Here is a 43083-nt window from a genome sequence, read left to right as displayed (position 1 = left end):
CCGGTGTATCCTGTAAGATTAATGGTTCCGTTGTTTGCTGTTGCACAAACGGTATTGTTAGAAGAGAGGGTTCCGGGAACAGTAACGGGATCAACGGTGATAGTTAAGATATTGGAAGCTGCTTCTGCACAAACGCCGCTTTTTACAAAGGCCCTGAATTGAGTTGTGGTGTTCAGGTTGTTGTAAGTGTAAGCAGCAGTTGTGTTTGCGATGGTATTCCAGGTGCTGCCATTATCGGTAGAAGACTCCCATCTTACAATGGATCCGGTGTATCCTGTAAGATTGATTGTTCCGTTGTTTGATGATGCACAAACAGTATTGTCTGATGTCAAAGTTCCCGGAACCGTAGCCGGATCGATGCTCACCGTAACCACATCGTTTGAACTGGCACAAGGACTATTGCTGATTGTCCACCTGAACTGATAAGTTCCGGCAGTCAGTCCGGAAACAGTTGTGTTGTATTGTGCAGCGTTGTTGAAGGACGCAGTAGTTGGTCCTGATACCTGTGTCCAGGCACCTGTTCCCACAGCCGGATTGTTAGCGGCGAGGGTAGCAGTTGTTGTGTTGCAAAGTACCTGTGCGGTTCCTGCATTTGCAGCAGTAACAGGCTGCATTACAGTGATGGTTATAATGTTAGAAACCGCTTCCGAACAAACCCCGCTTTTTACAAAGGCACGGAATTGAGTTGTTGCATTCAGGTTGCTATAAGTGTAGGCGGCGGTTGTGTTTGCAATGGTATTCCATGTGGTGCCGTTGTCGGTTGATGATTCCCATCTTACGATTGTGCCAGTATATCCCGTTAGGTTGATTGTTCCGTTGTTCGATGTTGCACAAACGGTGTTGTTAGAAGAAAGCGTTCCGGGTACAGTAACCGGATCAACTGTGACGGTAACGATATTGGAAGCTGCTTCCGCACAAATCCCGCTTTTTACAAAGGCGCGGAATTGGGTTGTTGTGTTCAGGTTGTTGTAAGTATAGGCGTCTGTTGTGTTTGCGATGATATTCCAGGTGTTGCCATTGTCGGTAGAAGATTCCCATCTTACAATTGACCCGGTGTATCCTGAAAGATTAATAGTTCCATTGTTAGAAGTTGCACAAACGGTGTTGTTCGAAGAAAGCGTCCCCGGCACAGTAACGGGATCAACGGTGATGGTTACGATGTTGGAAGCTGCTTCCGAACAAACGCCGCTTTTCACAAAGGCCCTGAACTGAGTTGTTGTAGTCAGGTTGCTGTAAGTGTAAGCTGCAGTTGTGTTTGCAATAGTATTCCAGGTGTTGCCATTATCTGTAGAAGATTCCCATCTTACAATTGATCCGGTGTATCCTGAAAGATTAATAGTTCCATTGTTAGAAGTTGCACAAACGGTGTTGTTCGAAGAAAGTGTTCCGGGTACAGTAACGGGATCAACGGTGATGGTTACGATATTGGAAGCTGCTTCCGCACAAACGCCGCTTTTTACAAAGGCCCTGAACTGGGTAGTTGTATTCAGATTATTGTAAGTGTGAGCTGCAGTTGTGTTTGCGATAGTATTCCAGGTGTTGCCATTGTCGGTTGAAGATTCCCATCTTGCGATTGTGCCTGTGTAACCAGTAAGATTAATAGTTCCATTGTTAGAAGTTGCACAAACGGTGTTGTTTGAAGAGAGTGTTCCTGGAACAGTAGCCGGATCGATGCTCACCGTAACCACATCGTTTGAACTTGCACAAGGACTGTTGCTGATGGTCCACCTGAACTGATAAGTTCCGGTAGTCAGTCCGGAAACAATTGTGTTGTATTGTGCAGCGTTGTTGAAGGATGCAGTAGTTGGCCCTGATACCTGTGTCCAGGCACCTGTTCCCACAGCCGGATTGTTAGCGGCGAGGGTAGCAGTTGTTGTGTTGCAAAGTACCTGTGCGGTTCCTGCATTTGCAGCAGTAACAGGCTGCATTACAGTGATGGTTATAATGTTGGAAGCCGCTTCCGAACAAACCCCGCTTTTTACAAAGGCACGGAATTGAGTTGTTGCATTCAGGTTGCTATAAGTGTAGGCGGCGGTTGTGTTTGCAATGGTATTCCATGTGGTGCCGTTGTCGGTTGATGATTCCCATCTTGCAATCGATCCGGTATAACCCGTGAGGTTGATAGTTCCATTGTTGGAAGTTGCGCAAACTGTATTGTTAGATGAAAGCGTTCCGGGCACAGTAACCGGATCAACTGTAATGGTTACGATGTTAGAAGTCGCTTCTGTACAAACCCCGCTTTTTACAAAGGCGCGGAATTGGGTTGTTGTGTTCAGGTTGTTGTAAGTATAGGCGTCTGTTGTGTTAACGATCGTATTCCAGTTGCTTCCGTTGTCAGTGGAAGATTCCCATCTCACGATTGTGCCAGTATATCCTGTTAGGTTGATTGTTCCGTTGTTCGATGTTGCACAAACGGTGTTGTTAGAAGAAAGCGTTCCGGGTGCAGTAACCGGATCAACTGAGATGGTTACGATGTTGGAAGCGGCTTCCGAACAAACGCCACTTTTTACAAAAGCTCTGAACTGGGTAGTTGTGTTCAGGTTATTGTAAGTGTATACGGCAGTTGTGTTTGCGATCGTATTCCATGTGTTGCCATTGTCGGTTGAAGATTCCCATCTTACAATCGACCCAGTGTATCCTGTAAGATTAATAGTTCCGTTGTTGGAAGTTGCACAAATCGTATTGTCCGATGAAAGTGTTCCGGGTACAGTTGCCGGATCAACGGTAATGGTTACGATGTTAGAAGCTGCTTCTGCACAAACGCCGCTTTTCACAAAGCCCCTGAACTGAGTTGTTGTAGTCAGATTACTGTAAGTGTAAGCATCTGTTGTATTTGCGATGATATTCCAGGTGTTGCCATTATCAGTAGAAGATTCCCATCTTACAATCGATCCGGTGTATCCTGTAAGATTGATTGTTCCATTGTTTGAGGTTGCACAAACGGTGTTGTTCGAAGAGAGTGTTCCTGGTACAGTAGCCGGATCAATGCTTACAGTAACTACATCGTTTGAACTGGCACAAGGACTGTTGCTGATGGTCCACCTGAACTGATAAGTTCCGGTAGTCAGTCCGGAAACAGTTGTGTTGTATTGAGCAGCGTTGTTGAAGGATGCAGTAGTTGGTCCTGATACCTGCGTCCAGGCACCTGTACCTACAGCTGGATTATTAGCTGCAAGCGTAGTAGTTGTTGTATTGCAAAGCACCTGTGCGGTTCCTGCATTGGCAGGGGTGACAGCCTGCATTACAGTAATGGTTACGATGTTAGAGGCTGCTTCTGAACAAACGCCGCTTTTCACAAAGGCTCTGAACTGAGTTGTTGTGTTCAAGTTGCTGTAAGTGTAAGCTGCAGTTGTGTTAACGATCGTATTCCATGTATTGCCATTATCAGTAGACGATTCCCATCTTACAATCGATCCGGTATATCCTGTAAGATTGATTGTTCCGTTGTTTGAGGTTGCACAAACGGTGTTGTTCGAAGAGAGTGTTCCTGGTACAGTAGCCGGATCGATGCTCACCGTAACCACATCGTTTGAACTTGCACAAGGACTGTTGCTGATGGTCCACCTGAACTGATAAGTTCCGGCAGTTAGTCCGGAAACAGTTGTGTTGTATTGAGCAGCGTTGTTGACGGATGCAGCCGTTGGTCCTGATACCTGCGTCCATGCACCTGTACCCACAACTGGATTATTAGCTGCAAGCGCAGTAGTTGTTGTATTGCAAAGCACCTGTGCGGTTCCTGCATTGGCAGGAGTGACAGCCTGCATTACAGTAATGGTAACGATATTGGAAGCTGCTTCTGAACAAACGCCGCTTTTTACAAAGGCTCTGAACTGAGTTGTTGTGTTCAGGTTGCTGTAAGTGTAAGCTGCAGTTGTGTTAACGATCGTGTTCCAGGTATTGCCATTATCAGTAGAAGATTCCCATCTTACGATTGTGCCCGTATAACCTGAAAGATTAATAGTTCCATTGTTAGAAGTTGCACAAACCGTATTGTTCGAAGTGAGCGTTCCTGGAACAGTAATCGGATCAACGGTGATGGTTATGATATTGGATGCTGCTTCTGCACAAACGCCGCTTTTCACAAAGGCCCTGAATTGCGTTGTTGTATTCAGGTTGCTGTAAGTATAAGCGGCAGTTGTGTTAACGATCGTATTCCAGGTGTTGCCATTGTCGGTTGAAGATTCCCATCTTACAATCGACCCGGTGTATCCTGAAAGATTAATAATTCCATTGTTAGAAGTTGCACAAACGGTGTTGTTCGAAGAAAGCGTTCCGGGTACAGTAACCGGATCAACGGTGATGGTTACGATATTGGAAGCTGCTTCTGCACAAACGCCGCTTTTCACAAAGGCCCTGAACTGAGTTGTTGTAGTCAGGTTGCTGTAAGTGTAAGCTGCAGTTGTGTTAACGATCGTATTCCAGGTATTGCCATTATCGGTTGATGATTCCCATCTTACAACCGATCCGGTATAACCTGCAAGACTGATCGTTCCGTTATTGCTGCCGCGGCAAACCGTATTGTCCGATGAAAGTGTTCCGGGTAGGGTTGCCGGATCTATGCTGATATTTACAACACTGGAAGAACTGGCACAAGGGCTGTTGCTGATCGTCCACCTGAACTGATAAGTTCCGGCAGTCAGTCCGGAAACAGTTGTGTTGTATTGTGCAGCGTTGTTGAAGGAAGCAGCAGTGGGCCCTGAAACCTGTGTCCATGCCCCGGTGCCGATAGTCGGGTTATTCGCTGCTAAAGTTGCTGCTGTTACATTGCATAAAGCCTGGTTCGTTCCTGCATTTGCGATCGTTACCGGTTGCATCACGGTAATGGTTACAATGTTGGAAGCTGCTTCTGCACAAACACCACTTTTTACAAAAGCTCTGAACTGGGTTGTTGTATTCAGGTTAGTGTAAGTATAAGCAGCTGTTGTATTCACGATGCTATTCCATGTATTGCCATTATCGGTTGATGACTCCCATCTTACAATCGCCCCGGTATATCCTGTAAGATTGATGGTTCCGCTATTGCTCGCTGCACAAACTGTATTAGCTGAAGCAAGAGTTCCCGGTACAGTTGCGGGATCCACATTGATATTTACCACACTGGCCGAACTCACACACGAACCGTTTGCAATCGTCCACCTGAACTGGTATGTTCCGGCTGTGAGCCCTGTTACTGTTGTATTATATTGTGAAGCATTAAATAACGGCGTGTTCGGCCCTGACACCCGTGTCCACGTTCCTGTTCCAACTGCAGGGTTAATACCTGCAAGCGTTGTTGTGGTGGTATTGCACAATGCCTGGTCTGTTCCCGCATCCGATGTGGTAGGAAGTGCTGCTACCGTTACGTTCACTACACTTGATGAACTTGCGCATGGACTGTTTGCAATGGTCCACCTGAATTGATAACTACCTGTTGTTAAACCATTCACTACCGTATTACCGGCAGCAGCGTTTACAAAGGAAACGGTTGTTGGCCCTGATACCTGTGTCCATGTTCCTGTTCCTGATGAAGGCGTATTGCCTGCAAGCGTTGCGCTGGTTACATTACAAAGCGACTGGTCTGGTCCGGCATTGGATGTGGTTGGCGGCGCTGTTGTTGTGATCAGTACGCTGTTCGAATTAGCAGAAGCACAGCTTCCCAGTTTTACAACAGCCCTGTAATAAGTGCTTGCTGAAATATTGTTGTACGTATGGTTGTCTGATGTATTACTGATGGTTGTCCATGGACCGGCTGCATTCGCCGCAGATTCCCATCTCACAATACTGCCTGTGTAACCTGTCAGGTTCAGCGTGCCTGTATTGTTACCCGCACAAACAGTTGCCGCTGTTCCTAAAGTGCCCGCTGAAGTTGATGCGGGTGTTACAACCGCAACGGCGGAATATTCATCAGGACAAGGCGCTTTACGGATCACGGCGCGATAACTGGTTGTTACAGTGAGATTGCTGTAAGAATAAGTTACATCGTTTGCCGTTCCGCCGATGCTGCTCCAGCTTACCCCGTTATTGGTTGAACGCTCCCATCTTACGATCGCGCCGTCATAACCGGATAAGGTCAGCGTTCCTGAATTGCTTCCGCTGCACACGGTAGTTGCTGCGGGTGATATAGCACCTCCGTTGATCGTATTTACGGTAATGATCACCACATTTGATGTAAGTGTTGCACAGGAAGCGTTCTGTACCACAACCCTGTAACGTGTAGTAGTTGTGAGATTGGAATATGCATAGGTTGCTGATGTATTGGCTATTACATCCCAGGTATTACCACCGTCTGTTGATGATTCCCAGCGAAGAATAGACCCGGAATAACCGGTAAGCGTTAAGGTTGCGCCGTTTGAACCGGAACATTCTGTTGCTGCCGACGACAGTGTTCCCGCTACTGTTGCGATCACTGTGATCGTTACAGCTGGTGAATACTGCTGCGTACAGGATCCGTTCCTGACCAGTGCACGGTATTGTGTGGTGGTTGTAAGGTTTGAATAGCTGAGCGTGTTTGTGGTATTGTTTACCTGTGTCCAGGTGCCGCCGCCGTTTGTAGAGGTTTCCCAGCGCAGGATATTTCCGGTATAGCCTCCTAATGTCAGCGTACCGCTGTTTGCGCCGGAACAAACCGTTGCCGCCGAACTGATTGTTCCCGGAACACTGGAGATCACGGTTACTGTTCCTGGTGTTGCATATTCAGCTGCGCAAACTCCGCTCTGTACCAATGCCCTGTATTGTGTTGTTGCGATCGCTGTATAAAACTGCGTTGCTGTGGTATTGGAGATATTATTCCATGTTGCGCCGTTATCGGTTGATGATTCCCACCGCACAACACTGCCCGTATAACCGCTGAGCGTTACAGAACTGTTGGTGCCGCTGCATACAGTAGCACTGCTTACACTTCCGCCTACGGTGAGCGGGCTTACGGATAAAGTCACTGCATTGGATGCAGTGGTACAGTAAACCGAAGAAAGACTCGCTATATCCGGTGCCACCTTCACACGGTATAATGCCGCATCTGCTAGTGTCACGGCTGTGATAGTAAGACTGGTGGCACTTGTGCTCGGACTTCCCATCGCTGTCCAGGTGCTGCCGCCGTTCGTGCTTTTTTCCCATTGGTATACCGGGTTAAGGAACGGGTTGTTGGAGAGTGTGGAAGAAATGATAGCGGTGCTGCCGATACAGACAGATGTTGGTGTATTGATGGATGCAGTTGCAAGCGGCGTGCAGGCATAGAACTCAATATCATCTATCGCCAGGTCATTACCACAGGCTGCACCGCCACCTCGCTCATCAACCATTTCAAGTCTCAGCTGGGATACACTCGATGGTACAGAAAACTGGAAACCATACTGTATCCAGTTTGCCGGGCCATTATTGGGAGAAAGCGGAAGATCCGGAGTAACATAGGTTTGAAGTATAGTACCATCAGCCGCGTTTTTAATATTGAACCTTACTTTCGCATATACATAACTCGAGCCGCATTGGGTAACTGTAGCCGGCGTATTCGCATTGGCAAGCCAGGCAGAGAAATTGTAAGTAGAGCCCGGACAAAGACTGTTCACATCCTGCTGAAAAAAGATCGAGTTACTGCCGCCTGCATTTACCAGGAACATATTACCATTGGCAGGATTGCCTGCAACAGTGCTGGTATGGTCGCCGCCTTTGGTCCATTCAGGTTTACCGGCATTGTCGAATTTCGGTGTCAGCGCATAATAACCATCGCTGCCTACATTAGCAAGGGAGTAAGTATAATTGGTTGAACCGGCAGGAGCCTGAGCGCTTGATGATGATGAAGAAGTACCTGTACCAAAATCCTGCTTAAACACAGGTGCCAGCGCATTACTGGAACATACTCCCACAGTCTGAGCTTTCAGCGTAAGTGCAAAAAGACAGCATGCAGTCAGTACAAACAGATATGTATACCTGCTGGCGTTCATTGATATTGGATTCATCTCATCACCTGCATAAAATACTTATACAGCTTTTACACGGTAATGAGTCTGGCTTTTCGGATTGGTACAGTAATGTTAACAATTTTCGGGCAATTTTCATACGCCGTATGTAGTCCTTTCTTCTTTTCTTTGTAGTTCTTTTCGCAAAAACACCGGATTCACGTATTAGTACTTGAATTATTTAATAATTACTTAATAGCCAAATAGTTAGAAAGGTATGTGGTATCGCCTCGGACAGTTCATTCTCAGGAATCGACTTGTATTGCTTATTGTGTTAATATGTGGAACGGCTGTGATGGGTTATTTTGGATCACAGGTGAAGCTGAGTTATGAATTTACCAGGGCTATTCCTACAGATAACCCCAAATACCAGGATTACCAGGCTTTCCTCAGAAAATTCGGGGGCGATGGCAACACGGTTGTGATCGGGATCGAATCAGATAAATTCTACAACAAAAACATTTTCAACGCGGTAGGAGCACTGCACCAGGATCTTAAAAAAGTAGTGGGGGTAACAGATGTGATGAGTGTTCCGGAAGTGGTTACGCTGCTGAACGACAGCATCAACCAGAAACTGGTTCCCCGCAAGATCTTCAGCTATCCCTATACCAGCCAGGATTCGCTGAACAGCGCAAGAATGGTATTTGAGAACCTGCCTTTTTACCGCACATTACTGTATAACCCGGATACGCATGCATACCTGTTGGGTGTAAGTGTGAACAAGGATACGATCAACAGCAAGAGCCGCACACGCCTGATCGACGATATCATGAAACAGGTGGAAGCATTCGAAAATAAAACAGGAATCACTGTGCATACGAGCGGACTGCCGTTCATCAGAACCACCATCGGTAACCGCATCAAGGCCGAGATGAACTGGTTCCTGGCGGGATCGCTGATTCTTTCTGCCATCACATTACTGCTTTTCTTCCGGTCGTTCAGCGCTATGATCATGAGCCTGCTTGTTGTGGGCATGGGTGTTGTATGGAGCCTCGGTACCGTGGTGCTGTTCGGTTATAAGATCACATTACTCACCGCACTGATCCCGCCATTGATCGTGGTGATCGGGATTCCCAACTGCATTTACTTCCTCAACAAATACCATACAGCTTACCGCGATACAGGCGAGAAACAAAAGGCATTGGTAACAATGGTAGGGCGCATGGGTATTGTTACATTGTTCTGCAATATTGCTGCTGCGATCGGCTTTGCTGTATTCGCTTTAACAAGAAGTGCGCTGCTGCAGGAATTCGGTGCTGTAGCAGGGATCAACATCATGGTGTTGTTCATCATCTCGCTCATCTTCATTCCGGCTGTATTGAGCTACCTGCCTGCACCGGCTGCGAAGCACACGCGTTACCTCGATAATAAATTCATGGAGAATCTCCTGGTACTCATCGAGCGCTGGACCTTTAAGCATTCAAAATGGGTATATACCTTTACCATACTTTTTACAGCGCTGGCCATTGCCGGTGTTTTCCGCATCAAGAGTGAAGGATTTATTGTGGATGATCTTCCGAAAAAAGATAAGATCTACACAGATCTCAAATGGTTCGAAAGCAATTTCGGTGGCGTGATGCCGCTTGAAATCCTGGTTGATACCAAAAAGAAAAACGGTCTCGTACGCTCTACAAAACCGATCTCGAATATTGAGGAACTGTCGCGCTATATAGATGACAAGCCCGAAACCGCCCGCCCCCTCTCGTTTGTAGAAGGGTTGAAATTTGCAAAGCAGGCTTATTTCGATGGCGACAGTCTCAGCTATGCTATTCCTTACGAAGGAGATATGGCGTTCATGGCACCTTATTTACGTTCGGGTAACGACAGTAACAAGACTGCTGCGGGTAATAATAGTTTTACCAAACTGCTGAGCAGTTTCATGGACAGTAACCGCCAGGTGGCAAGGATATCCGTTAATATGCAGGACATCGGCAGTGCCAGACTGCCACTGCTCATCAGCGATTTTGAAAAGAAAGCCAACAGTATTTTTGATACGGCCAGCTATCACATCACTTTCACCGGAAGCAGTATTACTTTTCTTGAAGGTTCGAGCTTTATCATCAAAGGATTGAAGGAAAGTATTTTCTGGGCTTTTCTGCTGATCACACTTTGTATGCTTTATCTCTTCCGCTCATTGCGTATTCTGGTATGTTCACTCATCCCCAACCTCATACCATTGCTGGTAACTGCCGGTGTAATGGGCTGGGCAGGCATTGCGCTGAAGCCCTCAACAGTATTGGTTTTCAGCGTAGCGCTCGGTATTGCCATCGATGTTACGATACGATTCCTCATCAATTATAAACAGGAGCTGCCGCATTATAACGGCTCAGTTCCGGCAACACTGATACAGACGATCAGGCATACCGGTATCAGCATCATTTATACATCGCTGGTACTGATCGCAGGCTTCGTTATTTTCTGTTTCAGCGACTTCGGAGGTACTAAGGCACTGGGGTGGTTAACATCGCTTACACTGGTTGTGGGAACCATCACAAACCTCGTATTACTGCCTGTGTTAATATTACATACATCAGGTGAAAAACGGGGATAAACGGTAAAAATCCGGGTTGATCGTCAAAAAAAATCAGGCAAACAGGCATTTTTTTAGTTAAGACTATTTAAATTTAAAACGTCTATAACTAAAAACTTAAATGCGCATGAGAAAATTACTGGCACTAGTTGCCGGCATTGTCCTGTTATTGGGGCATGCCCAGGCACAGTTAAACCGTACCGTAACGGGTAAGGTAACTGACGAAAAAGGTAACGCTCTGTCGGGTGTTACTGTAACCATCCCCGGTTCGGATAAGCGAGCCCTCACAGACAACGGTGGCTCTTTCAGTATCTCGGTCACCGACAAGACCAAATACCTCAAACTCAGTTATGTTGGCTACAACACAGAAGAAGTAGCGATCACAGGCAAAGCAAGTGTTGCTGTGAAAATGACTGCAGAAGACAAATCACTGGCCGAAGTGGTAGTGGTAGGTTATGGTGTACAGAAAAAGAAGGAGGCAACAGGAACAGTAACTACCGTTAAAGGTGAAGCCATTGCCGAAAAGCCCGTACAGAGCTTTGAAGCGGCGCTGGCAGGCCGTGCGGCCGGTGTACAGATCACAGTTCCTACAGGCGTACTGAACACGCCGCCGGTATTCCGCATCCGTGGTACGAACTCCATTTCACTGAGCAGCTACCCGCTGATCGTTGTGGATGGTGTGGTTTCCTACACGGGTGATTTCAGTTCTACCAGTGCTGCAGGTAATGCGCTGGCCAGCATCAACCCGAACGATATCGAAAGCATGGATATCGCCAAAGATGCGGCTGCAACTGCGATCTACGGTAGCCGTGCAGCCAATGGCGTTGTATTCATCACTACCAAAAAAGGTAAGACCGGTAAAGCAAAAGTTACCTACGATGGCTGGGTTGGTTTTACAAAAGCATACGGACTGCCCGATATGCTGAATGCATTCGATTACACTACCTATAAGAACGAAGCAGTGGCTAATGCCCTGGCCATCCGCGCGGGTAGCGTTTCTCCTGCCAACACGCAGTTTGCACTCACCAACGGACCCGATGGCAAACCTATCAATACCAGATGGTTCGATTATATCTACCGCGATGGATTTTCACACAGCCATAATGTGAATGTTTCGGGTGCCAACGACAACACGAATTATTATTTCTCCGTAGGTTATACCGACCAGGAAGGTATCATCCGGAAAAATGATTTCAAACGCGTGAACGTATTATTCAACCTGGAAAGCCGCGTAAGCAAAAGCATTACGGTAGGTGGTAAATTATCATACTCCAATGAAAAGAACCTTGCTGCTGTTTCTTCCGGATCACTTGCCGGTGAAGCTTATGGTACGGCAGGTCTGGCAAGGACCGGTATGGTAAATGCACCGAACATTTCTCCTTATAACAATGATGGCAGTTACAATATCGGCGCGCAGTATATCGGGCCGATGAACAACGTTGTAAGCGGTAACCAGGTTGGTTTCTATAACCCTGTTGTATTGCTCGACAAGAACAGATCAAACAGCGAAAACAATCACCTGCAATCCAATGCTTATCTGCAGTTTAAGCCACTAAGCTGGCTTGCGCTGAAATCGGTATATGGTATCGATTATATTTTTGTTGATAATGAAACTTTCGCCACCCCGATCCATGGCGACGGGCAAGGATCTACCGGTAGCGCTTCAAGTACTTACGGTAAATACAAAACATGGGTATGGACCAATACTGCCCAGTTCGATTATACCATTGCTGATAAACACAATGTCAATCTTCTTGTTGGTAGCGAGCAGCAACGCAGAACAAGCACTGGTTTCGGTATCAACCGTCAGAACCTTTCCGATCCGGCTTACACAGTACTGCAGGCAGGATGGACCCTGAATAACTTTACCGGTTCTGCGCTGGGCGAAAACTACCTGTTATCATCTTTCGCAAGGCTCAACTACAACTTCGACAAGAAATATTTCCTGAGCGGCAATATCAGGCAGGATGAATATTCTGCTCTCGGTGTTAAGAAAGGAACTTTCTGGGGTGTATCTGCCGGCTGGGAGATCACACGTGAGAAATTCTGGGAAAAAGCCGGTCTGGACAGGGTGTTCAGCAGTTTCAAGATCAGGGGTAGTTATGGTAAAGTGGGTAATATCGCCGGTATCGGTGATTACACTACCTTATCTACATTCGGTTCAGGCCTCTACGGCGGTGCTGCAACACTCGGATTTGGCTCTGCCGGTAACCCAAGCATCACCTGGGAAACCAGTAAGAAAACAGATGTGGGCGTTTCGTTCGGACTGTTCCAGAACAAGCTGACTGCAGAGATCGCATATTATAATAACAACATCGACGGGCTGGTACTGAACGTGCCTCAGTCGCCCTCAACCGGCCTGGGAAGCATTGCACAGAATGCCGGTAAGATGTTCAACAAAGGCCTTGAGATCACCCTGAATGCATCTCCGATCACCACCAAGGATTTCAGCTGGAACAGTTCATTCAACATCACTTTTAATAAGAACCAGGTTACAGAACTTGCACCGGGGCTTACAGAGATCCTCACCATTACCGGAAGCGGAAGCACGGGTGAGTTCCCCAACAGAACAGTTGTAGGTTACCCGGTAGGTTATTTTTATCTCGTACGTACAGCAGGTGTTGATCCGGAAACAGGAAGAAGGATATTCCTGAACAGGGCAGGCACACCGGTAATGTACCAGCATATTGTACCTACGGGTGGTTCCAACTGGACTTATGCAGACGGCAGCCCTGCACCGGCTATCACACAGGCAAACGATGCGGTGATGGTAAGGAACTCACAGCCGAAGCAGTTCGGTGGCTGGGATAACACATTCCGCTACAAAAACTTCGACCTGAACGTATTACTGACCTATCAGCTCGATTTCTACGTTTACTATGGTACCAATGCAGGCCTGCACGACCAGCGTTACTGGAATAACACAACAGATGTGTTAAGGCGCTGGAAAGCGAAAGGCGATGTAACCGATATGGTACGTCCGATCTACGGCGACAACGTTTCTTACGGAAACACCATCCCGCTCGATATGAATGCATTCAACGGAAGCTTCATGAAACTGCGTAACATATCGCTGGGTTATACGGTGCCGAAGAGCCTGCTCGAAAAAGCAAAGATCAGCAGCGCGAGAATATACGTAAGTGCGCAGAACCTGGCCATGATCACCAAATATCCTGGCCCGGATCCTGAAGTTGCATCCAACGGTAACAGTTCTACCGGCCAGGGCACAGACAGGAATACCGCACCAAATGCAAGGACCATCACCATTGGTTTAAACATTGGTTTCTAAGTGTGATTTACCAAACTTTAAATGTGATTCAATTATGAGACATAAATTAAAATACATAGCAGTGCTGGGTTTCGGGGCGGTACTTTATTCATCCTGCAAGCGCGAACTCCTCGAACCGCAACTGCAAACTTCGGTATCCGATGCTTCGGCTTTCGATACTCCAACGCGTATCAGTAACCTGGTATTATCATTATACAGCTCTTTAAAAAGCGGTAGCTTTTACGGTGGCCGCGGAGTAGTATACGGGGATATCCGCGGAGAAGATTTTATCAACGAAACCAGCAACCTGGTTACAGCATCCGATGTATGGAACCTGAATCTTGCCAATAGCGCCACTTCAGTAAAAAGCTACTGGTCTGCAGGATACAATGCCATCAACAACTGCAACATCTTCCTCGATGGTATGGCTGCCAAAGGTTCTGCCGTAGTGGGAGCAACGCTCGCCAACAATTATATTGCCGAAGCAAGATTGATCAGGGCGCTGTCTTATTATAGTTTGCTGCAGGTATTTGCCCGTCCTTATGCAGATGGTGCCGGCGCCAAACCCGGTTTGCCGCTTCGCCTGAAAGGAATTGTAGGCCCCGGATTTTCAGATCTGGAGCGGAGCACTGTGGCAGAGGTCTACACACAGATCCTCAGCGACCTGGATTTCGCGGAAACAAATCTTCCTGTTACAAACAGTTCCGCATATAATAATGTAACACGCGCGCACCGCAATACAGCGATCGCACTGAAAACACGTGTTTACCTGAGTATGCAGAAATACGACAAGGTCATAACAGAAGCGAATAAAATTGTGACTACCACTCCTCCGTTTACTGCTACATCGGGTGTGGCCCACGCATTACAGGCCGATATCACCAATGTGTTCAAAACACCGTACACAACAACGGAGTCGATCATGTCTATGCCGATGACCACCACTTCCGGTGATTTCCCGGGAACACAAAACTCGCTCTGCTCTTATTTCTATATGGCAGGAAGTACACCCGGCGCAACAGAATTTTCACTGAACCCCAATGGTATTCTGGCCAATGCCGGCTGGACAGCAACAGACAAAAGGAAAAGCCTGATCTTCACCAATACGGCAGGTAAGAAATTCGTTTCCAAATACACAACCGGTTCACCTTATACGGATTATGTTCCTGTGATCCGTTATGCAGAAGTACTGCTGAACCTGGCAGAAGCCAAAGTGCGTAACAGTAATACGGTAGACGCCCAGTCGCTCCTGCTGCTGAATGCGGTTCGCGGCCGTTCGGATGCCTCTACTGTACTGGCTCCGGCAACCGTTCCGGCACTGCTCGATGCGATCCTGACCGAAAGAAGGATTGAATTCTTCGGTGAGGGATTGAGGAATATCGACCTGATGCGACTGATGCAGACCATCCCAAGTAAAGGAAGTGCGCCTACAAAAGCGCCTTCGGATGCAGGTTATATCTGGCCGATCTCCAGCGACGAACTCTCGCTGAACCGGCTTATGAAAGATAACTAACGGTTGTTTTTAACCCTTTTGAACGAGGCCGGGGCATGCTCCGGCCTCGTTTTTCGTTAACAAACCGTTCATCTCAGCCAGGCCCTGGCGAAAATTTCCCCGGGATTAGAAAAAATTAACATTGAAAACATTGCTTTTTTATCTTATTGATTATCAGATAATTATTCCTGAAACCCTTTGCCAGCCGCAATTATTTTAATTTTTTTTGCAGCACTTCAGAAGCGATTGCTGTCATTTTAGTTTGCATTATGTTTTTGTTAACATAAATTGTACCTCGTCTTAAACTAAAAACGTACTAATGAGAAAATTAACTATGCTATTGTGCCTAGTTATGCTTGGCGTAAGCCAGCTGTGGGCGCAAACGCGAACATTGAGAGGAAAAATCACCGACGACAAGGGTGCTCCGATCAGTAATGCTTCAATTATTGTAAAAGGTACCACTACCGGTACCACTTCAGATGCGACAGGTCTGTTTTCATTAAATGTATCGGCTACTGCCAAAGTGCTGACTGTCAGCTCCTTAAACTATGTTTCTAAAGATGTGACCATAGGCTCTCAGACCTTTCTGAATGTGAGCTTACAGGCTGCAGATGCAAGCGATCTGAATGAAGTAGTTGTATCTACCGGTCTGACAAAACAAAAGAAATCAGAATTTACCGGTGCAGGTTCTACTGTGAACAGGAAACAACTGGTAGACAGGCCGGTTGGTTCTTTCGACCAGTTGCTGCAGGGCCAGGTTCCTGGTCTGCTGGCGATCACTGGTAGCGGCCAGCCAGGTAATGCTGCATCTATTATTATCCGCGGACAGGGTTCAATCTCCGGTAGCAGCAACCCGCTGTATATCGTGGATGGTATCCCAGTTGAGGCTGCGGTATTCCAGGGTTTGAACCCGAACGACTTTGAAAGCGTGGATGTATTGAGAGATGCGTCTGCATCTTCACTGTATGGTTCACGTGGTTCTGCCGGTGTGATCGTTGTTACAACGCGCAGGGGTACAGGTGGAAAAATGCGTTTCGGTTACAATGCACAGTTCGGTTTCAAATCAAAACCAGAATTTGCATTCCGTCCGATGAATACAACTGAGCTGCTGAAAGCACAGGAAGACTACGGAAGGATCGCTGCTCCAACAGGTGGTACCGCTGCTATTCCGGGCTGGTACTATTCAAAGAACAATCCACGTTATGCTACGCTGACGCCAACACAACAGGCAACAGCAGACCGCTTACTGGATTCTATTTCACGCATCAATACCAACTGGGCTGACTATATGTTCAGAACAGGTTCATTCAGTAACCACCAGATCACACTTTCAGGTGGAACCGGAAAAACAAGGATCTACTCCAGCCTTGAGCTGTACAATGAGGAAGGAACTACTCCGAGAACAGATATGAAACGTGTTTCATTCAGAAATAACATCGATTATGCTGATGACAGGTTCACGTTCTCACTTTCTTCAAGCCTTGCTTATGTTAAAAGGAATTTCCAGCAGAGCGCTACTACCAACAGTACCGGTAACCCGTTCCTGGCTGTAAATATCCAGAGTCCGTATGCGAAAGTATTTAACGCTGATGGAACTTATGCAACCGGCGTAGGTGCGTCATTCACTGGTGCCAACCAGCTGGATCTGACCAAATACGATCAGAACTATAACGATCAGCTGAAAGCGATCATTGGCTTAACTGCTTCTTACAAGATCACTGAAGATCTGAGTGCAGGATTAACAGTAGGTACCGACTTCCGTGAAACCCAGGCAACCAACTATGGTAGCAAACTGGCTTTCCTGAGAACGCCTGCTGCAACTTCTACACCTACTACCCTGGCAGGTTTCCAGACTGAAACATTCAGCCGTTATTTCCAGGCAGATATCAGGCCGTCTCTTAACTATAATAAAGTAATCAACCAGAAACACAAACTGAACGTAGGTGTGTTTGGTGAATACATCCGCCAGTTCGTTAAAACGTTTAACGCAACCGGTTATGGTATCGACCCACGTACACCGAATACACCAGCTGCCATTACGCAGGGTGACGCGGTTAACCTGCTGTTCGCTAACGTAGGTGGTGGTAAATCTCAGAACACATTGTTATCTGCACTGGGTGTTGCTACTTACACCTATGATGGCAAATACTCTGTTACCGGTTCTTACCGTTATGATGGTTCTTCCAAACTGCCTGAAAAGAACAGATGGACTCCGTTCTACTCTATTTCAGCAAGCTGGAATGTATCTAAAGAAAGCTTCCTGGCCAACAGCCGCGTAGTAAACAACCTGCGTCTGAGAGCGAGTTATGGTGGATCAGGTAACAGTGATAACTTCCCGTTTGGCGACTTCGGTTACCTCGCTACTTATTCAGCGAGCGGAAGCTACTCTGGTCTGCCTACCATGACTGCGAGCGGATTGGGTAACCCTGATCTGAAATGGGAAACTGTTTACCAGCTGAATATCGGTACAGACTTCGCTTTCTTCAACAACAGGTTATATGGTAGTTTAGATGTGTACGACAAACGTACAAAAGACCTCTTCGTACAGAAACAACTGTCTGCAGAAGGAACAGGTTCTACCATTACCGTGAATGCAGGTACACTGCAGAACAAGGGTATCGAGTTCGACCTGAGCTACGATGTAGTTAAGAACAGCGACTTCATCTGGACCCTTAATACAAAAGTTGCTTACAACAAGAACTCAATACTCGACTTAGGCGGTCTGTCTTCTTATCCTTCAGGAACTTCACTGATCACTGTAGGTTTACCACTGGGCAGTCACTATGAAGTTAAATGGGCAGGTGTTGACGCCGCTTCAGGTGCACCACTGTTCTATACAAAAGATGGTCAGCTGACTTCAACCTACAGCACCAACGATGCAGTACAGCAATTCGGAACATGGGAGTCTCCATGGAAAGGTGGTTTCGGAACTTCACTCCGTTACAAAGCTTTCGATCTGTCTGTACTGTTCAGCTGGCAGCAGGGTGGTTACAAATATGATAACCTCGAGTACTTCGTAGAGAACCCTGTAGGCTTCCTCGGTGGTGGTTACAACCAGTCAAGCGATCTGAACTTCTGGAAAAAACCAGGTGATATCGCGAGCACACCAAGCCCGATCTACGGTTCTAACTTCTCATCAAAACTGATTCACGACGGATCATTCCTGAGGCTGAGAGATGTAACATTGTCTTACACCATGCCACAGGCACTGACTCAGAAAATAGGTTTTATTTCACAAGCTAGATTCTATGTACAGGGAACTAACCTGTTCATGTGGACAAAATGGAGAGGAATGGATCCTGAAGCAGGTCCGGTTAATATCAACCTCAGTGAGTTCCCGAACCCACGTGCCATTACAGCAGGTTTAAATATCACTTTTTAATTAGCTAAGTAAAATCTTAATACAATGAAACTATTCAAATATTTTATTTACACGGCACTGGGCGGAAGCTTGCTGACAGGCTGCTCCAAAGAGCTTGACCTCAAGCCGACCGACGGTTTTACGGACGCGAATGCTTTCAGAACGATTGCTGACGCGCAGCTCGCAGCCAACGGTGCTTATGGCCGTTATGGTACCAATGCGAACACTATTTACTCAACGGCACTTGTATCCGACGAAACAAAGATCGGTGCAGATAATGCCGGCCAGGGTGCGCTTACTTTCCGCTACCAGTACAGTGCCGATGGTACTACCGGTGGTGATGTAACTGCAGCATATACCGGTTACTATCAAATGATCGACCAGGTAAACAGAACCCTGGACAAACTGCCTACTGTAATTGCAACACCGGCAGAAGAACCGCGCAGGAATATCCTGAAAGGCCAGCTGCTGGCGTTAAGGGCCCTGGCTCATTTCGACCTGCTGCAATTATACTCTAAAGCCTACTCAGCTAACGAGAAAGGTATACCTATCATGCTCACATCAAACATCTATGCGCAGCCGAAAAGGAATACCATGGGTGAAGTGATGACGCAGATTGAGAAAGATATGGCAGATGCATTTGCCCTGTTACCTGCTGTTACCCCATCAACATTCAGCGACACGGTAATGAACCAGGTGAACATCAATGCATACCGCGCTAAGATCGCTTTGTTCAAAGGCGACTATCAGAATGCAGTTACGTATGCAACGAATGTGATCTCATCGAATGTTAAGCCGCTGGCTTCTGCTGCTGATTTTCCAGGAATCTGGACTGATGCGAATACCACTGAAACACTGTTCCGTATCCGGTACTCAACCGGTACTACCATGGGAGCGCTGTGGACAACTACCGGCAACCTGGTATACATCGCGCCTTCAGACAAACTGATCGCAACTTACGGAACGGGCGATATCCGTAAAGCAGCTTATATCGGAACCTATTCAGGAACTACCAAGAATTACGTGAACAAGTATTTCAACTCATCCAAAGGTGGTCGTGTGGTTGATATGAAAGCAATCCGTATCGCAGAGGTTTACCTGATCCGTGCAGAAGCTTATGCAAAACTGGCGGTACCTGATGTTAACGCCGGAACCAATGACCTGAATGAGGTACGTTCGAAAAGGATCACCGGTTACACCAACGCAACATTCAACAACGCCGGCGACCTGATCACTGCTGTACTTGCAGAAAGGTTCAAAGAACTGTGCTTTGAAGGAACAAGGCTTTTCGATCTGAAACGTAATAACCTGCCGGTATCAAGGAATGCATCTGATGTAGGAAGTGCAGCATGGCAGACACTGCCTGCAGGTAACTACAGGTTTGTGTTCCCGATTCCTCAGTATGAACTGCTGGCGAACCCGAACAACGTGCAGAACGACGGATATTAATCAGAGGCAAAGCGCTTTAACACTTTAAAAAACTATTTATGAAACTTCGTAATTTATATGTGCCTGTAACGGTTCTGGCGATTGCCGGCGTGATGGCTTCATGCGATAAGAATAAAGCATATCCTATCATCACACCGCCTACAGAAGCCAGCTTCCTTACAGCAACTTCAGGTACCTACTATGTAAAGAATGACCCCAACTCCGTATTCAAAATACCAGTTGGAACCACCACTCTTTCTTCTTCTGCAAGGAATGTGACTGTTTCGGTTACATCTCCTACCGGCGCTACCGCAGGAACGCAGTACACACTGCCATCAACCACAGTTTCCATCCCTGGTGGTAAAGTAGTGGATTCACTGGCAGTAAAAGGGATCTTTTCCGGATTCCCGGGAACAAGGGTTGATACCCTCACTTTCAACATTACCGGTGGTGATGTACCCGCTTCTTCCTATAATAAGCAATACAAGCTCGTTATGCGCAGGTATTGCGATGTGATCTCTACCGACTTAACCGGTAACTATGCAAACAGCAGGGACTACGACAGGGCGCTTACAGGAACTGCAAGTGCGTCGAAATACACAGCTTCGATCTCTAACTGGACTTCAACAGGACCTACCAGCGCAACCGTGCTGATCAAGAACCTGGCCGTAACCGGCGATATCGGATTTGGTCCTTTCGCACCTACAGATCCGGCCGCAACCGGTCTTACAGCTACACTTGACTGGTCTAACCCGGCCAACTTTACTGTAACGATCCCGACGCAGAACTATGTGGCCAGCCTGTACACCTATGGCCAGTCTACCATTTCGGGTAGCGGTACATTCTCTTCCTGCGATCAGACTTTCACCATTACAACTACTGTAAGGGTGGCAGCAGGAAGCTTTACAGCTGTAGTAAGCACGCTGATCAAGTAATTCAGCTGGTTAAGTATGTTGAAAAAAGACATCTGATCATAATAAGGCCCGTTCGCGTAAGCTGAACGGGCCTTTATGTAAAAAGGGCGCTTATTTAACCTTGTTTTACAGCTATTATCAACTAACTTTAAAGAAACATGATGCCATGAAGAAGCTATTTTTCTCCGTATGTATGCTGTGTGCCGCACTTAGCATGAACGCACAGATGCAGACTTCCACGCCTTCCAATACCAGCTTGCTGGTTGAGGCGAACGGAAGCCCACACAAAGCAAAGCCAAGAGCCAATGTAGATGGCACTCCTTATTATAACGATGATTATTGCAGTGCAACCTTATACGGTGCAGACGGTAAACCTTATGCTGCTATTCCGGCCCGTCTGAACCTGCAGGAAAACCTGGTGATCTTCAAAAGGGGAGATGCGGAACTGACGCCGTCGTTCATGGTAAAAAAGATCGAATTCGGTCAGTGTGACGGCAAGAAAAGTAATGCCGTATTTGAATCTGGTTTTCCGGCGATAGGTGTTCAGAATGAAGGTTCGTTCTACCAGGTGCTCGACGATGGTAAGACCAAGTTTTTAAAATACATACAGATTGTAGAAACCGCAACGCAGAATAATGGCCTTAATCCCTCAGCTGCTACGCTAACTTTACAGCGTAATGAAACATTCTATGTATACAGCCCTGCAAAAGGAATGGTGAAAGTGGGCAAATCTGCTGATGATCTGCTGAATGCACTGGCAGACAGGCGTGACCAGGTTGCGTCCTATATCAGCAGCAATAAATTCAAACTGAAAAAAGAAGATGAAATGGTTAAAGTGATTAATTTTTATAACACACTTTAAGGCAGAGGATAAAAAATAAAAGCGGCTGTTTCAATCTGAAACAGCCGCTTTTATTTTCAGTACCCGATATTTTTATTTCAAAACTTCTGCCAGCTTTGTTTCAAGCGCTGGTCCGCGAAGAGCGGTAGCGATGATCTTTCCCTGCGGATCGAGCAATACATTGAAAGGAATGCCCTCAATGCCGTAAGCCGGAACAACAGGGCTTTCCCACTGCTTGAGATCGCTGATCTGTTTCCAGTTTAATTTATCAGCACGTACGGCATCGAGCCAGGCGGCTTTATCTGTATCCAGTGATACGCCCAGAATGGTGAAGTTTTTGTCTTTGAATTTATTGAAAGCGGCTACAACATTCGGGTTCTCAGCACGGCATGGGCCGCACCAGCTTGCCCAGAAATCAACCAGTACATATTTACCTTTCAGGCTGCTTAATGCAAATGGTTTTTCTTCTGTGTCCGGTAAGTTGATCTCAGGTGCCTGCTGGTTCAGTAAAGGCGATTGCTGGGGCGCCGCAGGCTGCTGTTTCGCCTGTGCAGATAAAAGCGCTTTGATTTTGGCAAGTCCCTGATGCTCTTTGAATTTATCCGCAGATGCAGTTACCAGTTTCATCACTTCATCCTTCGTAAGCGTGCGCGCGCCCATCCCGATTGCGTAATAACGTACGGCAGGGCTTGGCGACTGTTCAATAAATGCGGTTACCATTTTATTGAGTGCGTTAACCTGGTCGTCGCGGCGGGCATTGAGAACGGCAACAACGCTGTCCGGAGCTTTGATGCCCTGCAATGAGTCCAGCTGCTGAAATGTAACATAGAGCGCGGAATCCCTGCTCCTGTAATCTTTCATCAGCGTATGTATACTTTCGCTGGCAACAGACCCTGTTACCTTGTATGCGGTGTAATGATTCACATCCATATCCACATTGATCTTGTTGCCATCATTTACAAGGATCACATCAGGACCGGATTCTACCACCAGCCTGTACAGTGATTCTTCTTTTGCCATTCCCTTCAGTTCAAAGGAACCGTCTTTCTGCAATGTTGCAGAATCCAGTACAACAGGCTGTTCGCCGCCGAAAGGCAGCTCCTGCAGCATGACGCGTTGCGATGGGGCGTTGGTTATTTTACCACTTACCGTAAAAGTACCGGAACCGCCTTGTTTGCAGGCTCCGAGCAATAACATTCCTGCAAGCAGGTAGGACAATTGTTTCATTCTTATCAATTGAATTTTCATTAAACGTATTTATGCTTTCAGCTGTTCTTCGAGCAGTTGGGTTACAAGTTTGGGATCAGCTTTGCCCTTACTCAGTTTTTTTACTTCGCCCACAAAAAGCCCGATCAATCCTTTTTTACCTTTTTTATATTCAGCTACTTTTTCAGGCATAGCATTCAGGGCAGCGGCAACCCATTGGTTCAGATCATCGCTGTTGCTTACCTGCAGCAGGTTCATTTCTTCAGCCAGCTGCAGCGGATGTTTCTCCGAAGCGATCAGTGCCGGGAATATTTTGGAAGAAGCCACTGAAAAACTAAGTTTTCCCTCTTCAACAAGTGCGATCAATGCTGCGATCAAAGCAGGATCAGGTAGTGAAACAGCTTCACCTGCTTCATTCCTGTATTGTTTTACTGGCCCCAAGATCCAGTTGGCGGCAGCTTTGTAATGTGGGGTATGTTCAACCACCGATTCAAAATAGGCCGCTGTTGTTTTTTCATCGCTGAGCTGACTGCTGTCATATTCACTCAACAGGTATTCTGAACGGAATTTTTTGGCAAGTGCCTGCGGAAGTGCGGGCAAATCCTTCCGGATATCTTCTATGAATGCGGCCGTAAGATGAAACGGAGCGAGGTCAGGATCAGGGAAATAACGATAATCATTCGCTTCTTCCTTATCACGGATGGCAAATGTGGTATCTGTTGCGGCATCAAAACTACGGGTCTGCTGACGGATGCTTTCACCTGCTTCCACCAAACCGATCATCCTGTCTATTTCAAATTCGATCGCTTTCTTAACATTCCGGATAGAGTTCAGGTTTTTCACCTCCACTTTTGTGCCCAGCTTTGTTTCACCGCGCAGGCGAATGGAAACGTTGGCATCGCAGCGCAGGCTGCCCTCTTCCATATTGCCATCACAGATTTCCAGCCAGCGGACAAGTTTGCGTATTTCTGTTACATATTGCCAGGCTTCCTCAGCAGAATGCAGATCAGGTTCTGTAACGATCTCTACAAGAGGAGTTCCTGCACGGTTGAGATCAATGCAGCTGTTATTGTCATCGAGGTCGTGAATGCTTTTACCTGCATCTTCTTCCATATGTATGCGGTTCAGCTGTACCAGCTTTTCTCCATCAGCGGTTTTAATCGCTACATGGCCACCTTTACAGATAGGAGTGGTATGTTGTGATACCTGGTATCCTTTCGGAAGATCAGGGTAGAAGTAGTTCTTACGGGCAAAATAATTGTGCTGCTCAATGGTACAATCACAGGCAAGCCCGAGCCTGATGGCATAATCCACAGCTTTCCTGTTCGTAACCGGGAGTGTGCCGGGATGGCCCAGCGTAACAGGACTTACATGTGTATTGGGTTCTGCACCGAAAGCCGTGCTGTCGCCGCAGAACAGTTTACTTTCTGTGGCGAGCTGTGCGTGGATCTCAAGGCCGATCACCGCTTCATATTTGGAATAGAGTTCTTTTGTCATAAAGAGAAACCGGTTACAAGCCTCAAAAGTATCCATTAATTCATTAACTGCCATTGCCGGCAGGATGGCTGGTAAAAACTGAAACCGCGCCAGGAATAGCGCGGTTTCTATACAACATGAGAAATAAAAGACTTTTACTATGTTTCACCGTGAGCTTGTTGCCGGTCGGGCGACCGGCAATGACATAATGCCGTTGTTGGTCGCCTGGGCACAGATGTTCGGAAGATATTCTCTCTCGCTGATGTCTCCCGAAGGGGACTCAGCGCAGCACGCATCTGCCATTTCTGAAACTCCTTATAAATTCCAACCTTCAGGCAGGTGCCATCATCTGTGTCGCTCAGGCCGCTGGGCCTCGTCTTTGCGCCAGCGCTTCTTTGGCCTCTATCGAAATGTGTTGCGTATCATTTCAATTGCCTGCGCTGCGCTGGGCACCGAACCCAAAGAGGCGCCTCTGCAAAGACTGGTATGGTCTTTTGGATGTCAGTTGATCGTAACGATTTTACTGTCTCCGTCCGCACCCCAAAGGCGTCTCTGCAAAGACTGATAAATTATTAAATTCTTCCGAACACCTCTGATCGCCTGATCGGCAACGTACTGAGTAGATAGTCCTCTTCACTCACCATCACGGCCGCACACATACCTTACTTTACAAATCAGCCGTCTTAAGCTTCTTCGGTAATTTTACCTGTACCGATTGCGCTTTTCCATTGCGTTCGATATCCAGTTTCACAGTATCACCTTCCTGAAGCCTGCTGATCTTTTCTTTCAGTTCGTCAACCGAGCCTATTTTCTTATCGCCAACGGCAGTAATGATATCGCCTTTCTGTAAACCGGCTTTTGAGGCTGGTGTTTCATCATTCACTTCCAGCACTTTTACTCCTTTGCTGGTTTCAAGATCCTGTACCTGCATGCCCAGCCTGGGTTTGCGGCTCATGTTGAAGGTGAAATCATTGCCACGCGGCATGGGTATATTAAAATTGAAATCGCGGTTCAGATTGTTTCCCAGGTTGAAGCCGAGACCGCTATTATTCTCATCCAGCACTGCTGATGCCATAGCCTGTTTACCGTTTCTGAGGTAGGTGATGCTCACCTTATCTTTCGGCTTATATTTTCCGATGAGGTTATAAAGTCCTTCGCTGTCTTCTACTTTTGCATCATCTATTTTAGTGATGATGTCATCTTTCTGCAGACCGGCTTTTTCGGCAGGACTTTCTTTCGTTACTGAAACGATCTTCGCACCCCCCTCTGCTTTTTCACTTACAACACCAAGCACAGCTTTATTTGCGGAAACGCCGTCCAGGTCTGGTAAAAACAGGTTTTGATTGCCGCGTAAACGCATCATTTCACGCAGGCGGGGAGAGAAGGCGAGCATTCTTCTTTTGCCCGGTTCATCCAGTTCCCTGTCCTGCAGTTCGTCGATGTCTTTGCCATTTACAGTGATCCTGTTACTGTCTATAATAATCTTAAATTGTTCTTTGTATTCTTTCCGCTTCGGGGCAAGCGTTTCCTCTGCTTCCTTTTTAGGCTTTCCGATGTTTTCTTTTGTTTGTGCAGCAGCTGTTCCGGCTATTACAACGGACAGCATATAAACCGCGATCTTTCTAACCAGCAAAACATGAAAATTTAGAAGTACGAAAAAGATTGTAGATCAAATATAATAAGATTGATCAAATACGAATAGTTTCGGAAATGTTAAAAATGCAATGGCAGAAGGAACAAAAAAACCAGTATAAACGGGAACTTACGTTTATACTGGTTTTCAAATGATTAAGCCGGGAAATGTCTAGAGCAGCGCTTTCACACGTTCTGTTACCTGCCCAAGATTGCTGGCATCCTGACCGCCTGCAGTAGCGAGCGTTTTCTGTCCGCCGCCGCCGCCTTTGATCAGGCCTGCAATATGCTCTTTGATGATCTTCGGTGCTTCCAGCGATTTTGCTGCTGCCAGTTGTTCATCGATCAGGACTGCCACATGGGCTTTGCCTTCTATATTGGCTGTTAATACCACGAGATAATTATCAAGTTCATTCTTCAGTTCGAAACAAAGTTTTTTCAGACCGTCGGCATTGCTTACTTCAACCTGTGCGCCGATAAAATTGCTGCCGTTGACAGTTTCCACCTGCTTCAGCAATTCCTGCTTAATCGCAACCAGTTGCTTTGCTTCGAGGCTTTCTATTTTTTTACGCAGGTCACTGTTTTCTGTTACCAGCACTTCTGTTGCTTTGATCAGCTCTTTGGGGTGTTTCAGTAATTCACGAACCTGGTTCAGCTGTCCGAGCTGTTCGTTCACCCAGGTTGCTGCTATAGTTCCGCATACGGCTTCAATCCGTCTTACACCTGCGGCCACCGCACTTTCGTGTTTGATCTTGAAGAGACCGAGTTCTCCGGTAAAACCTACATGCGTTCCGCCGCAAAGCTCAACCGAATAAGCAGGATCCATGATCACAACGCGAACGATATCACCGTATTTCTCACCGAACAATGCCATCGCACCCATCTGCACTGCTTCATCCTTATTCATTTCTTTGATATGCACGGGAATGTTGGCCCTGATCTTTTCATTCACGATCGCTTCTACCTGTGCTATTTCTTCTTCCGTCACTTTTGCAAAATGAGAGAAATCGAAGCGCAGGTGCTCTGCATTCACAAGGCTTCCTTTTTGCGCCACATGTGTTCCGATCACTTTACGGAGTGCTGCATGCAAAAGATGCGTTGCGCTGTGGTGTGATGTGATGGTATGTCTTTTCTCCCTGTTCACCGCTGCATTCACCACCGCAGTAATATTCACGGGTAATTTTTCTGCAAGATGAATGGTGAGGTTGTTCTCTTTACGTGTATCGATCACTTCTACCAGCTCGCCGTCGAAACTCAGTATCCCGGTATCGCCGGTTTGTCCGCCGCTTTCGGCATAAAAAGGAGTGGCTTCCAGTACCAGTTGTACCAGCTCTTTTCCTTTGGCTTTTACTTTACGGTAACGTGTCACTTTGCTGTTGATCTCCAGCGTATCGTAACCTACAAATTCAGACATGCCATGCTCTTTCAGCACCACCCAGTCTTCCGTATCCACGGCTGTTGCCGCACGGCTGCGGTTTTTCTGCTGCTGCATTTCCGCTTCGAAACCCGGTTCATCCACTTCGAGCGCATTCTCTGATGCGATCAGCCTGGTGAGATCGATCGGGAAACCGAATGTATCGAACAGTTCGAATGCCGCTTTGCCTCCGATCTGTTTTTCCTCGCTTTTGCCTGCAGCGGTAACGAGATCGTCAATACGTTTCAGTCCTTTTTCCAATGTGCGGAGGAAAGCTTCTTCTTCTTCCCTGATCACTTTGCTTACAAAAGCTACCTGTTGCTGCAACTCCGGGAATACGTCTGCAAACTGTTCTGCAATCACGGGCAGCAGCTGGAATAACAAAGGCTGCTTGTAATCGAGGTAAGAATAATAATAACGCACGGCACGGCGAAGGATCCGCCTGATCACATAACCCGCTCCCGTATTGGATGGCAGCTGGCCATCGGCAATGGTAAATGAAATGGCACGGATATGATCGGCCAGAACCCTGAATGCAATGTCCTGCCTGCTGTCGCTGTAGCCATATTTTTTACCTGTGATCTCCTCGGTAACTTTTATCGTTCCGGTAAAAACATCCGTATCGTAATTGCTTTGTTTACCCTGGATCACACGCACCAGACGTTCAAAGCCCATACCTGTATCTACGTGCTGTGCAGGCAGCGGCTGCAGGCTGCCGTCTTTCAAACGGTTAAACTGCATGAATACATTGTTCCAGATTTCGATCACCTGCGGATGATCGTTGTTCACCAGTGTTTTACCGTCTGTTGCGCGGCGTTCTTCATCTGTTCTGCAATCCACATGGATCTCTGTACAGGGGCCGCAGGGGCCGGTATCGCCCATTTCCCAGAAATTATCTTTTTTGTTGCCGGAAAGAATGCGGTCTTCGGCAATGTATTTTTTCCATTCGTTGTAGGCTTCCTCGTCTTTGGGAAGGTTCTCTTTTGCGTCGCCTTCAAAAATGGTTACGTATAAACGGTCTTTGTCGAGCTTGTATACTTCGGTGAGCAGTTCCCAGCTCCAGGCAATGGCTTCTTTCTTGAAATAATCGCCGAAGCTCCAGTTGCCGAGCATTTCAAACATGGTATGGTGGTAGGTATCTACGCCAACTTCTTCCAGATCGTTATGTTTACCGCTTACACGCAGGCATTTCTGGGTATCTGCAACCCTTGTGGATTCCGGTTTTTTGTTGCCGAGGAAATAATCCTTGAACTGGTTCATACCCGCATTGGTGAACAAAAGGGTAGGGTCGTTCTTTACTACTATGGGTGCAGAAGCTACGATCTGGTGCTTTTTGGACGCAAAAAAATCCAGGAACTGCTTTCGGATCTCGGCACTCGTCATCATCAGGGTTAAAATTTTAAACAAAAATTTAGTTGCTTTGAAACTATCTTTGACCTCTTTTCAAGGGGCTCAAAGGTAAGGATTTGAGGCGTGAATCGCCCGTAGCGGCGGGTATAAAGTAGTATAAACGCTTAAGATCAGCTTTATCAAAGGCCCCTGCACCCCCCGATATGAAGAAGGTAAAATACTATTATAACACTCACACGCTCCGGTACGAAAAACTGGAATTGCCCCTGCGTGTCAGGTTATTAAGGGTATTCGGCTTCATAGCAGCATCGATCGTTACCGGGCTGATCATCTTCGCCATTACTTTCAGGTATATCGATTCCCCGAAGGAAAAACTGCTTCGCCAGCAGAACGACGATATGAAGCTGAACTATACCGTTATGGAAGAACGGATCAGGCAGCTGGAAATGCAGATGGACGAGATCGAAAACCGCGACAATACCGTTTACCGTTCTATTTTCGAAGCGGAGCCGATCCCCGACAGCGCGAGGGTAAAAGCCATGGAAAAGAACAAGGAAGTGCAGCTGGTGCAGGCAATGGGCGAAACAGAGCTGATCAGAAGCATGGCCAGTCAGCTGAATACACTGGCTTTACGTGCGGCTTACCAGGAAAAATCCTTTGTGGAGATCACCGATATGGTCAAAAACAAGGAAAAATTGCTTGCAGCCATCCCCGCTATTCAACCGGTCAGCAACAAAAACCTGAACCGTATCGCTTCCGGTTTCGGTTACCGGATCGATCCTATTTATAAAGAACGACGCGCTCACCTGGGCCTCGATTTCACTGCACCGCAGGGTACGCCTATTTATGCTACGGCAGACGGAAGAGTTTCCGATGCAGGCTTCAATACCGGTGGTTACGGTAACCGCGTGGTGATCCGCCATGGTTATGGTTATGAAACCCTGTATGGCCATATGTACCGGATAAAGGCAAGGGTAGGGCAAACGGTAAAGCGAGGCGAAGTAATTGGTTATGTGGGAAATACAGGAAAAAGTACCGGTCCGCATTGTCATTACGAAGTGCACAAGAACGGGGTGCCCGTAGACCCGATCTATTATTTCTACAACGATCTTACACCTGCCCAGTTCGACAGGATATTAAAAATGGCTGCGGCGAGCAACCAGAGCTTCGATTAACGTAAATTTGTATAGCAGCCACCCACGCTGCAGTCAGCTGATGGAACCGGGCGTTAAAGAATATATGATCCGCATTTTAAACACACTGTCCGTAGGATTATTATGGATGGCGATCAATTCCACAGCAGGGATCATGTACGATCTTGCTTTTATACATGATCATGTGCGCACGGTCAATATCCTTTTCTATATCTGGTTCGTAATAAGCCTGGCTGCCTATCTCTGGTATGTTTTCAGGTTATGGAGAAAGCCGATCAAATTTGATGAATACTGATTTAGCTGCTATGGTCTGCAATGATCACCCATTTGCCATTTAATTTTTTGAACAGCAGGGTGAAATGTCCTTCCAGGTTACCGATGGTCCGCTGCAGATGCCATTTTCCCAGTACAAAATGTGTGTCTTCCGATAAACGTTCGATCTTGATGATATCGAAACGAAGCTTGCCCATTGCTGTTGTATCCGGATAACTTTTACGGTAATTGTTCAGCGTTTTATTATACCCATAGGTTGGCCCGCTTTTCCCCACAAACAGGAGGCTGTCGCTCTGCCAGTAACCATTCATGAAACCTGCAAGATCGCCTCGGTTCCAGGCTGCTGTCTGCGTCTGGAGTAATTGCCTGATCTCGGTTTCGGCGGTTGTTTGCGATATCGCTGCCAGGCTGCAGGAGATTAATAACAGTAAGAGGATGATCTTTATTTTCATATGCGGGTTTTGTCAGGATGCATAAGCCCGTACCATTTCCCTTTTGCCATGCGGCCCGGGGATTTTTTTTACCAGCCAGCCCGCTTCCTGCATCGCTTTTCGTACGATGCTCTTACTGCAATAAGTCAGGAGCAGGCCACCCGGAAACATCATACGGTGTAGCTTCTCAAAGATAGCTTTTGTCCATAGTTCCGGCTGGGTTTCGGGTGCAAATGCATCAAAATAAATACAGTGGAACTGCGCTGTAGTATCAAACGTCTCAAGGCTGATTTTGTGTTTGTGCAGTGTAAAAAAAGGATGAATGATAACAGGTTGATCAAATGCCGCCCGGTGGATCGCTTCATACTCCTGCTGCATAGCTGTTGATTCGCCGTGATTGAGCTGCTGCACTTCTGCGTCAGTTAGCGGAAACGGTTCGAGGCTGTGATAGCTGATCTCCTGTTGCCGGTCCTGCGCATGTCTTAAGGTGAGCAATGCATTCAAACCTGTGCCGAAACCAATCTCAAGAATACGCAAGGGCTGTACGGAAGGTAGCTGGTAAAGTCCTGCCCCGATGAATACATGCATGCTTTCAGCTATCGCTCCATGCCTGCTGTGATAGGTGGCCTGCAGTTCCGGTACGGCGATGGTATGTGAGCCATCTGCGGTGATCAGTAGTTCGCGCTGCATCTTTTACTGTTGTACTGTAAAGGTATTCCAGTTCTACTGATAAAAATGTAGCTTGTGATAACATACAGAATCAACAGCCATGGCCGAATATATCTCTCACCTGCAGAAAGACAGGAAATTCGCCGCTATCATCGGCGATACCATACATGAACTGAAACTCAGGAAAAATATCCCGCTGCGTTTAATGGCCAGCATCATGAGCCAGCAGCTCAGTACCAAAGTTGCCAGAGTGATCTATCATCGTTTCCTCGATCTTTATGGTGGTAAAGAACCGAAACCGGCGGATGTACTGGCAACTCCTACTGAAACATTACGTGCCATCGGACTCAGCAATGCCAAAGTGAGCTATATCCACAATGTAGCTGCATTCTGTACGGAACATAAGATCACCGACAGGAAACTCCTGACCTTGGATAACGAAGACATCATTGCATTGCTCACCCAGATCAAGGGCGTAGGCCGCTGGACCGTTGAAATGCTGCTGATGTTCTCCCTCGGAAGGGAAGATGTATTTGCGGTTGATGATCTCGGTATTCAGCAGGCCATGACCAGGATCTACAAACTCGATGCCCTGAATAAAAAAGAACTCAGGGAAAAGATGCTGAAATTGTCTGCCCGCTGGTCACCCTACAGAACTTATGCCTGCCTGCATCTCTGGGGCTGGAAAGATGAAGGCTGATGATTATCCAAAATGTATTACGCAGAATTCCTCGCGGCATTGATGATACCGAACATGCTCCGGGTTACCAGTTTTTCATAGATCGCTTTTCGCTCGTCATCATCGCTTGCATGCAAATTATGGAGTGCGTATTGCTGGATCGTAAGCAAAGGCAGCACAATATTGTCGCGCATCTGGATAGATGCTTTGCCGGTCTTGTCATCTTCCATTAAAGAAGCTGTTCCCGCCAGTTCCAGTACCATATTACAGGAGAGATCGAACTCGTCTTTGATGAGCTGCCAGATCTCACCGTATTCCTGGTCGTTGCGGATATATTGTGTTAATGCAAAAGATGATTTCAGCATACTCATCATGCTGTTATCGATCAGCGTTTTAAAGAACGGTACGTTGCGGAACATGGCTTTTACATCATCCCACAAACCCTTTTCCTTCATCTGTTTCAGCGCTGTGCCCACACCAAAATAGCCCGGCACATTCTGCTTCAGCTGGCTCCAGCTGCCTACAAACGGTACTGCCCTCAGATCTTCAAAACGCAGACCGCCGCTGCCGCCTCTTTTAGCGGGCCGGCTCGCAATATTGCTTTTACTGTAATAGTTGAGCGGACTGAACTGCTGCAGGTAAGCAAGGAATTTGGGATGTTTTTTAAATGCCTGGTAAGATTCGTAACTGATACGACCCAGCTCATCCAGCAGGAATCGGTCGTGCAGGGATAACTGCGGCCTGCTGTCTGCAAACAATTCATTACTCGCACCTGCGCTCAGCAATTGTTCCAGGTTGTACTGCGATGTCTGGATGGTTCCGAAATTGGAAGTAATGGTCTGCCCCTGTATGGTGATCTGGATCTCTTCATTTTCGATATTGTTACCCAGTGAAGCATAGAAGCGGTTGGTCTTGCCGCCTCCGCGTGAAGGGGGGCCGCCGCGGCCATCGAAGAACCTGGCTTTGATATTATGTTTGCGCGATATGGCTGTGAGGTTTTCTTTGGCCGTATAAATGCTCCAGTTGGCCTGCAGGTAACCACCATCTTTGGTGCCATCGCTGAAGCCCAGCATGATCGTCTGCTCGCGGTTCCTTCTCTTCAGGTGCGTGCGGTAGAACGGAAGCTGGTATAACTGGTCCATGATGTGTTCTGCTTCCTTCAGATCATCGATCGTTTCAAACAGCGGAATGATATCTATCGTCATCTTTTCTTCTTCCCAGCCGCATAGCCGCAGCAACGCGTATACTTCAATAATGTTCAGCACGCTCTGGCAGTTGCTGATGATATAACGGTGACAACCGGGCTCGCCATTCAATTGCTGGATAGTGCTGATGGCATACATGCTTTCCAGTGTATCCTTCGTGATGGTATCTTCAAAAAGCAGCGGGTCTATACGACCATGTAATGCTGTCAGTATGCCGATCTTGTCCGTTTCAGACAGGCTGTCGTAATTGTCCGGCAATACCGGGTGCAGTGATTTCGCTTTTAACTCGGTGTTGACCTGCTGCAGCACGTGACCATGAATACGGCTGTCCTGCCTGATATCCAGCGATGCGAAATGTGTACCGAAGATTTTTACTTTATGGATCAGGCTGTCGAGGCGTCCGAGAAAAAGTGAATGATGTTTTGAAATGATCAGGTTACGTATATCGTCGAGTTGCTGCAGCAATTCCTGGTGTGTTACCTGGTTGCATTCTTTGGGTTGAAATACGTTCTGGTAAAGCCGTTCCTCCAGGTTGTGTATCATACTGTCCACTCCGCTGAAAGTAAGTCTGCGCTTCAGTTTCCGTACATCACGGTAATAGCAGACAATGATGGCGCTGCGTAATGCTTCTGCTACCCTGATGGTGGTGGCCGCGTTCACAAAGGGATTGCCGTCTCTGTCGCCCCCGGGCCAGAAACCCAGTTCTATGAAAGGATTGGCACTGTCGAAATCGCCATCAAAAATATCGCGCACGATAAAGTTGTAAATATTGCCGATGGAGTAATAAAGAATGTTCTCCAGGTACCACATCAGGTTCAGCGCTTCATCGTAGGGTGTAGGTTGTTTCTTGTTGAAGAAAGGTGTAATGCCCAGTTGCTGTATATAGAGATTGATGGTATGAAAATCGTTCTTGCTGATGGCTTCGCTCATATCATGGATGATGCCGAGTACACTGCCCGGGTAAAACTGCGTTGGGTGCGCAGTGAGTACTACTCTTACCCTGAACCTGCGGAGCTTGTTTTTCAGTGCCTGTGTTTTGCCGGCGAAAGCGGCTTCATTATACAGCCATTTCAGACTTCCGGGCCCTTCAACATTGTTCACAGAATCGAAAGCGGCGTCTTCAATGGCATCGAACAATACCACCTGGCGTTCTATGTATTGCACACTTTTGAACAGCCGGTCCATTTTATCTGCTTCCGAAAGAAGGGTAGTCCGTTTTTCGAAGAACTGGTCGATGATCTCCATCGGGCTTTTGCCGGCTTTATACCCGTCGATACAATCCTGCAGCAATATGGGAAGAAAAGCGCCCACATTTGCAATACCCGAAAAAGGCAGGGCAGCAAAAAGGCTGTTGTAGATGGTATATTTATCCGTTACGTTCCGCTTGAAATGATCGGTATAGGTAGATGCGCTCATAGGAAAAGAATCTCTCTCAAGTTAATTCATTTTACAGAATACCTGTTCGATTGCATAATATATGCCAGGGCAGGTGTTAAATTGGGTGCTGAGAATCCCGGTATGAGCGAAATATCGTTTTGTTAATTACATTTATCCGGTTTTTACCGGAATGGTATTTGAAAATATTTTATAAAAGCTACCCGCATGCACCCTGACGATAAGGAATTACTGTTTCAATTCCGCGATACCGCTACGCGGGAGCGTGCTTTTGAGGCAATCATCAAAAAATACCAGGAAAAGCTCTACTGGCATGTGCGGCGGATGGTGATAGAGCATGAAGATGCCAACGACGTGCTGCAGAACGTATTCATTAAAGTGTGGAATGCGCTGGAAAATTTCCGGGAAGACAGCCAGCTGTACACCTGGCTTTACCGCATTGCTACCAACGAATGCCTTACTTTCCTGGAACAGCAGAAGAAAAAAAGCATGGTGAGCCTCGGCGATATGGAAGAGGTCCTGAGTAATAAGGTAAAGGCCGACAGCGGCTTCGATGCCAATAAACTCGAATGGAAACTCCAGCTGGCCATTCAGCAGCTGCCCGAAAAACAGCGGATGGTCTTCAATCTCCGATATTACGACGAAATGCCATATGAGGAAATGAGCCGTGTGCTCGATACCAGTGAAGGCGCTTTAAAGGCGAGTTATCATCACGCAGCCAGGAAAATTGAGGAGTTTATCAGGAATTATTAAACTTTCGGGAACCAGCCGGGTCAATAATAGCAATCAATGGAAGACAATCATTTAATAGCAGGCGAAACAGACGATATCGGACCATTTCTGTCCGCGATCGGCAAAAAGACCTTGTATAAGGTGCCGGAAGGCTATTTCGAAGCATTCCCGGCATTGGTGGGCGGCCGTATTTCGGCTTCCCTGCTGACGCATGATCTTCCTTACCAGGTTCCTGAACACTATTTTGAAGGTCTTGCAGGCAATATCCTCTCAAAAATAAGATTGGCAGAGAAGAAGGATGAACTGGCAGAAATTGCCCCGATCCTGGCCGGAATGGTCCGGAAAATGCCTTTTTCCGTACCGTACGGATATTTTGACCAGCTTACCGTTCAGAAACAGGATGCAGCAAAGCCTAAAGCTAAAATCTTCACTTTGAGGAATACGAGACGCTGGATGCATTATGCAGCCGCGGCTGTTGTTTCCGGAATCCTGGTTACCGGTGCATTCCTTTTTACGGACGATGATACCGGCAGCCAGATCGATTATGAAAAATATACCCGTATCGATATCCCTGAAGCCTTAAATAAGATGAGCGATGCCGAATTGGTTAACTATCTTAGCAACAATGAACGGGTGCCGCTGGCTACTGCAGAACAGGTTTCCGGTAATGAGGAACTGCCGGATGTGAAAAAACATATCAGCCTTTATTCCGATTCCGAACTGAAAGAATACCTGGAAGAAAATTCTGATATTGTATTGTCTAATGAAGCGACCCGCAACAGTGACTGATATGAAAAAGTTTTTTTATTTATTATTGATCGCTGCCGGCATCTCAGCCGGTGCAGCTGCCCAGCCGGGTGGCGGAGGCGGAGCTAATGTGCAGGGACTGAAGATCGCATTCGTAACACGCCAGCTGGATCTGAACAGCGATGAAGCCCAGAAATTCTGGCCTGTGTATTACGATTATTCGGATGAGCTGAAAGATCTGCGCAAAACAGAAAAAACGGTAGACGTACTGGTGTTCGAAGAAAAAGTTCTGAACCTCCGAAAAAAATATAAAGCTGAGTTCAAGAAGATATTAGGTACCGAAGAACGTGCCAACAAAGCCCTTACCATCGACCGTGATTTCAATGCGGTTGTCAAGAAAGAGCTGGCTCAGCGTGCCGAAGCAAGACGTCAGCAACAGCCACGCAATAACTGATCAGGTTAAAGTGCCGGCCAGACCGGAGATTTGATGTCGTGATAGAAAAGAAAGGTCCAGTTATCGCGCTGACCTTCTTCCCACCATTGCTGCCGTAATTCCATGCATTTTTTACCGTCGTAATCGTATTTCGCTACGAAGCGGCTTTTCATCTGTTGCAGTTGCGGTGCATCATCTCCGCCAAAGAAGATTTTCTTATCACCATCCATGATCGTGAAAACCTGGTGGAATTTGCTGTGTGCGCCGGTGAGCTGGTAACGGATAAAGCCATCGATCTCGCCTTCATCCTCAGTTAACCATACAACGCGGCTGAAATCGGCCAGAATGCTGAAATCTTCAGGATGATAGGAGGCAGGATTTCCTTCCTGCAACGCATACTCAAACTCACGTTTCTGTACATAATAGGTGGCATAGGGAAAACCGATGAAGCGGTTCTGCGAAAATTCATCTTTCACCGTAATACCGCCGGAATGGTCCTTATGCAGATGGCTCATCAATACCCTGGTAACCTGCGAAGGATTGATACCGGCTTTCAGCAGGTTATTATGCAGCTGGGGCTTTCCGTCGGCGTCGTTATACCCAAGGCCGGTATCCAGCAATATGATATCTGTATCGGTCACAATTACAAATGGCTGTATCTCCACCAGCAGGCTGCCGGTGGGTCTGCTGTTCAACTCTTCTTTTTCGGTATCGAAAGGAACGAACACTTTTGTTTTATCGATGGTGAATGCTCCTTCTGAAAGCGGTATGATCTTCATGCGGTTAATACTGGTGGAAGAATAAAGGTACTATCTTAAAACCATCTGCCTGTCTGAATCGAGTTTCAGCATGATAAATATCAGCACTGTAAATGTAAGCAGCGATGAACCCCCGTAACTGATCAGCGGAAGCGGGATACCTACAATAGGGAACAGACCGATGGTCATGCTCACGTTCACTGCAATATGAAAGAACAGGATGCTGGCAACACTATATGCATACACCCTGCTGAAAACACTTCGCTGCCGTTCTGCGATCTTAACGATCCGGTACAACAGGAAAAGATAGATCAGCAGGAAGATAACACAGCCGGTAAAACCAAAAGCTTCACCAAGTGAGGTAAAGATAAAGTCGGTATGCTGCTCCGGCACATATTTACCCCTTGTCTGCGTTCCTTTCAGGAAGCCCCGTCCGAGCAGTCCGCCGGAACCGATCGCGATCTTGCTCTGACGTACGTTATAATCATCCGGTTTTCTTACCGGCTTTTCACTGGCGCTTTTTTTCCGGGCTTTTACGTTCTCACTGCAATCATACTCTTTACCCACCATGCTGTAGATCCGCGTGCTCTGGTAGCATTCGAGAACGTTGTTGAAAATATAAGGCACTACAAAACGCTGTACGCCTACGCACAGCAACCAGATCCCGATGATCAGGGTCAGCAAGCCTTTATTGCGTTTCACCTGTCTGCGCAGCAGGAATATGATCACCGCAGCGATCACTGTAAGGATCACAGCGAGTATATTCGGTTCCAGGATCAGGGTTGCTACCACAAGGATCGCGAATGATGACCCGATGATGAGGATCTGTGCCGGTAATCCTTCGCGGTACATGGCAATCAGGAAGGAAGAATAAACCAGCGCCAGGCCCAGCTCATGCTGCAGGATCGATAATACTGCCGGTGCCATGGTTATCGCCCCGGCAATCAGCTGCGAACGCAGTCTGCTGAAATCCACTTCCTGCCTCGACAGGAACTTGGCCAATGCCAGCGCGGTAAATATTTTACAAAGCTCCGCAGGCTGCAGGTTGAAGCCGCCCCCCAGCGGGATCCAGCTTTTAGAGCCATTGATATTTTTACCCAGCACAAATGTGGCCAGCATCAGCAGTATACCAAACGCATACATGAGATTGGCAAATGCAGTGAACAGTTTACTGTCGGTCAATAATATAAAAGTGGCCACCACTGCACATACGCCTGCAAAGATCAGTTGCTTGCTGTAGTTGGTTTTGCCACCAAGGAAAGATTGCAGCCAGTTGGTATCTGCCCGGTACTCTACCATGAATATGCAGAGAATGCCCACGCTTACCAGTATCGCATACAACCAGATAATGGTAAAGTCTACACCGCTCGATATGTTACGTTCGTTTCTGCTCATAATTATCTGGATCTTTCTTTTTTCTTTTTGGAATTGTTCACCAGCACCGGTTGTTCATTGCTCAAGGCCAGGTTTGTCCGCTGCGGCTGATCTTCCGCCGCTGTAAAGGTACTGGCTGTAATGCCTGTAACAAGTGTATTGGCACCAGTAAATATTGTTCCCGGTTCTGCCGCTGGTTTTTCGCGGTTCCGGTACCAGTTTCTGAGGGCTGCAGGGATCAGGTCGGCTGAAGCGATCCTTTCCACTTCGGCCATCCGGGAGGCGGGAATGGAATCGTTAAGATATTTTTCCGCCATAAAACCCGCAATAGGTCCTGCCCACCTCGAACCGAAACCGGCATTCTCCACGATCACCGCTATGGCAATCTTCGGATTTTCGCGCGGGGCAAAACAAACGAACCAGGAATGGTTGTCGCCATGCGGATTCTGCGCTGTTCCTGTTTTGGCGCAATAGTCGGTCCCCGGAATTTTAATGGCAGCCGCCGTTCCGTACTGCGTTGCATCGTACATCCCTTCAATCACTGACTCGCATGCCGCGCGGTTGGCGGTTACCTGTTTCAGCTGGCGGTATTGCCCGAGCAGTCCTTTATCTTCTGCGGTTTCATTTTCAATACTGTCTACAAAATGAGGTTCGTAATAAAATCCCCTGTTTGCAATAATGCACATGGTATTGGCCATTTGCAGGGGCGATGCCGTGAGCCTGTCCTGCCCGATGGCTAAGGTCAGCGTATTACATCCTGTTACCGGCCCGCGCAATGCTGCATTGTATTTTGCAAGCGTAGGCACATTGGCCATATCTGCACCGGGAAGATCAACACCCGGTTTTACGCCCAGGCCGAATGCATGTACATATTCTTCCCATTTTTTATAACCATTCTCTGCCCCGCCATAAACAGGATTGTCTAGCGTCATCCGGTACAGCTGCAGGAAATAGGAGTTACAGGATTTCGCAAGCGCTTTCTGAAGTGTGGCGGCATGGCCTGCCTCCGCATGCTCACATCTTACCCTGAAGCCACAGTTGTAATAAGCACCATTGCAGGGATAGCCATAGGCAGGTGTGATCAGACCCTGCTCCAGCGCCATCAGGCCCATGATGGGCTTAAATGTGGAACCCGGCGGGTATTGACCTTTAATAGCCCGGTTGTACATAGGCTTGGCCGTATCGAGCAGCAGTTCGGCGAAATGCTTTCTTCTTTCCTTACCGGTTAACATTTCAGGATCGTACCCCGGACTGGATACCATCGCAATGATGCCACCCGTTTGCGGATCGATAGCTACAGCACTTCCGATCTTGTTACGGAGCAATTTTTCGGCGAGCTGCTGTACTTCAACATCGATGCTCGTATAGAGATTACGCCCTGCTACGGCTGCTGTATCGTACAGGCCATTTTCATAAGAACCCTGGATACGGTTTTTATTGTCGCGCGTATAACATACCACACCCCGCTGACCCATGAGGATCTTTTCATAACTTCTTTCGAGCCCGTTCATACCGGTATAATCTCCCTGCTCATAGCCTTCGCCGGCATGCCTGCGGAGAAACGCGGTATCCACTTCACCAATATAACCCAACACCTGTGCCGCGGTATGATAAGGATAGGAACGCACGGATCTTTCCACAAGTGAAAACCCCGGAAAGCGGTAAAGGTTTTCATTGAGGCGCGCATATACCGCAGGACTCAGCAAGGCTTCAAAAACACCGGGTTTTACAGAGGTATTCCTGGCGATCAGGTCGCGCATGCGTTTTTTATATTCGGCTGTATCTATATTCAGCAAGGCACAGAAAGCAATGGTATCAATGCCCCTGGCTTCTGCAGGTATCACCGTAAGATCATTGCTGAGCCGGTTTTCCAGCAGGCTTTTCCTGTTCCTGTCGAAGATGATGCCACGGTCGGGATAGATCACTTTTCTCAGAACGGCATTGTTATCGGCAGCCGCTTTATAGCCCGGCGATAAAAGTTGCAGATGCACCAGCTGACCGGTTATAGCCAGGAAAATGCATGCAAAGATGATACGAACGATCGAGCTTCTGTTCTGATGAAATACCGGCATAAAAAGGAGTGAAGGGGTCTGAATCTTGTGAGAGCTGCAGCCTGGAAAAAGCTGCTCACAAAAAACGCAGCATGCCGGTATTTATTTCAACGGGATAAAAATATTTTTTTGTGATGCTGAATCAGCGCACAGCCCTGTTCCGTTGCGACTTACGGCGTTCATCCGGAAGAATGGCTTTGGCCATGGTATCTTTTGCATTCACGGGTTTGGAAGGGATTTTGGGTTGTGGTGCTGCAGGCGATTTCAGCTCGGTGCTGTCAGATTCATCATCTATCAGCGTTGTGTCTTTAGCTGCTTTACGCGCTGCTTCCAGCTGTTTCACCTGTTTGATCGAATCCTGCTCTGCCAGTGCACGACGCATCAGTGCCGGGATCAGGTTCATTTTGGTGATCTCTTCCACTTTAGCCTGTCTTTCTTTTCCGGGAATAGAATCTTTCAGGTATTGTTCGATGAGCAGGCTGGCGATCGGTGCTGCCGATGTGGCACCAAAGCCCGCATTCTCGCACATCACCGCAATCGCGATCTGTGGATTTTCCCTCGGCGCAAATCCGCCGAAGAATGCGTGGTCCTTTTGCTTCTCACCACGCCAGGCGTTTTCCACTGTTCCGGTTTTGCCGCAGACGGTAATACCCGGCACTTTTGCATAAGCACCCGTACCGAATTCCATGGTGCCCTGCATCCCGTCGTGTACTTCCTCAAAAATAGCCTGTGAAATATCCCTGGTCTGGTGGCGGGTATGGTAGGCTTCCAGCAAACCATAATCGTCACCGCCTTCAACCGAATCGATCAGGTGCGGGGTATAATACCAGCCTTTGTTGGCAATGATGGCCATTACATTGGCAAGCTGCGTAAGCGTAGTGCTGATCTCGCCCTGGCCGATACTATTGGAGATAATATTGCAGGATTGCCACTTCGGCCCGAAGATCTTGCGGTAATACTGTGCGGTTGGGATATTGCCCATTTTTTCGGAAGGCAGATCCACACCCAGCCTTTTCCCCAGTCCGAATGAATATGCATAATTATTGAATTCACCCAGTGAGCTGTCTCGGCTCGGGAACTTGTCGAGATCTATCAGCCTGCGGAAGGTCACCGCGAAATAACTGTTGCAGGAATGGGAGATGGCAGGCTTGAGCGAGAAAGTACCCGCAGCGTGACAACCCATCCGGCGTCCGCAACCGTAATAGGCACCGGGACAGCTTACCGTCATCCTGTCGTCGATAGCGCCTTCGGCCATACCAATGATACCAACCACGGTCTTGAAAGTAGAACCGGGGGAGTAGGTGGTAGAAACGGTCCTGTTCAGCAATGGCAGTCTCGGATCGAGGAACAGTTCGGAAAAGTGTTTGCGGCGCTGGTTACCGGTAAGGTAATTGGGGTTATAGGTAGGAGCGCTCACCATGCAGAGGATGCCGCCTGTTTTCGGGTTGATGGCAACAATGCTTCCTACTTTATTGCTCATCAGCTTTTCACCCAGTTTCTGCAGTTCGATATCGATGCTCGAATAAAGATTTTTTCCCGCGAGCGCGGTGGTGTCATAAGCGCCGCTTTCCCACGGGCCCTGGATCCGGCCCTTGTTATCACGGATATACCGTTTGATGCCGCGCTGGCCCATCAATACTTTTTCATAGGTATTCTCGAGGCCTGTCTTTCCTACATAATCGCCCATTTCATAACCTTCATCCCTGTGCCTGCGGAGAAAAGAGGTATCAACTTCGGCAATATACCCCAGCACATTGGCGGCTGCATTATGCGGATAGCTCCGGATAGAACGTTCGTTGAGTGAGAAGCCCGGAAATTTATACATGTTCTCGTTCAGCCTGGCAAACATATCCGGCGTGAGCAGCGCTTCGAAAACGCTGGGCTTTACGCTCGTGTTCTTGAAAATGATGTCGCGCATTCTTTTTTTGTACATGGCGGTATCAATGTTGAGCAGGGCACAGAGTGCTGCAGTATCGGTTCCGCGTGCATCTGCGGGGATCACCATGAGGTCATAGCTGATGGTATTCTCGAGGATGGCTTTTTTCTTACGGTCGAAAATGATGCCGCGATCGGGATAAACCACTTTCCGGTAAAAGGCATTGTTATCCGCGGCCAGTTTGTATTTGGAAGAAAACACCTGCAGGTTGATGAGCTGACCAACGATCAACAGGAACACTCCCGCAAAAATGATACGCACCACAAGGCTTCTGTTCTGATTGAATACCGGCATAACTGTACAATGAAAAACGTAAAGAATGAATGATGCAAAGTTGCTTCTTTTTGAAGACCATTCACTATAAAATTAATGCAAAAATATATAGTGGCTTACGCGGCGTTGG

At 47.4% G+C, this 43083-nt stretch carries 26 protein-coding genes (1 of these 26 cut by a window edge); 13 read left to right on the top strand and 13 right to left on the bottom strand.

Translation table 11 applies throughout. From position 1 onward, the window contains the following. A partial coding sequence (locus tag B5D42_RS09845; RefSeq protein WP_217698807.1) for a DUF8696 domain-containing protein occupies positions 1 to 7931 on the bottom strand: 7931 nt, incomplete at its 3' end. Between the two features lie 217 nt (positions 7932 to 8148). Here B5D42_RS09845 and B5D42_RS09840 point away from each other — a divergent pair. From B5D42_RS09840 to B5D42_RS09810, 7 genes are all read left to right on the top strand, one after another. Next, complete coding sequence (locus tag B5D42_RS09840; RefSeq protein ID WP_078831304.1) at positions 8149 to 10482, top strand: efflux RND transporter permease subunit; 2334 nt, start codon at positions 8149 to 8151, stop codon at positions 10480 to 10482. Between the two features lie 106 nt (positions 10483 to 10588). Further along, entirely contained in the window at positions 10589 to 13750 is a 3162-nt protein-coding gene (locus B5D42_RS09835; protein WP_078831334.1) for a SusC/RagA family TonB-linked outer membrane protein, read from the top strand. 34 nt (positions 13751 to 13784) lie between these two features. Continuing rightward, positions 13785 to 15242 carry a RagB/SusD family nutrient uptake outer membrane protein gene (locus B5D42_RS09830; RefSeq protein WP_078831303.1) on the top strand — a complete coding sequence of 486 codons (1458 nt, stop codon included), beginning with the start codon at positions 13785 to 13787 and terminating at the stop codon, positions 15240 to 15242. A 298-nt stretch (positions 15243 to 15540) separates the two neighbouring features. Further along, a complete protein-coding gene (locus tag B5D42_RS09825; protein ID WP_078831302.1) occupies positions 15541 to 18603 on the top strand; it encodes a SusC/RagA family TonB-linked outer membrane protein in 3063 nt (1020 codons plus the stop codon). Positions 18604 to 18627: 24 nt separating this feature from the next. Further along, the gene (locus B5D42_RS09820) at positions 18628 to 20031 is read left to right on the top strand and encodes a RagB/SusD family nutrient uptake outer membrane protein (protein WP_078831301.1); all 1404 of its coding nucleotides are present in this window, start codon (positions 18628 to 18630) and stop codon (positions 20029 to 20031) included. Positions 20032 to 20069: 38 nt separating this feature from the next. Further along, on the top strand, positions 20070 to 20945 hold the full coding sequence (locus B5D42_RS09815; RefSeq protein ID WP_078831300.1) for a hypothetical protein: 876 nt from the start codon (positions 20070 to 20072) through the stop codon (positions 20943 to 20945). Positions 20946 to 21090: 145 nt separating this feature from the next. Further along, positions 21091 to 21786, top strand: coding sequence for an SH2 domain-containing protein (locus B5D42_RS09810; protein ID WP_139367085.1), 696 nt, complete (start codon positions 21091 to 21093; stop codon positions 21784 to 21786). A 72-nt stretch (positions 21787 to 21858) separates the two neighbouring features. On the opposite strand, the gene B5D42_RS09805 is transcribed toward B5D42_RS09810, so the two are convergent. The 4 genes from B5D42_RS09805 to alaS all read right to left on the bottom strand — a co-directional run bounded on the left by B5D42_RS09805 (position 21859) and on the right by alaS (position 28879). After that, the gene (locus B5D42_RS09805) at positions 21859 to 22992 is read right to left on the bottom strand and encodes a TlpA disulfide reductase family protein (RefSeq protein WP_176112962.1); all 1134 of its coding nucleotides are present in this window, start codon (positions 22990 to 22992) and stop codon (positions 21859 to 21861) included. A 30-nt stretch (positions 22993 to 23022) separates the two neighbouring features. Continuing rightward, positions 23023 to 24468: an Asp-tRNA(Asn)/Glu-tRNA(Gln) amidotransferase subunit GatB gene (gatB, locus tag B5D42_RS09800; RefSeq protein WP_078831333.1), complete on the bottom strand. Its 1446-nt coding sequence runs from the start codon at positions 24466 to 24468 to the stop codon at positions 23023 to 23025. A gap of 646 nt (positions 24469 to 25114) precedes the next feature. Further along, a complete protein-coding gene (locus tag B5D42_RS09795) occupies positions 25115 to 26080 on the bottom strand; it encodes a PDZ domain-containing protein (protein WP_139367084.1) in 966 nt (321 codons plus the stop codon). Between the two features lie 171 nt (positions 26081 to 26251). Continuing rightward, the gene (alaS, locus tag B5D42_RS09790; RefSeq protein ID WP_217698806.1) at positions 26252 to 28879 is read right to left on the bottom strand and encodes an alanine--tRNA ligase; all 2628 of its coding nucleotides are present in this window, start codon (positions 28877 to 28879) and stop codon (positions 26252 to 26254) included. A 167-nt stretch (positions 28880 to 29046) separates the two neighbouring features. Between alaS and B5D42_RS09785 the strand changes: the two genes are divergently transcribed. Both B5D42_RS09785 and B5D42_RS09780 read left to right on the top strand, forming a co-directional pair. After that, a complete protein-coding gene (locus tag B5D42_RS09785) occupies positions 29047 to 30018 on the top strand; it encodes a M23 family metallopeptidase (RefSeq protein ID WP_078831295.1) in 972 nt (323 codons plus the stop codon). Positions 30019 to 30082: 64 nt separating this feature from the next. Beyond that, on the top strand, positions 30083 to 30292 hold the full coding sequence (locus tag B5D42_RS09780) for a hypothetical protein (protein WP_139367083.1): 210 nt from the start codon (positions 30083 to 30085) through the stop codon (positions 30290 to 30292). A 1-nt stretch (position 30293) separates the two neighbouring features. Here B5D42_RS09780 and B5D42_RS09775 read toward each other — a convergent pair whose 3' ends face one another. Both B5D42_RS09775 and mnmC2 read right to left on the bottom strand, forming a co-directional pair. After that, positions 30294 to 30722: a YybH family protein gene (locus B5D42_RS09775; protein ID WP_078831293.1), complete on the bottom strand. Its 429-nt coding sequence runs from the start codon at positions 30720 to 30722 to the stop codon at positions 30294 to 30296. A gap of 12 nt (positions 30723 to 30734) precedes the next feature. Beyond that, complete coding sequence (gene mnmC2, locus B5D42_RS09770; protein WP_078831292.1) at positions 30735 to 31391, bottom strand: tRNA (5-methylaminomethyl-2-thiouridine)(34)-methyltransferase MnmC2; 657 nt, start codon at positions 31389 to 31391, stop codon at positions 30735 to 30737. A gap of 79 nt (positions 31392 to 31470) precedes the next feature. Between mnmC2 and B5D42_RS09765 the strand changes: the two genes are divergently transcribed. Then, a complete protein-coding gene (locus B5D42_RS09765; protein WP_078831291.1) occupies positions 31471 to 32070 on the top strand; it encodes a DNA-3-methyladenine glycosylase family protein in 600 nt (199 codons plus the stop codon). Positions 32071 to 32087: 17 nt separating this feature from the next. Here B5D42_RS09765 and B5D42_RS09760 read toward each other — a convergent pair whose 3' ends face one another. Continuing rightward, entirely contained in the window at positions 32088 to 34670 is a 2583-nt protein-coding gene (locus tag B5D42_RS09760; protein WP_078831290.1) for a phosphoenolpyruvate carboxylase, read from the bottom strand. 186 nt (positions 34671 to 34856) lie between these two features. Here B5D42_RS09760 and B5D42_RS09755 point away from each other — a divergent pair, with 186 nt between their 5' ends. The 3 genes from B5D42_RS09755 to B5D42_RS09745 are packed head-to-tail and all read left to right on the top strand — an operon-like array spanning position 34857 to position 36582. Continuing rightward, positions 34857 to 35402: an RNA polymerase sigma factor gene (locus B5D42_RS09755; RefSeq protein WP_078831289.1), complete on the top strand. Its 546-nt coding sequence runs from the start codon at positions 34857 to 34859 to the stop codon at positions 35400 to 35402. A 36-nt stretch (positions 35403 to 35438) separates the two neighbouring features. Further along, the gene (locus B5D42_RS09750; RefSeq protein ID WP_078831288.1) at positions 35439 to 36170 is read left to right on the top strand and encodes a hypothetical protein; all 732 of its coding nucleotides are present in this window, start codon (positions 35439 to 35441) and stop codon (positions 36168 to 36170) included. A 1-nt stretch (position 36171) separates the two neighbouring features. Then, positions 36172 to 36582: a hypothetical protein gene (locus tag B5D42_RS09745; protein ID WP_078831287.1), complete on the top strand. Its 411-nt coding sequence runs from the start codon at positions 36172 to 36174 to the stop codon at positions 36580 to 36582. A 5-nt stretch (positions 36583 to 36587) separates the two neighbouring features. On the opposite strand, the gene B5D42_RS09740 is transcribed toward B5D42_RS09745, so the two are convergent. From B5D42_RS09740 to B5D42_RS09720, 5 genes are all read right to left on the bottom strand, one after another. After that, the gene (locus tag B5D42_RS09740) at positions 36588 to 37340 is read right to left on the bottom strand and encodes an MBL fold metallo-hydrolase (protein WP_078831286.1); all 753 of its coding nucleotides are present in this window, start codon (positions 37338 to 37340) and stop codon (positions 36588 to 36590) included. A gap of 30 nt (positions 37341 to 37370) precedes the next feature. Beyond that, positions 37371 to 38714, bottom strand: coding sequence for a rod shape-determining protein RodA (gene rodA / locus B5D42_RS09735; RefSeq protein WP_078831285.1), 1344 nt, complete (start codon positions 38712 to 38714; stop codon positions 37371 to 37373). A gap of 2 nt (positions 38715 to 38716) precedes the next feature. Continuing rightward, entirely contained in the window at positions 38717 to 40765 is a 2049-nt protein-coding gene (gene mrdA / locus B5D42_RS09730) for a penicillin-binding protein 2 (RefSeq protein WP_078831284.1), read from the bottom strand. A gap of 121 nt (positions 40766 to 40886) precedes the next feature. Beyond that, positions 40887 to 42974: a penicillin-binding protein 2 gene (gene mrdA / locus B5D42_RS09725; protein WP_078831283.1), complete on the bottom strand. Its 2088-nt coding sequence runs from the start codon at positions 42972 to 42974 to the stop codon at positions 40887 to 40889. A gap of 95 nt (positions 42975 to 43069) precedes the next feature. Further along, positions 43070 to 43083, bottom strand: partial view of a rod shape-determining protein MreD gene (locus B5D42_RS09720; protein ID WP_078831282.1) — the 3' end only. It continues 520 nt past the right edge of the window; the window shows 14 of its 534 coding nt (coding positions 521-534); its start codon lies beyond the right edge, outside the window; the stop codon is at positions 43070 to 43072.

The organism is Sediminibacterium ginsengisoli, from assembly GCF_900167075.1.
In the GTDB taxonomy this organism is placed as follows: domain Bacteria; phylum Bacteroidota; class Bacteroidia; order Chitinophagales; family Chitinophagaceae; genus Sediminibacterium; species Sediminibacterium ginsengisoli.
This window is presented reverse-complemented; position numbering and strand designations above follow the sequence as displayed.

What these genes read in the sequence shown, in the direction of transcription:
- B5D42_RS09840 (WP_078831304.1), top strand. Translation starts at nt 8,149, where the DNA reads ATGTGGTATCGCCTCGGACAGTTCATTCTCAGGAATCGACTTGTATTG.
- B5D42_RS09835 (WP_078831334.1), top strand. Translation starts at nt 10,589, where the DNA reads ATGAGAAAATTACTGGCACTAGTTGCCGGCATTGTCCTGTTATTGGGG.
- B5D42_RS09830 (WP_078831303.1), top strand. Translation starts at nt 13,785, where the DNA reads ATGAGACATAAATTAAAATACATAGCAGTGCTGGGTTTCGGGGCGGTA.
- B5D42_RS09825 (WP_078831302.1), top strand. Translation starts at nt 15,541, where the DNA reads ATGAGAAAATTAACTATGCTATTGTGCCTAGTTATGCTTGGCGTAAGC.
- B5D42_RS09820 (WP_078831301.1), top strand. Translation starts at nt 18,628, where the DNA reads ATGAAACTATTCAAATATTTTATTTACACGGCACTGGGCGGAAGCTTG.
- B5D42_RS09815 (WP_078831300.1), top strand. Translation starts at nt 20,070, where the DNA reads ATGAAACTTCGTAATTTATATGTGCCTGTAACGGTTCTGGCGATTGCC.
- B5D42_RS09810 (WP_139367085.1), top strand. Translation starts at nt 21,091, where the DNA reads ATGAAGAAGCTATTTTTCTCCGTATGTATGCTGTGTGCCGCACTTAGC.
- B5D42_RS09805 (WP_176112962.1), bottom strand. Translation starts at nt 22,992, where the DNA reads ATGAAACAATTGTCCTACCTGCTTGCAGGAATGTTATTGCTCGGAGCC.
- gatB (WP_078831333.1), bottom strand. Translation starts at nt 24,468, where the DNA reads ATGACAAAAGAACTCTATTCCAAATATGAAGCGGTGATCGGCCTTGAG.
- alaS (WP_217698806.1), bottom strand. Translation starts at nt 28,879, where the DNA reads ATGATGACGAGTGCCGAGATCCGAAAGCAGTTCCTGGATTTTTTTGCG.
- B5D42_RS09785 (WP_078831295.1), top strand. Translation starts at nt 29,047, where the DNA reads ATGAAGAAGGTAAAATACTATTATAACACTCACACGCTCCGGTACGAA.
- B5D42_RS09780 (WP_139367083.1), top strand. Translation starts at nt 30,083, where the DNA reads ATGATCCGCATTTTAAACACACTGTCCGTAGGATTATTATGGATGGCG.
- B5D42_RS09775 (WP_078831293.1), bottom strand. Translation starts at nt 30,722, where the DNA reads ATGAAAATAAAGATCATCCTCTTACTGTTATTAATCTCCTGCAGCCTG.
- mnmC2 (WP_078831292.1), bottom strand. Translation starts at nt 31,391, where the DNA reads ATGCAGCGCGAACTACTGATCACCGCAGATGGCTCACATACCATCGCC.
- B5D42_RS09765 (WP_078831291.1), top strand. Translation starts at nt 31,471, where the DNA reads ATGGCCGAATATATCTCTCACCTGCAGAAAGACAGGAAATTCGCCGCT.
- B5D42_RS09760 (WP_078831290.1), bottom strand. Translation starts at nt 34,670, where the DNA reads ATGAGCGCATCTACCTATACCGATCATTTCAAGCGGAACGTAACGGAT.
- B5D42_RS09755 (WP_078831289.1), top strand. Translation starts at nt 34,857, where the DNA reads ATGCACCCTGACGATAAGGAATTACTGTTTCAATTCCGCGATACCGCT.
- B5D42_RS09750 (WP_078831288.1), top strand. Translation starts at nt 35,439, where the DNA reads ATGGAAGACAATCATTTAATAGCAGGCGAAACAGACGATATCGGACCA.
- B5D42_RS09745 (WP_078831287.1), top strand. Translation starts at nt 36,172, where the DNA reads ATGAAAAAGTTTTTTTATTTATTATTGATCGCTGCCGGCATCTCAGCC.
- B5D42_RS09740 (WP_078831286.1), bottom strand. Translation starts at nt 37,340, where the DNA reads ATGAAGATCATACCGCTTTCAGAAGGAGCATTCACCATCGATAAAACA.
- rodA (WP_078831285.1), bottom strand. Translation starts at nt 38,714, where the DNA reads ATGAGCAGAAACGAACGTAACATATCGAGCGGTGTAGACTTTACCATT.
- mrdA (WP_078831284.1), bottom strand. Translation starts at nt 40,765, where the DNA reads ATGCCGGTATTTCATCAGAACAGAAGCTCGATCGTTCGTATCATCTTT.
- mrdA (WP_078831283.1), bottom strand. Translation starts at nt 42,974, where the DNA reads ATGCCGGTATTCAATCAGAACAGAAGCCTTGTGGTGCGTATCATTTTT.